The sequence below is a fragment of the Inhella sp. genome (genome assembly GCF_041912635.1).
GTDB lineage: Bacteria > Pseudomonadota > Gammaproteobacteria > Burkholderiales > Burkholderiaceae_C > Inhella.
On record NZ_JAYRMO010000015.1, the window covers coordinates 54,608 to 105,601 of the forward strand.

General features: G+C 68.2%; 50 protein-coding genes and 1 tRNA gene (1 of these 51 running past the window's edge). 24 read left to right on the forward strand and 27 right to left on the reverse strand.

The genetic code is table 11. The features are described from left to right. A protein-coding gene (locus ACE3QP_RS10615; RefSeq protein WP_374435912.1) for an ABC transporter permease crosses the window boundary here: on the forward strand, nucleotides 1-2,321 show its 3' portion. 91 nt of this gene lie to the left of the window's left edge; 2,321 of the gene's 2,412 nt are visible here — the last part of the coding sequence; its start codon lies off the left edge, out of view; the stop codon is at nucleotides 2,319-2,321. On the opposite strand, the gene ACE3QP_RS10620 is transcribed toward ACE3QP_RS10615, so the two are convergent. From ACE3QP_RS10620 to cysS, 7 genes are all read right to left on the reverse strand, one after another. Further along, nucleotides 2,322-2,885, reverse strand: coding sequence for a GNAT family N-acetyltransferase (locus ACE3QP_RS10620; RefSeq protein ID WP_374435914.1), 564 nt, complete (start codon nucleotides 2,883-2,885; stop codon nucleotides 2,322-2,324). It abuts the gene before it with no gap. Between the two features lie 75 nt (nucleotides 2,886-2,960). Beyond that, nucleotides 2,961-3,053, reverse strand: a tRNA-Ser gene (locus tag ACE3QP_RS10625). 30 nt (nucleotides 3,054-3,083) lie between these two features. After that, the gene (locus tag ACE3QP_RS10630) at nucleotides 3,084-4,355 is read right to left on the reverse strand and encodes an aspartate kinase (protein ID WP_198112354.1); all 1,272 of its coding nucleotides are present in this window, start codon (nucleotides 4,353-4,355) and stop codon (nucleotides 3,084-3,086) included. Nucleotides 4,356-4,431: 76 nt separating this feature from the next. Beyond that, nucleotides 4,432-5,457, reverse strand: a complete 1,026-nt coding sequence (gene tilS / locus ACE3QP_RS10635) for a tRNA lysidine(34) synthetase TilS (RefSeq protein WP_374435917.1) — start codon at nucleotides 5,455-5,457, stop codon at nucleotides 4,432-4,434. After that, nucleotides 5,354-6,325 carry an acetyl-CoA carboxylase carboxyltransferase subunit alpha gene (locus ACE3QP_RS10640; protein WP_374435918.1) on the reverse strand — a complete coding sequence of 324 codons (972 nt, stop codon included), beginning with the start codon at nucleotides 6,323-6,325 and terminating at the stop codon, nucleotides 5,354-5,356. Before ACE3QP_RS10640 ends, tilS begins: the two co-directional genes overlap by 104 nt. An 85-nt stretch (nucleotides 6,326-6,410) precedes the next feature. Beyond that, on the reverse strand, nucleotides 6,411-7,058 hold the full coding sequence (locus ACE3QP_RS10645) for a DNA-3-methyladenine glycosylase (protein ID WP_374435920.1): 648 nt from the start codon (nucleotides 7,056-7,058) through the stop codon (nucleotides 6,411-6,413). Further along, a complete protein-coding gene (gene cysS / locus ACE3QP_RS10650; RefSeq protein WP_374435922.1) occupies nucleotides 7,058-8,434 on the reverse strand; it encodes a cysteine--tRNA ligase in 1,377 nt (458 codons plus the stop codon). Before cysS ends, ACE3QP_RS10645 begins: the two co-directional genes overlap by 1 nt. A gap of 168 nt (nucleotides 8,435-8,602) precedes the next feature. On the opposite strand from cysS, the gene ACE3QP_RS10655 reads away from it, so the two are divergent. From ACE3QP_RS10655 to ACE3QP_RS10675, 5 genes are read left to right on the forward strand one after another with little or no spacing between them, the layout of a single operon-like run. Further along, the gene (locus tag ACE3QP_RS10655; protein WP_374435924.1) at nucleotides 8,603-9,118 is read left to right on the forward strand and encodes a tetratricopeptide repeat protein; all 516 of its coding nucleotides are present in this window, start codon (nucleotides 8,603-8,605) and stop codon (nucleotides 9,116-9,118) included. Between the two features lie 4 nt (nucleotides 9,119-9,122). Further along, nucleotides 9,123-9,683 carry a peptidylprolyl isomerase gene (locus tag ACE3QP_RS10660; RefSeq protein WP_374435926.1) on the forward strand — a complete coding sequence of 187 codons (561 nt, stop codon included), beginning with the start codon at nucleotides 9,123-9,125 and terminating at the stop codon, nucleotides 9,681-9,683. Then, nucleotides 9,680-10,183 (forward strand): peptidylprolyl isomerase, encoded by a 504-nt coding sequence (locus ACE3QP_RS10665; protein ID WP_374435928.1) that lies wholly within the window; start codon nucleotides 9,680-9,682, stop codon nucleotides 10,181-10,183. Before ACE3QP_RS10660 ends, ACE3QP_RS10665 begins: the two co-directional genes overlap by 4 nt. A 53-nt stretch (nucleotides 10,184-10,236) precedes the next feature. Next, nucleotides 10,237-10,935: a UDP-2,3-diacylglucosamine diphosphatase gene (locus ACE3QP_RS10670; protein ID WP_374435998.1), complete on the forward strand. Its 699-nt coding sequence runs from the start codon at nucleotides 10,237-10,239 to the stop codon at nucleotides 10,933-10,935. Continuing rightward, complete coding sequence (locus tag ACE3QP_RS10675) at nucleotides 10,932-11,708, forward strand: zinc-dependent peptidase (RefSeq protein ID WP_374435929.1); 777 nt, start codon at nucleotides 10,932-10,934, stop codon at nucleotides 11,706-11,708. The genes ACE3QP_RS10670 and ACE3QP_RS10675 overlap by 4 nt, the downstream gene beginning before the upstream one ends. Before the next feature lie 17 nt (nucleotides 11,709-11,725). Here ACE3QP_RS10675 and clpA read toward each other — a convergent pair whose 3' ends face one another. Then, nucleotides 11,726-14,068, reverse strand: coding sequence for an ATP-dependent Clp protease ATP-binding subunit ClpA (gene clpA, locus ACE3QP_RS10680; RefSeq protein ID WP_374435931.1), 2,343 nt, complete (start codon nucleotides 14,066-14,068; stop codon nucleotides 11,726-11,728). Further along, the gene (gene clpS, locus ACE3QP_RS10685; RefSeq protein WP_374435933.1) at nucleotides 14,065-14,424 is read right to left on the reverse strand and encodes an ATP-dependent Clp protease adapter ClpS; all 360 of its coding nucleotides are present in this window, start codon (nucleotides 14,422-14,424) and stop codon (nucleotides 14,065-14,067) included. Before clpS ends, clpA begins: the two co-directional genes overlap by 4 nt. A gap of 250 nt (nucleotides 14,425-14,674) precedes the next feature. On the opposite strand from clpS, the gene ACE3QP_RS10690 reads away from it, so the two are divergent. Continuing rightward, the gene (locus ACE3QP_RS10690) at nucleotides 14,675-14,893 is read left to right on the forward strand and encodes a cold-shock protein (RefSeq protein ID WP_198112343.1); all 219 of its coding nucleotides are present in this window, start codon (nucleotides 14,675-14,677) and stop codon (nucleotides 14,891-14,893) included. Nucleotides 14,894-14,899: 6 nt separating this feature from the next. Here ACE3QP_RS10690 and ACE3QP_RS10695 read toward each other — a convergent pair whose 3' ends face one another. Continuing rightward, nucleotides 14,900-15,766: a UDP-2,3-diacylglucosamine diphosphatase gene (locus ACE3QP_RS10695; RefSeq protein ID WP_374435935.1), complete on the reverse strand. Its 867-nt coding sequence runs from the start codon at nucleotides 15,764-15,766 to the stop codon at nucleotides 14,900-14,902. 22 nt (nucleotides 15,767-15,788) lie between these two features. After that, a complete protein-coding gene (gene asd, locus ACE3QP_RS10700) occupies nucleotides 15,789-16,676 on the reverse strand; it encodes an archaetidylserine decarboxylase (protein ID WP_374435938.1) in 888 nt (295 codons plus the stop codon). Between the two features lie 55 nt (nucleotides 16,677-16,731). On the opposite strand from asd, the gene ACE3QP_RS10705 reads away from it, so the two are divergent. Further along, entirely contained in the window at nucleotides 16,732-18,378 is a 1,647-nt protein-coding gene (locus tag ACE3QP_RS10705) for an aminotransferase class III-fold pyridoxal phosphate-dependent enzyme (RefSeq protein ID WP_374435940.1), read from the forward strand. Nucleotides 18,379-18,420: 42 nt separating this feature from the next. Here ACE3QP_RS10705 and ACE3QP_RS10710 read toward each other — a convergent pair whose 3' ends face one another. Next, nucleotides 18,421-19,032 (reverse strand): hypothetical protein, encoded by a 612-nt coding sequence (locus ACE3QP_RS10710; RefSeq protein ID WP_374435942.1) that lies wholly within the window; start codon nucleotides 19,030-19,032, stop codon nucleotides 18,421-18,423. 104 nt (nucleotides 19,033-19,136) lie between these two features. Between ACE3QP_RS10710 and ACE3QP_RS10715 the strand changes: the two genes are divergently transcribed. From ACE3QP_RS10715 to ACE3QP_RS10755, 9 genes are all read left to right on the forward strand, one after another. After that, the gene (locus tag ACE3QP_RS10715; protein ID WP_374435945.1) at nucleotides 19,137-20,381 is read left to right on the forward strand and encodes a glycosyltransferase family 4 protein; all 1,245 of its coding nucleotides are present in this window, start codon (nucleotides 19,137-19,139) and stop codon (nucleotides 20,379-20,381) included. Between the two features lie 72 nt (nucleotides 20,382-20,453). Beyond that, nucleotides 20,454-21,056 carry a winged helix-turn-helix domain-containing protein gene (locus tag ACE3QP_RS10720; protein ID WP_374435947.1) on the forward strand — a complete coding sequence of 201 codons (603 nt, stop codon included), beginning with the start codon at nucleotides 20,454-20,456 and terminating at the stop codon, nucleotides 21,054-21,056. Nucleotides 21,057-21,156: 100 nt separating this feature from the next. Beyond that, a complete protein-coding gene (locus ACE3QP_RS10725) occupies nucleotides 21,157-22,140 on the forward strand; it encodes a PstS family phosphate ABC transporter substrate-binding protein (protein ID WP_374435949.1) in 984 nt (327 codons plus the stop codon). A gap of 124 nt (nucleotides 22,141-22,264) precedes the next feature. Next, nucleotides 22,265-23,233 (forward strand): phosphate ABC transporter permease subunit PstC, encoded by a 969-nt coding sequence (gene pstC / locus ACE3QP_RS10730; protein ID WP_374435951.1) that lies wholly within the window; start codon nucleotides 22,265-22,267, stop codon nucleotides 23,231-23,233. Between the two features lie 12 nt (nucleotides 23,234-23,245). Then, on the forward strand, nucleotides 23,246-24,181 hold the full coding sequence (pstA, locus tag ACE3QP_RS10735; protein ID WP_374435953.1) for a phosphate ABC transporter permease PstA: 936 nt from the start codon (nucleotides 23,246-23,248) through the stop codon (nucleotides 24,179-24,181). Nucleotides 24,182-24,188: 7 nt separating this feature from the next. Next, the gene (gene pstB / locus ACE3QP_RS10740) at nucleotides 24,189-24,983 is read left to right on the forward strand and encodes a phosphate ABC transporter ATP-binding protein PstB (protein ID WP_374435955.1); all 795 of its coding nucleotides are present in this window, start codon (nucleotides 24,189-24,191) and stop codon (nucleotides 24,981-24,983) included. Between the two features lie 17 nt (nucleotides 24,984-25,000). Further along, nucleotides 25,001-25,705, forward strand: a complete 705-nt coding sequence (gene phoU, locus ACE3QP_RS10745) for a phosphate signaling complex protein PhoU (RefSeq protein WP_374435957.1) — start codon at nucleotides 25,001-25,003, stop codon at nucleotides 25,703-25,705. A 17-nt stretch (nucleotides 25,706-25,722) separates the two neighbouring features. Further along, a complete protein-coding gene (gene phoB, locus ACE3QP_RS10750) occupies nucleotides 25,723-26,418 on the forward strand; it encodes a phosphate regulon transcriptional regulator PhoB (protein WP_374435958.1) in 696 nt (231 codons plus the stop codon). A gap of 38 nt (nucleotides 26,419-26,456) precedes the next feature. After that, nucleotides 26,457-28,145: a diguanylate cyclase gene (locus tag ACE3QP_RS10755; RefSeq protein ID WP_374435960.1), complete on the forward strand. Its 1,689-nt coding sequence runs from the start codon at nucleotides 26,457-26,459 to the stop codon at nucleotides 28,143-28,145. A gap of 65 nt (nucleotides 28,146-28,210) precedes the next feature. On the opposite strand, the gene ACE3QP_RS10760 is transcribed toward ACE3QP_RS10755, so the two are convergent. Further along, nucleotides 28,211-29,122 (reverse strand): class I SAM-dependent methyltransferase, encoded by a 912-nt coding sequence (locus ACE3QP_RS10760; RefSeq protein WP_374435962.1) that lies wholly within the window; start codon nucleotides 29,120-29,122, stop codon nucleotides 28,211-28,213. A 66-nt stretch (nucleotides 29,123-29,188) separates the two neighbouring features. Between ACE3QP_RS10760 and ACE3QP_RS10765 the strand changes: the two genes are divergently transcribed. Then, a complete protein-coding gene (locus ACE3QP_RS10765) occupies nucleotides 29,189-30,043 on the forward strand; it encodes a universal stress protein (RefSeq protein WP_374435963.1) in 855 nt (284 codons plus the stop codon). On the opposite strand, the gene ACE3QP_RS10770 is transcribed toward ACE3QP_RS10765, so the two are convergent. After that, nucleotides 30,033-33,185 (reverse strand): efflux RND transporter permease subunit, encoded by a 3,153-nt coding sequence (locus ACE3QP_RS10770; RefSeq protein WP_374435965.1) that lies wholly within the window; start codon nucleotides 33,183-33,185, stop codon nucleotides 30,033-30,035. The genes ACE3QP_RS10765 and ACE3QP_RS10770 overlap by 11 nt on opposite strands. 4 nt (nucleotides 33,186-33,189) lie before the next feature. Continuing rightward, entirely contained in the window at nucleotides 33,190-34,380 is a 1,191-nt protein-coding gene (locus ACE3QP_RS10775) for an efflux RND transporter periplasmic adaptor subunit (RefSeq protein ID WP_374435967.1), read from the reverse strand. 105 nt (nucleotides 34,381-34,485) lie between these two features. On the opposite strand from ACE3QP_RS10775, the gene ACE3QP_RS10780 reads away from it, so the two are divergent. Together ACE3QP_RS10780 and ACE3QP_RS10785 are read left to right on the forward strand one after the other, a co-directional pair. Continuing rightward, nucleotides 34,486-35,871: an ATP-binding protein gene (locus ACE3QP_RS10780; RefSeq protein WP_374435969.1), complete on the forward strand. Its 1,386-nt coding sequence runs from the start codon at nucleotides 34,486-34,488 to the stop codon at nucleotides 35,869-35,871. Continuing rightward, nucleotides 35,864-36,586 carry a response regulator gene (locus ACE3QP_RS10785; protein ID WP_374435971.1) on the forward strand — a complete coding sequence of 241 codons (723 nt, stop codon included), beginning with the start codon at nucleotides 35,864-35,866 and terminating at the stop codon, nucleotides 36,584-36,586. The genes ACE3QP_RS10780 and ACE3QP_RS10785 overlap by 8 nt, the downstream gene beginning before the upstream one ends. A gap of 4 nt (nucleotides 36,587-36,590) precedes the next feature. Here the strand turns inward: ACE3QP_RS10785 and ACE3QP_RS10790 are convergent, their stop codons facing one another. The 4 genes from ACE3QP_RS10790 to hemN all read right to left on the reverse strand — a co-directional run bounded on the left by ACE3QP_RS10790 (nucleotide 36,591) and on the right by hemN (nucleotide 41,422). Next, nucleotides 36,591-37,775 carry an esterase/lipase family protein gene (locus tag ACE3QP_RS10790; protein WP_374435973.1) on the reverse strand — a complete coding sequence of 395 codons (1,185 nt, stop codon included), beginning with the start codon at nucleotides 37,773-37,775 and terminating at the stop codon, nucleotides 36,591-36,593. A gap of 225 nt (nucleotides 37,776-38,000) precedes the next feature. Next, the gene (gene icd / locus ACE3QP_RS10795; protein WP_374435975.1) at nucleotides 38,001-39,254 is read right to left on the reverse strand and encodes an NADP-dependent isocitrate dehydrogenase; all 1,254 of its coding nucleotides are present in this window, start codon (nucleotides 39,252-39,254) and stop codon (nucleotides 38,001-38,003) included. A gap of 62 nt (nucleotides 39,255-39,316) precedes the next feature. Further along, nucleotides 39,317-39,961, reverse strand: coding sequence for a sulfite exporter TauE/SafE family protein (locus ACE3QP_RS10800; protein WP_374435977.1), 645 nt, complete (start codon nucleotides 39,959-39,961; stop codon nucleotides 39,317-39,319). A 24-nt stretch (nucleotides 39,962-39,985) separates the two neighbouring features. Beyond that, on the reverse strand, nucleotides 39,986-41,422 hold the full coding sequence (gene hemN / locus ACE3QP_RS10805) for an oxygen-independent coproporphyrinogen III oxidase (protein ID WP_374435978.1): 1,437 nt from the start codon (nucleotides 41,420-41,422) through the stop codon (nucleotides 39,986-39,988). A 94-nt stretch (nucleotides 41,423-41,516) separates the two neighbouring features. Between hemN and fnr the strand changes: the two genes are divergently transcribed. Then, complete coding sequence (gene fnr, locus ACE3QP_RS10810; RefSeq protein WP_374435980.1) at nucleotides 41,517-42,251, forward strand: fumarate/nitrate reduction transcriptional regulator Fnr; 735 nt, start codon at nucleotides 41,517-41,519, stop codon at nucleotides 42,249-42,251. Nucleotides 42,252-42,316: 65 nt separating this feature from the next. On the opposite strand, the gene ACE3QP_RS10815 is transcribed toward fnr, so the two are convergent. Genes ACE3QP_RS10815 through ACE3QP_RS10850 form a run of 8 tightly spaced genes read right to left on the reverse strand, consistent with a single transcriptional unit; the run spans nucleotide 42,317 to nucleotide 49,490 of the window. Further along, nucleotides 42,317-42,550 carry a hypothetical protein gene (locus ACE3QP_RS10815; protein ID WP_374435981.1) on the reverse strand — a complete coding sequence of 78 codons (234 nt, stop codon included), beginning with the start codon at nucleotides 42,548-42,550 and terminating at the stop codon, nucleotides 42,317-42,319. Nucleotides 42,551-42,561: 11 nt separating this feature from the next. Then, nucleotides 42,562-43,977: a cytochrome c oxidase accessory protein CcoG gene (ccoG, locus tag ACE3QP_RS10820; RefSeq protein WP_374435983.1), complete on the reverse strand. Its 1,416-nt coding sequence runs from the start codon at nucleotides 43,975-43,977 to the stop codon at nucleotides 42,562-42,564. Between the two features lie 3 nt (nucleotides 43,978-43,980). After that, nucleotides 43,981-44,886, reverse strand: a complete 906-nt coding sequence (gene ccoP, locus ACE3QP_RS10825; protein ID WP_374435984.1) for a cytochrome-c oxidase, cbb3-type subunit III — start codon at nucleotides 44,884-44,886, stop codon at nucleotides 43,981-43,983. Next, a complete protein-coding gene (locus ACE3QP_RS10830; RefSeq protein ID WP_198112315.1) occupies nucleotides 44,879-45,043 on the reverse strand; it encodes a cbb3-type cytochrome c oxidase subunit 3 in 165 nt (54 codons plus the stop codon). The genes ccoP and ACE3QP_RS10830 overlap by 8 nt, the downstream gene beginning before the upstream one ends. Then, nucleotides 45,040-45,663: a cytochrome-c oxidase, cbb3-type subunit II gene (gene ccoO / locus ACE3QP_RS10835; RefSeq protein WP_198112314.1), complete on the reverse strand. Its 624-nt coding sequence runs from the start codon at nucleotides 45,661-45,663 to the stop codon at nucleotides 45,040-45,042. Before ccoO ends, ACE3QP_RS10830 begins: the two co-directional genes overlap by 4 nt. A 10-nt stretch (nucleotides 45,664-45,673) precedes the next feature. Continuing rightward, nucleotides 45,674-47,110 carry a cytochrome-c oxidase, cbb3-type subunit I gene (ccoN, locus tag ACE3QP_RS10840; protein WP_374435987.1) on the reverse strand — a complete coding sequence of 479 codons (1,437 nt, stop codon included), beginning with the start codon at nucleotides 47,108-47,110 and terminating at the stop codon, nucleotides 45,674-45,676. 40 nt (nucleotides 47,111-47,150) lie between these two features. After that, nucleotides 47,151-47,336 (reverse strand): cbb3-type cytochrome oxidase assembly protein CcoS, encoded by a 186-nt coding sequence (gene ccoS, locus ACE3QP_RS10845; protein ID WP_198112312.1) that lies wholly within the window; start codon nucleotides 47,334-47,336, stop codon nucleotides 47,151-47,153. A gap of 3 nt (nucleotides 47,337-47,339) precedes the next feature. Continuing rightward, nucleotides 47,340-49,490 (reverse strand): heavy metal translocating P-type ATPase, encoded by a 2,151-nt coding sequence (locus ACE3QP_RS10850; protein ID WP_374435989.1) that lies wholly within the window; start codon nucleotides 49,488-49,490, stop codon nucleotides 47,340-47,342. A 34-nt stretch (nucleotides 49,491-49,524) separates the two neighbouring features. Here ACE3QP_RS10850 and ACE3QP_RS10855 point away from each other — a divergent pair, with 34 nt between their 5' ends. The 3 genes from ACE3QP_RS10855 (at nucleotide 49,525) to ACE3QP_RS10865 (ending at nucleotide 50,866) form a co-directional block, all read left to right on the forward strand. Further along, nucleotides 49,525-49,968: a DUF192 domain-containing protein gene (locus ACE3QP_RS10855; protein ID WP_374435990.1), complete on the forward strand. Its 444-nt coding sequence runs from the start codon at nucleotides 49,525-49,527 to the stop codon at nucleotides 49,966-49,968. A 25-nt stretch (nucleotides 49,969-49,993) separates the two neighbouring features. Further along, entirely contained in the window at nucleotides 49,994-50,329 is a 336-nt protein-coding gene (locus tag ACE3QP_RS10860) for a hypothetical protein (protein WP_374435992.1), read from the forward strand. A 234-nt stretch (nucleotides 50,330-50,563) separates the two neighbouring features. Further along, entirely contained in the window at nucleotides 50,564-50,866 is a 303-nt protein-coding gene (locus tag ACE3QP_RS10865; protein WP_374435994.1) for a hypothetical protein, read from the forward strand. The last annotated feature ends 128 nt before the right edge of the window (nucleotides 50,867-50,994 follow it).

Genomic DNA, 50,994 nt, shown 5'->3' on the forward strand with positions numbered 1-50,994 from the left:
CCGCCACCCTGCTGGTGGGCCTGCTGGCCTTAGGCCTGGCCAGTACCGACCCTGCCATCCCCGAGCCCGAGCGCGTCGTCATGCTGGACTTCAAGGGCAACCCGCCCGGACAGGCCAGCCCCTGGTTTGCTGCCTCGCCCGTCGCCTTTGGCGCGCTGCTGAAAGAGCGCGGAGTGCCGCTCGACCTGATCAGCCGGGCCAGCGAGGACGGCTTCAAGCTGCGCGTTGAAGGCGAGCTGCGCCCGCTGAACTTGGTGGTGGCGGACCCCGAGCTCGCCACCCTGTTCGGCATGCGCGCGCTGGCCGGCGACTTGCACGCCACCCTGCAGCGGCGCAACGCCCTGGCCCTGACCCGAAGCTTGGTGCGCCGGCTCTGGGGCGAGCTGCCGCCGCAGCTGGCGCTGGGGCGCAGCCTGGAGTCCGATGGCAAGAGCTATGTGGTCACCGCGGTCGTCCCCGACCCCGACGCCCGCACCCCGCTGCCCGAGTACCAGCTGCTGGCCGGCTTCGACAGCCAGGCCAATGCGCTGAACGAGCAGGACCGCCAGGCCATCTACATGGTCAACGGCCGTGTGTTCGCGCGCTTGCGCCCCGGTGGCACGGCGGCGCAAATCGGCCCCTGGATGCGCGAGGCCTTCCGGGCCAGCCCTGGCTATACCGAGCTGCCGGCGGACTGGAAGGCCGGCCGCGAGGCCGCCTACTTCCGCGGCCTGCCCCTGGCCGAACTGCCCTTTGCCGGCCCCGAGAACGACACGCGCTGGCTGCAGGTCGGCGCCCTGGGCGCCGCCAGCGCCCTGCTGCTGCTGCTGGCCGCCATCAACACCATGAACCTGCAAGCCGCCCAGTTGCTGCAGCGCCAGCGCGAAACCGCCCTGCGCCGCAGCGTGGGCGCCAGCGCGCAGCAGCTGCTGCAGCTCTGGGCCGCCGAGCTGCTGCTGCCCCTGCTGCTGGCCGGCGCCGGTGCGCTGCTGCTGGCCTGGTGGCTGGCCCCGGCGCTCAGCGCCTGGCTGGGCCTGCCGCCCGCGCTGAACCTGGCCGACCCGCCGCCGCGCGCGGCCCTGGCTGGCCTGTTCGCCGTTTGCGCGCTGCTGCTGCCGCTGGCGCTCGCCCTGCCGGCCTGGGCCGCGCTGCGCCGCGCCCCCGCCCCGGCGCTGCAGGGCCGCACCGCCAGCGAGGGCCCCTGGGGCCGGCGCGTGCGCCAGCTGCTGCTGGCCCTGCAACTGGCCGGCGCCCTGCTGCTGCTGGCCCTGACCGGCGTGCTGGCGCTGCAGCACCGGCACCTGCTGCAGGCCGATCGCGGCTTCGCCACCGAGAACCGGCTCGTCATGACCGTCTGGGCCACGCCGGCCGACGCCCCCAAGGCCGCCCCCTTGCTGGCCGCGCTGAGCCGCCACCCGGCCGTGCAGCACTGGGGCTTCAGCAGCGCCGTGCCGGCGCGCGACACGCGCGGTCAGCAAGAGGTGCATGTCAGCGCCAGCGGCCACAAACAGGTGCTGCGCCTGACCCACGTCTCACCCGGCTACTTCGCCACCTACGGCATGAAGCTGCTGGCAGGCGAACCGCGCGCCAGCAGCGGCGAAAAGTTGCTGGTGCTTGACGAGCGCGCCGCCCGAGCGTTGGGCTTTGCCACCCCGCAGGCCGCGTTGGGCGCGGTGCTGCGCGGCGGCGGCGACTACCTGCAGGAAGGCCAGGACCCGCGCCGCGTCGTCGGCGTGGTGGCCGCGGTGAAGCAGGAAGGCGTGCGCGAGGCGCCGCAGGCCCAAGGCTTTCTGGTCAGCGACGAACCCCACAGCAATCTGACCTTGTACGGCCCCGACTTGCCGGCCCTGCGCGCCGCGCTGGATCAGGCTTGGAAGGACATCGGGGCGCCGCTGGTGCGCTATGTGCGCAGCGTCGATGAGCAGCGTTCGCGGGCCTACCAGCAGGAGGCCCAGCTGACCGGTCTGCTGGCCGCGCTGGCCCTGCTGGCGGTGGGGGTTGCGGCGATCGGCGCCTATGCCCTGGTGGCCGACACCCTGCGACGCCGCCGCGCCGAGCTGGTGCTGCGCCGACTGCACGGTGCCGGCGCGCTGGACATCGTGCGCACCGTAGTGAGCGAGTTCCGCACCCCGCTGACGCTGGCCGCGCTGCTGAGCCTGCCGTTGGCCGGCTGGCTTGGGTCGATCTACCTGGGCGGCTACCAGGAGCGCGTGGCCCCCCTGCCCGGCCTGATGCTGCCGCTGCTGGCCGCGGCCGCGCTGACGCTGCTGGTGCTGGCCGCCGCGGTGTGGCGCCACACCCGGCTGGCGCTGCAGTTGCGACCGATCGAAGCCCTGAGCTGATCAGGCGCTGGCGCGCGCCTTCCACTCGCGCGCCAGCAGTCCGTAGATTGCCGAATCCGACACCTGGCCGGCCACGATCCAGCGCTCGCGCAGCCGGCCTTCGAGCTGAAAGCCCAGGCGCTGCAGCAACTGGGCCGAGGCGAGGTTCTCGGGGTCGATGTCGGCCTCGACGCGGTGCAGGTTCAGCGGGCCAAAGCCCCAATCCAGCAGCGCGGCCACCGCCTCGCGGGCATAGCCTTGGCCCCAGTGCCGGGGCCCCAGGCCGTAGCCCACCTCGGCACGACGGTTGCCGGCGTGGATCTTGTAGAGCGTGCAGGTGCCCAGCAGCGCATCGTCGGCGCGCCGCACCAGCCCCAGGCGCACATGCTCACCCCGCGCGAGGTCCAGCTGATCCTGCTCGATCAGCTGCTGGGCCTGCGCAAGCTCCGTCCAGGGCGCACTGCTCCAGTAGCGCGTGAAGGCCGGGTCGGAGTGGATGCCGAACAGAGCCTGCGCATCGCCCGCCCGCAGGGGGCGCAATTGCAGGCGTTCGGTGAAGAGCTGAAGGTCGCGGTGGTCAGGCATGCGGGCATTAGAGCGCGCGGCCGAACGCACAAAGCAAAACGCCCTGACCGCAAGCGATCAGGGCGTTTACTTATCTGGCGGAGACGGAGGGATTCGAACCCTCGATGCAGGTTTTGCCCACATACTCCCTTAGCAGGGGAGCACCTTCGGCCACTCGGTCACGTCTCCGGCGAAGCCCTGCATTATGGCAGAGATTTTTTAATTTTCTGCAGGCCGATCCAAATCGAAGGCCTTGTGCAACGCGCGTACGGCCAGCTCCATGTACTTCTCGTCGATGACGACGGAGGTCTTGATCTCGCTGGTCGAGATCATCTGGATGTTGATGCCCTCTTCCGACAGGCAGCGGAACATCTTGGCGGCCACGCCCACATGGCTCTTCATGCCGATGCCCACGATGCTGACCTTGCAGATCTTCGGGTCGCCCAGCACCTGCGCGGCGCCGGTGGCCGGGGCCACCTTGGTCTTCAGCAGATCCAAGCAGCGCGCGTAGTCATTGCGGTGCACGGTGAAGCTGAAGTCGGTGCGGCCGTCGTGGCTGACGTTCTGGATGATGACGTCGATGTCGATGTTGGCATCGGCCACCGGGCCCAGGATCTGAAAGGCCACGCCCGGCTTGTCGGGCACGCCCAGCAGGGTCACCTTGGCCTCGTCGCGGTTGAAGGCGATGCCGGAGACGACAGCTTGTTCCATGTTTTCGTCCTCTTCAAAGGTGATCAGGGTGCCGGACTTGGCTTCCTCGTCGATCGGGATGTCCCAGGGCGTGAAGCTGGAGAGCACGCGCAGCGGCACACGGTACTTGCCGGCGAATTCCACCGAACGGATCTGCAGCACCTTGCTGCCGAGCGAAGCCATTTCCAGCATTTCTTCGAAGCTGATCGTGGCCATGCGGCGCGCCTCGGGCACGATGCGCGGGTCGGTGGTGTAGACCCCGTCCACATCGGTGTAAATCAGGCATTCATCGGCCTTCATCGCGGCCGCCACGGCCACGGCCGAGGTGTCGGAACCGCCACGGCCCAGCGTGGTGATGTTCCCTTCCTCGTCGATGCCCTGGAAGCCGGTGATGACGACGACACGGCCCGCGGCCAGGTCGGCGCGCACCTTGGCGTCGTCGATGCTCTGGATGCGCGCCTTGGTGTAGCTGCTGTCGGTACGGATCGGCACCTGCCAGCCGCTGTAGCTGACGGCCTCCATGCCCTCGCTCTGGAGCGCGATCGACAGCAGGCCCACCGAAACCTGCTCGCCGGTGGCGGCAATCGCATCGAGCTCGCGCTGGATCGGCGGCGTCACCACCTCGGGCGAGAGCTCTTTGGCCAGCCCGAGCAGACGGTTGGTCTCGCCCGACATGGCCGAGGGCACCACCACCAGTTGGTGGCCGGCCCGCACCCATTTGGCGACCCGCTTGGCGACGTTGCGGATGCGCTCGGTGGAGCCCATGGAGGTGCCACCATACTTGTGAACAATCAGGGCCATGATGTAACCGGGTTACGGGTTTCAGGCGAAAGAAGGCCCGATTCTAGGGATCCGCCCGGGAAAACCCGCTCCAGAGTTACTTCGTGGCGCGCGAAAGCTCCAGCCCGAGCACGCCCTTGCGCGAATGCACCCAGCCCCCCGGTGCCGGCCAGCGCCGGCCCAGGCCTTGCCATTCGCTCATCAGGCGGTTCAGCAGCGAGACCGGCACGCCTGCCGGCAACTGCGGCGCCAGCCAGGCCGCCAGCACATTGCGCCGGCGCGCTGGCGGCAGCGCCGCCCAAGCAGCATGGCGCAGACCGCCCTGCTCGGTGCGGCAGGCCGGCAGGTCCAGCGCGGCCACCTCGTCGGCCAGCGCGCGCGCCTGCGCCGCATGGCGCGCCACCTCACCCAGCACCGTGACGGCCTGCGGAAACTGCGCCACCAGCACGGGCATCAGCTGCTGGCGCAACCGGCTGCGCGCATAGCGCGGGTTCTGGTTGCTCGGGTCCTGCACGAAGGGCAGGCCGGCCGCCTCGACCAAGGCCTGCAAGGCCCGGCGCGGCCGCTGCAACCAGGGCCGGCACCAGTGCAAGCCGGCGCTTTGCCACTGTGCCGGCATAGCGGCTAGGCCGGCCGGGCCGCCACCGCGCAGGGCCTGCAGCAGCACGGTTTCGGCCTGGTCTTCGGCGTGCTGGCCGAGCAGGATCAAGCTGGCCCCCGCCACCTTGGCCATCGCGGCCAGGGCCGCGTAGCGCTCGCGCCGCGCCCAGGCTTCCACGCTGTCGCCCGGCAGCGGTTGCCCTTGCAGCCGGTACACCTGCAGCTCCACCGGCCAACCGGCGGCCCCAAGCTTTGCGACTACGGCCTGCGCATGCGCCACCCAGGCATCGGCCTCGGGCTGCAGGCCGTGATGCACATGCAGGGCCAGCACCCGTAAATGCAAAGCCACCGCCTGGCGGGCGGTGGCTAGCAAGAGCGCGGTGGAATCCAGGCCGCCGCTGAACGCGACGGCAACAGCATCACCGGGCTTTGGTGTCGGTGTAACGGCCATAGGCCAGCAGGCGCTCCTGGCGGCGATCCAGCAGCTCGTCCACCTTGAGGTCGCTGACCTGGCGCAGCGCATCGGTGAGCGCGCGCTTGAGCGAAGAGGCCATGCCCTTGGGATCGCGGTGCGCGCCGCCCACAGGCTCGTTGACGATCTTGTCGATCAGGCCCATGGCCTTCAGCCGATGGGCAGTGATGCCGAGCGACTCGGCCGCTTCGGCGGCACGATCGGACGACTTCCACAGGATCGACGCACAGCCTTCCGGCGAAATCACCGAGTAGGCGCTGAACTGCAGCATCAGCACCTGGTCGGCCACGCCAATGGCCAGCGCACCGCCCGAACCCCCCTCGCCGATGACGGTGGCGATCAGCGGCACTTCCAGCTGCGCGAACTCAAAGATGTTGCGGCCGATGGCTTCGCTCTGGCCGCGCTCCTCGGCACCGATGCCGGGGTAGGCGCCCATCGTGTCGATGAAGCAGAACACCGGCAGCCGGAATTTCTCGGCCAGCTTGGCCAGGCGCAGCGCCTTGCGGTAGCCCTCGGGGCGCGGCATGCCGAAATTGCGCAGCGCGCGCTCCTTGGCGTCGGCACCGCGCTGGTGGCCGATGACCATGCACGCTTGACCGTTGAAACGGGCCAGGCCGCCCACGATCGCCAGGTCGTCGGCGAAATGGCGGTCGCCGTGCAGTTCGACAAAGTCGGTGAAGAGTTCGCGGCAGTAGTCCAGCGTCTGCGGGCGCTGGGGATGGCGGGCGATCTGGTAGATCTGCCAGGGCGCCAGCCCGGAATAGATGTCCTTGGTGAGCTGCTGGCTCTTCTTGGAGAGGCGGTCGATCTCTTCCGAGATGTCCACGGCCGACTCGGACTGCACGTAGCGCAGCTCGTCGATCTTGGACTCCAGCTCGGCAATCGGCTGCTCGAATTCGAGGAAGTGGCGTTTGCTCATGTCACAGATTCTCGCAGATGCGGGCCTGACGGGCCTCCGGGCAAGCCGCAATCGACCGAACGGTCGGTCGAACGCTTCACGGACTTCAGTATTCAACCGGCAGCGGATCCAGACTGCGCCACAGGTACCAGGTGGCCACGGAGCGGAACGGCGCCCAGTTCTCACCGACCTCGCGCGCCTCGGCACGCGACACCGGCTCGCCGGAAAAGTAGTTCACGCTGATGCCTTTGATGAGGCCGATGTCATCCAAAGGCAGCACGTTAGGCCGCATCAGGTGAAAGATGAGGAACATTTCGGCCGTCCAGCGGCCGATCCCGCGAATCGCCACCAACTCGTCAATGATGGCTTCGTCGTCCATCTGCGCCCATTGGCGCACATGCACCTGGCCGGCCTGGAAGTGATCGGCGAGGTCGCGCAAGTACTCGGCCTTGCGCACGGACAGGCCGGCCTCGCGCAGCGCCGCCACTTCATGAACCAGCACAGCCGCCGGCGCCAGCTTGTGGCTGGGGCCGCCCACCAGGCCGACGAAACGATCCCAGACCGACTGCGCCGCCTTCACCGAGATCTGCTGGCCGACGATGGAGCGTGCCAGCGTGGTGAAGGCATCGCCCTTGTTCTGCAAGCGAGCTTCGCCGAATTGCGGGATGAGCTTCTTCATCACCCGGTCGCGCTTGGCCAGGTGCTTGCAGGCTTCGTCCCAGTACTCGGGCGTGACGCCCAGCTTGGGCGCCATCAGTTGGCCACCCAACTGGTGCCCTCGGGCCCGTCCTTGAGCGTCACACCCCGGTGGATCAACTCAGCCCGGATGGCATCGGCCTGGACAAAGTCGCGCGCCGCCTTGGCCGCTGCGCGGGCGGCAATGCGCTCTTCGATCCAGGCGGCATCCACCGCAGCACCACCTTGCAAGTAGTCGCGCGGTACGCCTTGCAGGATGCCCAAGCACGCCCCCAGAGCCTTGAGCAGGCCGGCGGCGGCGGGCGACGCGCTGCGGTTGACCTCGGCGGCCAGCTCGAACAGCACGGCCAGGGCCTGCGGCGTGTTGAAGTCCTCGTCCATCGCCGCCTTGAAGGCCGCGGCATGGCCCTGGCTCCAGTCGATGGCGGGGGGCAGCTCGGCCCTCACCGCATCCAGTGCGGTGTAAAGACGGCGCAGTGCCTGGCGGGCGTCTTCGATGTGGGCGTCGCTGAAGTTAAACGGACGGCGGTAATGCGTGCGCAGCATGAAGAAGCGCAGGGTCTCGCCGTCGTAGCGCTGCAGCACTTCGCGGATGGTGAAGAAGTTGCCCAGGCTCTTGGACATCTTCTCGTCATCGACGTTCAGGAAACCGTTGTGCAGCCAATAGCGGGCGAAGGGCAGGCCCGCGCCTTCCGACTGGGCGATCTCGTTCTCATGGTGCGGGAACTGCAGGTCCATGCCGCCGCCATGGATGTCGAAGGACTCGCCCAGCGTGGCGCAGCTCATGGCCGAGCACTCGATGTGCCAACCCGGACGGCCCAGGCTGTAGGGGGCGCCGGGGAACTTGGCGTCCTGGGGCTCGTCTTCCTTGGCCGCTTTCCACAGCACAAAGTCAAGCGGGTCGTGCTTGCCGCGGTCTACTTCCACGCGCTCGCCGGCGCGCAGGTCGTCCAGCGACTTGCCGCTAAGCTTGCCGTAACCGGGGAACTTGCGCACCGCGTAATTCACATCGCCGTTGTCGGCGCGATAGGCCAGGCCCTTGCCCTCCAGCCGCTCGATCAAGCTGATCATCTGCGGCACGTACTCGGTGGCGCGCGGCTCGATGGTGGGCGTGGCAATGCCCAGTGCGCCAATGTCTTCGCGCATCGCCGCGATCATTTCGTCGGTCAGCGCGCGGATGCTCATGCCGCGCTCGACCGCCCGCTTGATGATCTTGTCGTCGATGTCGGTGATGTTGCGCACATAGGTCACGCGGTAGCCGCTGGCCTGCAGCCAGCGGTACACCACATCGAAGGCCATCATCATGCGCGCATGTCCCACGTGGCACAGGTCGTAGATCGTCATGCCGCAGACGTACATCCCGGCTTCACCGGGAACCAGGGGCACGAAGTCTTCGACCGCTCGCGTGAGCGTGTTGTAGATGCGCAGGGACATGGGTCTTCGGAGGGGGCCCGGTGCGAGGACCGGGGAGGGTAGCGTGGGCCGGCGCGGGGGCGAGGCCGGAGCATCCCTAGGACGGAAACGGAACCGCCGCTGCGGCTCCCTAGAATGATCGGTCAGTATATCCAGCGCCCCCTCGCAGTCCGGGTGGCGCGCCCCTACATGACGCTGTCGTTCCGCCCCCTCTCCCTCCTCGCCCTGCTCTGGGCCCTGACCCTGCCGGCGCAGGCCCAGGGCGCGCTGGAACAGGCGCAATCGCATTGGTATGCCGGCCGGCAGGCCGAGGCTGTCAACACCCTGGAAGCGGCCCTGACGACCCAGCCGCGCGACGCCAAATTGCGCTTTGCTCTGGCCTGGATGCGTCAGGAGCAGGGCCAGACCGGCAGCGCCGAGCAACTGCTGCGGTCGCTGATCGAAGAATTCCCGGACCACAGCGAGGCGCAGAACAACCTCGCCGTCATCCTCGCGCAGCGCGGTGATCTCGACGCCGCGCAGCATCTGCTGGAGCGCGCCGTGCAGTTGCACCCCGAGCATTGGCAAGCGCAGGAAAACCTCGGCGATCTGCTTCTGCGCCTGGCGCAACGCGCCTATCTGCGCGCCGCGCAGTCGCCCGCACCCGGCAGCGTGCAACTAAAGCTCAAGCTTCTTGAACCCCTGCTGCGCGCCCCGCAGCGCTGAACCCATGCTTCGCAAACTCCTCCTCAGCTCCCTGCTGGCCCTGGCCCCGCTGGCTGCCAGCGCCCAGACCGTGCTGCTCAAGACCAGCATGGGCGACATCCGCCTGCAGCTGGACGCCACCAAGGCGCCCAAGACCGTGGCCAACTTCCTGCAGTACGTGAAGGCCGGGCATTACAACGGCACGATCTTTCACCGCGTCATCGCCGACTTCATGATCCAGGGCGGCGGCTTCACGCCGCAGATGCAGCAAAAACCCACCCGCGCGCCGATTCCCATCGAATCGCGCAACGGCTTGTCGAACCTGCGCGGCAGCATCGCCATGGCGCGCACCGGCGACCCGAATTCAGCCACCGCGCAGTTCTTCATCAACGTGGTGGACAACCAGCGCCTGGATGCTGACATGTCGCCGGACGGCTTCGGCTACACGGTGTTCGGCAAGGTGGAGTCCGGCATGGAAGTGGTGGACAAGATCCGCGCCGTGCCCGTGGCCGACCGCGGCATGCACGGCAACGTGCCCGAAACCCCCATCCTCATCCTCAAAGCCAGCGTGGAGATCAAGAAATGAGCACCAAGCAAGTTGAACTGCACACCAACCAGGGCCTGATCCGCATCGAGCTCGACACCGAGAAGGCACCGATCTCGGCCGAGAACTTCCTCGGCTATGTGCGCCGCGGCCACTACGACGGCACGATCTTCCACCGCGTCATCAAGGGCTTCATGATCCAGGGCGGCGGCTTCACAGCCGAGATGCAGCAAAAGCCCACCGAGGCGCCGATCCAGAACGAGGCCAACAACGGCCTGAAGAACCTGAAGTACACGCTGGCCATGGCGCGCACCAACGCCCCGCACTCGGCCTCGGCGCAGTTTTTCATCAACACCGTGGACAACGACTTCCTCGACTTCAAGAGCGAGTCCGGTTCCGGCTGGGGCTACGCGGTGTTCGGCCGCGTGGTCGAGGGCCAGGGCATCGTCGATGCCATCGAGAAGGTGCGCACCGGCCGCTCCGGCTTCCACGAGAACGTCCCGGTCGAGCCCATCGTCGTCGAGAAGGCCGTCGAGGTCTGAGTCTGCGCTTCGATCAAATCCAGGCGCCGCCCGCGTGGCGGCGCCTTGCTTTCATCTCCGACCTGCACCTCGGGCCGGACACCCCGAGAACCCTGCTCGCCCTGCAGCGCGCGCTGCAAGCTCTGGATGCGGACGCGCTCTTCATCCTGGGCGATCTGTTCGAGGCCTGGGTGGGCGACGACGCCCGCGAACTGCCCTGGGCACAGGCCGTGGTGGCGCTGCTGAGCACCTGCGCCGCCGCGCGTCCGGTGTATTTCCAGCATGGCAATCGCGACTTCCTGCTCGGCACGGCGATGGCCGAGGCCTGCGGCCTGCAGTTGCTCGCTGAGGAGGTCTGTCTGCAGGCCTTCGGGCAGCGTGTCGTGCTGGTGCACGGCGACGCCGAATGCCTGGAGGACCGCCCCTACCAGGCCTTTCGAGCCCAGGTGCGGCAGCCGGCCTGGCAACAGGGCTTTCTGGCCCAGCCGCTGGCCACACGTCTGCAGTTAGCGGCGCAGATGCGCGACGCCAGCCAGCAGGCCCAGGCGGACGGGCCCTATGCCGACCTGGACGCCCAGGCCTGCGCCGCCCTGCTGCAGCGCCATGGCGCCCAGACCCTGCTGCATGGCCACACCCATCGCCCGGCCCGGCACGCACTGCCCGGCGGCGCCCAGCGCTTGGTGCTGAGCGACTGGGACCATGACCACGGCGGCGCGCGCGGCGAAGTGATGCTCTTCAGCCCCCAGGGTTGGCAGCGCCTGCCGCAGCCATGAGCCTGTGGGCGCGCTGGCGACGCTGGCGCGAGCAGCGACAGCTGCAGCGCTTCGCGATCCCAGAGCCGCTCTGGCACGCCCTGCTGGCCAGCTACCCCTTCATTGCCCGGCGCAGCGCCGCGGACCTGGCCGAACTGCGGCGCCTGTGCAGCCTGTTCCTGGCCCGCAAGCGCTTCCACACCAGCGGCGAGCTGCAGCTGACCGATGCCATGGCGCTGGCCGTGGCGGCCCAGGCCTGCCTGCCGGTGCTGCGCCTGGATCTGGCGCTGTACGACGGCACGGTGGGCATCGTGCTGCACCCTGGCGAGGTGCTGGCCCCGCGCGAAGAGGTGGACGAGCACGGCGTGGTGCACCAATGGGATGAGGTGCTGGCCGGCGAGGCCATGCCCGGCGGCCCCTTGATGCTGAGCTGGGAGGCGGTGCAGCAGCCCGACGACCCGGAGCAGCCCGTCTTCAATGTGGTGGTGCACGAGTTCGTGCACCTGCTGGACCTGCGCCACGGCGGAGACGCCAACGGCCTGCCCGAGATCAGCGACCCCGCCTTGCGCCAGCGCTGGCTGGCGGAGCTGCCGCTGGCCTGGGACCGCTTTGCGGACCGTGTGGCGCACCGAGAACCCAGCTGCATTGACCCCTATGGCAGTGCGGCCCTGGACGAATTCTTCGCCGTGGCGGCGGAGGCCCTTTTCGTGGCGCCGCAGGAGCTGCGGGCCGAAGACCCGCCGCTCTACGCGCTGCTGGCCGCCTACTTCCGCCAGGACCCCGCCGGCGCCTGAGCACCGGCGGCCCCTCCTCAGCCGGCGGGCGCGGGCTCCGTGCTCCGATCGGCCTTGCCCTTGCCCTTGCTGGGCGGGTTGGGCTGAATGTCGAGCTGCACCTGACCCTCGGTGTCGACATCCACCGTCAGGCGGCCGCCATCGACCAGACGACCGAACAGCAGCTCGTCAGCCAGGGCGCGACGGATGGTGTCCTGGATCAGGCGCTGCATCGGGCGCGCACCCATCAGCGGGTCGAAGCCCTTCTTGCCCAGGTGGCGCCGCAGGGCATCGGTGAAGGTGACCTCGACCTTCTTCTCGGCGAGCTGACCTTCGAGCTGCAACAGGAACTTGTCGACCACGCGCAGGATGATGGTTTCGTCCAGCGAGCGGAAGCTGATGATGCTGTCCAAGCGGTTGCGGAACTCCGGTGTGAACAGCCGCTTGATGTCGACCATCTCGTCACCCAGCTGGCGCTCGGTGGTGAAGCCGATGGTGGACTTCTGCAGCGCCTCGGCCCCCGCGTTGGTCGTCATGATGATGACCACATTGCGGAAGTCGGACTTGCGGCCGTTGTTGTCGGTCAGCGTGCCGTGGTCCATCACCTGCAGCAGCACGTTGAAGACATCCGGGTGGGCCTTCTCGATCTCGTCGAGCAGCAGCACGGCGTGCGGCTTCTTCGTGACCGCCTCGGTCAGCAGGCCACCCTGGTCGAATCCCACATAGCCCGGGGGCGCACCGATCAGGCGGCTGACGGTGTGGCGCTCCATGTACTCGGACATGTCGAAGCGGATCAGCTCGATGCCCAGGATGAAAGCGAGCTGCTTGGCCACCTCGGTCTTGCCGACGCCAGTGGGGCCGCTGAACAGGAAGGCGCCAATCGGCTTGTCCGGCTTGCCCAGGCCGGAGCGCGCCATCTTGATGCTGGCGGCCAGCGCCTCGATGGCGACGTCCTGACCAAACACCGTGGCCTTGAGGTCGCGCTCCAGATTGCGCAGCTTGCCGCGGTCGTCGCTGTTGACGGTGGCCGGCGGAATGCGCGCGATCTTCGAGACGATGTCCTCGACCTCGTTGCGGGTGATGGTCTTCTTGCGCTTGCTGGCCGGCAGCACGCGCTGCGCCGCACCGGCCTCGTCGATGACGTCGATGGCCTTGTCGGGCAGGTAGCGGTCGTTGATGAATTTGGCAGACAGCTCGGCCGCGGCCTCCAGCGCACCGAGCGCGTACTTGACGGCATGGTGTTCCTCGAAGCGGCTCTTCAGGCCCTTGAGGATCTCGATGGTCTGACTGACCGTGGGCTCGACCACATCGACCTTCTGGAAGCGCCGGCTCAGTGCGGCGTCCTTTTCGAAGATGCCGCGGTACTCGGTGAAGGTGGTGGCGCCGATGCACTTCAGCTGACCGTTGGACAGCGCGGGCTTGAGCAGGTTGCTCGCGTCGAGCGTGCCGCCGCTGGCCGCGCCGGCGCCAATCAGGGTGTGGATCTCGTCAATGAAAAGGATCGCACCCGGCTGGTCTTTCAGCTGCTTGAGCACGGCCTTGAGGCGTTGCTCGAAGTCGCCTCGGTACTTGGTGCCGGCCAGCAGCGCGCCCATGTCGAGCGAGTAGACGGTGCTCTCGGCCAGCACCTCGGGCACTGCGCCTTCGGTGATGCGCCAGGCCAGGCCCTCGGCAATCGCCGTCTTGCCCACGCCGGCCTCACCCACCAGCAAGGGGTTGTTCTTGCGGCGGCGGCACAGCACCTGGATGACGCGCTCAACCTCGTGCTCGCGCCCGATCAAGGGGTCGATGCGACCTTCCTTGGCAGCGGCGTTCAGGTTGTGCGTGAACTGCTCCAGCGGCGAGGCCTTGCTGGCCTGGGCTTCGCCCTCCTCCTGCGGAGGCTGGCTGCCGCCCTCGCCCTCGGGCTTGCCTTCCGGGCCCTTGGGCGGCTCGGAGGCGTCCGTCTTGCGGATGCCGTGGGCGATGAAGTTCACCACATCGAGGCGCGTCACGCCCTGCTGGTGCAGGTAGTAGACGGCGTGCGAATCCTTCTCGCCGAAGATCGCCACCAGCACGTTCGCGCCGGTTACTTCCTTCTTGCCATTGCCGGTGCTCTGCACATGCATGATGGCGCGCTGGATAACCCGCTGGAACCCGAGCGTGGGCTGGGTGTCCACCTCCTCGGTGCCACCCACTGTCGGCGTGTTGTCCTTGATGAACTGCGCCAGGCTCTTGCGCAGGTCTTCGATCTGCGCCGCGCAGGCACGCAGCACCTCGGCGGCGGAGGGGTTGTCGAGCAGAGCCATCAGCAGGTGCTCGACGGTGATGAATTCGTGGCGCTGCTGACGTGCGTCCACGAAGGCCATGTGCAGGCTGACTTCGAGTTCCTGGGCAATCATGAGGGCTCCATGACGCATTGAAGGGGATGGCCGGCGCGCCTTGCGGCGTCCAGTACGAGTTCGACCTTGGTCGCCGCCACGTCTTTGGAGAACACCCCGCAGACGCCGCGACCCTCGTGGTGGATCTTCAGCATGATCAGCGTGGCGGAATCCAGGTCGTGCCGGAAATATTCCTGCAGCACCATGACGACGAACTCCATGGGCGTGAAGTCGTCGTTCAGCATCAGCACTTGGTACAGCCGCGGCGGCTCGGTGCGCTGGGCCTGGCGCTCGGCCACGACCGAGCCCGCACCGTCATCCGGCGTGGGGGGCGTGGGCCCAGGGGGCTGCGCATGGAGAGACGGGGGCAAAAACATGGTTCGATTCTAGGGATCTCCCCTGCTCCCCATGGGGCGCTGGGGCATGGGACCTGCAATGGATTGTGCGCAGCATCACGCCCACCCCTTTGGCCGAGTTGGGGGGCCCAGGCGGGCTTTCAAGTCCTCTTCCCCGGGGTGGGAACTGGGGTCTGCACCGATCGGGCTGGCCCGGAATTGACGCTCCAAAGACCGATTCCAACAATCGCGCGCTTTCTTTCGGCACCCCAGCTAGACCCGGAGATACACCATGGCGATAGGAACAGTGAAGTGGTTTAACGACGCCAAAGGCTTCGGGTTCATCGAACCGGAGGCCGGCGGCGCGGACGTATTCGCGCATTTCAGCGCCATCCAGATGGAAGGCTTCCGCACGCTGCGCCAGGGCAGCAAGGTGAGCTTTGAGACCATCGAAGGCCCCAAGGGCCTGCTGGCCCAGAACATCCAGCCCGTGGAGATGAGCCCGGCCTGAGCGGGCTCAGGTGGTGATCAGGGCGCTTGGCTCGGCCGCCCGGCGCGCCTGCAGGCTCGCGCTCCAGTCCAGGATCTCGAGGTGCCCATCCGGGTGCTCGGCCAAGGCGGTCAGGCTCTCCACCCAGTCGCCGTCGTTCGCATAGAGGATGCCCTCTATTTCGCGCAGCTCGGCGTGGTGGATATGCCCACAGACCACGCCGTCCAGCCCCCTGGCGCGCGCCTCGCGCGCCACCGCGGCTTCGAAGTCGTCCACATAGGCCACCGCGCGCTTGACCTTGAGCTTCAGGTAGCGCGACAGACTCCAGTACGGCAGCCCCAGGCGCGCGCGCGCCGAGTTCAGCCAGTGGTTCAGCGCCAGCGCGCGCGTGTAGGCCCAGTCGCCCAGGTAGGCCAGCCACTTGGCGCACTGGATGACGCCGTCGAAGTGGTCGCCATGGGTGACCCACAGCCGGCGCCCATCGGCCGTGGTGTGGATGACCTCGGCCAGCACCTCGATGCCGCCAAAGCTGTGCCCCAGGTAGCGGCGTGCGAACTCGTCGTGGTTGCCGGGCACGAAGACCACGCGGGTGCCCTTGCGCACCTTGCGCAGAAGCTTTTGCACCACGTCGTTGTGCTGCTGCGGCCAGAACCACTGGCGGCGCAGCTGCCAGCCGTCAATGATGTCGCCCACCAGATAGAGCGTCTCGCACTCCACCCGGCGCAGGAAATCCAGCAGCGCACCGGCCTGGCAGCCCGGGGTACCGAGGTGCAGGTCGGAAATCCAGACCGTGCGCAGGCGCAGCTCGCCGGTTTCGTCCCCCTCCTGAGCGGGAGCGCCCAGCAGCGCGGAGGCCAGATCGGTGCGGACATCACAGGGCAGATCGCGTCGCATGGCCCGTCATGCTGGGGGGCGATCAAGACGGCGCGATGACAGGCCGCAAGAGCGCCTGCCCCATGCGCAGGCGCTGCCCGGTAGCCACGCAGGGCTCGAAGCCGGGCGGTACGAAGACCACCAGGGTCGAGCCATGCTCGAACCAGCCCAGTTCCTGACCACGCCGCACCGGCACGTCGCAGGGCAGGTCGCGCGGGCCGGCCCAGCGCAGGTGCAGCAGCACGTCCAGAAAGTGCAGGCGGATGCTGGCCACCAGGATGGCCGCCACCGGCACGATGGCCATCGGCCTGCCGTCGGGCAGACGCAGGCGGATGCGCGCACGCTCATTGCGGCAGAACAGGCGCTCGATGCGCTTGAGCGCGATCGGGTTGACGTTCCAGGTGTCGCCGCTGAGGTAGCGCACCGCCTCGATGCGCGCGTCCGCCGGGGCGTGGAAGCGGTGGTACATGGCCGAGGTCAGGCGCAGGGTCAGGTAATGGCCACCCTCGAACTCGGCCGGCTCTGCGCTGCACCCGAACAGCTCGGCCAGCCGATAGGGCATGCCCTTGGCCTGCAGCACCGTGCCCTGCTCCACCCGGCCGATGGCGCCCACGAGGGCATCGCAAGGGCTGAGCAGCAGCGTCGGGTCCGGGTCCAGTGGGCGCGCGCCTTCCTTCAGTTCGCGCGTGAAGCAGGCGTGCAGGCTGTCGAAGCGCTGTTCCTTGGCCTCGCTCAGGTCCAACTCGGTGAACTGGCGCCAGACACCGATGGAGAGGCGCGTCAGCCAGGGGTTGCGAATCTTGCTGAAGCGGCCGATCGCCAGCGTCAGCCAGCGGCGCGGCACGCGGTTGGTGAGCAGGAAGTTCAGGTCTTCATTCAGCAGCAGGCGCTCGCGCCAACGGCGCGGCGCGGCTTGGGTGGTGGAGGTCATGAGCCTGTCAATTCAGCGGCGTACACCGGCGGGCTTCACAGTGTCGGGAGCCGATATGACAGAACCATGGACGCTGGCGCTGGCCCTTGCCACGGGCGGCCTGCTGGCACGCAAGGCCTACCAGCGCGCCCAGCTCTCGCTGGCCAAGCACCCCTCGCTGACCGGCCACGCCAAGATGGCGCGCCGCGTCAGTCGGCTGCTGCCGGGCTACCACCTGGAAGACGCCCAGTTCTACGCGGCCGACGGCGCTGAGCCCGCCCTGCAGCAGCGCCGCCGCGCCGGCTTCGAGCGCCTGGCCACCACCTTGCGCGAGCGCCACCCGCGCAGCCTGGCGCTGACGCAGCAGGCCCGGCCCTTCATCAGCGACCTGCAGTTCACCGGCGCCTACCGCGTGCCGCCGCCCTTCAGCCGCCAGGTGCGCGCGCAGCTGGGCTTGGGCGCCTTTCTGCAGCGCGCGGACGGCTTCATCCTGACCGACCTGGACGGCCAGGAGTTCTATGACCTGACCGGCAGCTACGGCGTCAATCTGTTCGGCCACGAGTTCTACAAGCGCTGCCTCGTGCAGGCGCAGGAGCGCGCGCTCGACCATGGCGTGCTGCTGGGCGCCTACCACCCGGCGGTGGCCGATGTGGCGCAGCGCCTATGCCGGCTCTCCGGCATGGACGAAGTCAGCTTTCATATGTCCGGCACCGAGGCGGTGATGCAGGCCGTGCGTCTGGCGCGCTATCACACCGGCCGCGCCAAGCTGGTGCGCTTTTGCGGCGCGTACCACGGCTGGTGGGGCGATGTGCAGCCCGGCCCGGGCAACCCGGTGGCGGCCGAACACACCTACACGCTGCGTGACATGGACGAGCGCAGCTTGCGCGTGCTGCGCACCCGCAAGGACATCGCCTGCGTGCTGGTGAACCCGCTGCAGGCCCTGCACCCGAACGCGGCCGCGCCGGGCGACAGCAGCCTGATGGGCGCGCGCCGCCTGCAGGGCGCCGATCTGCAGGACTACGCCGACTGGCTGCGCCGCCTGCGCACGGTCTGCAGCGAGCGTGGCATCGCACTGATCTTCGACGAAGTGTTCGTGGGCTTTCGCCTCGGCCCCGGCGGCGCGCAGCAGCGCTTTGGCGTGCAGGCGGATCTGGTGACCTATGGCAAGACCCTGGGCGGCGGCCTGCCGGTGGGCGTGGCGTGCGGCAAGGCGGCCTGGATGAAGCGCTTTCGCGAGGACCGCCCGGCCGACATCTGCTTCGCCCGCGGCACCTTCAACGCCCACCCGCAGGTGGTGTGCGCCATGCAGGTGTTCCTGGAGCAGCTGGAGCGGCCCGAGATCCAGGCCCTGTATGAGGGCATGGAAGAGCGCTGGAGCGGCCGTGCGCAACGTCTGAACGCCGCCTTGGAACAGGCGACCCACCCAGTGCAAGTGAAGCAGCTCGGCACCATCTGGGCGCTGGAGTTCACCCAGCCCGGCCGCTACCACTGGATGCTGCAGTTCTATCTGCGCGCCCAGGGCCTGCTGCTCAGCTGGGTAGGCAGCGGGCGCATCGTCTTCAGCCTGGATTACCGCGAGGCCGATTTCGACGCCGTCTGTGAACGCTTCCTGGCCGCCTGCGCCACCATGCGGGCCGACGGCTGGTGGGACGGCGCGCCGCCGGCCCACCAGCTCAAGCGCCAGTTGCTCGGCGAGCTTTGGAGCGCCTGGCGCGCGCAATGAAAAGCGCCGGGCAGTGCCCGGCGTTCTGATTCATGGCAGCGCTCAGTGGGACTGCCGCGCGTGGTGCATCGGGTCGATCAACTCTCCTCTCAAGAGGTGCAGTGGCGCCCTCCAGTACAGCAGCACGTCGTGGAATGGGTCCGTCAAGATCTTGCACATCCACACCAGGCCGGTCTGCACGTCATACAGATGGAAGAGGTGCACGGTGCGCATCAGCAGGCCCGTCACACCCAGGGCCAGCCAGGCCAGGCCGACGTCGTGCCAGTAGCCGGAAAAGTCGGTGGCAGGTTCGATCCAGCCCCAGAGCGAAGGCTGCAGCCACAGCAGCAGCGGCATGGCGGCCCAGGCCGACATCAGGAACACCTTGCGGCGCAGGTTGTAGCCCACCTTGATGGCTTCCTTGTGTTCGTGCGTGGCTTGGTTGACTTCGTCATAGCCCTTGGGCTCGAAGAAGAAGTGGCCGGCCTGGCGCGAGCTCATCGACACCCCCCAGGCAAGCAGCGCGGCCAGCGCGGGGTCCACGAAGAGCAGGCCGTAGGCACACAGAAAGCTCAGCGCGCTGAGCAGGTGCAGGCTCTGGTTGATGCGGCTGTGGTGGTAGTAGCGGTGATCGTCCCAGCGCTGGGTGCGCAGGGCTTGCAGGAATTCCGACACAAAGGCTCCTGGGGTTGCGGGTGCGGCATGCTGCGCAGTGCGCATGAAAAGGGCGTGACGGCGGCTGTCACAGCGCTGTCGCAGGGGCGGCAGAGCATGGCCGCATGAACACCGCCGCCCGCACCGCCGCGCTGCTGGAACGCAGCCCCCTGCCCCCTGCCGCGCAGGACGCACTGGAGATCCTGCCGGCGCGCAGCGAGCACCGCTGGCTGCGCATTGCCCTGGTCACCGAAACCTATCCGCCGGAGGTGAACGGCGTGGCGGGCACGGTGGCGCGCATCGTCGAGGGCCTGCGCGAGCTCGGGCACGAGCTGCAGCTGGTGCGCCCGCGCCAGCACAAGGCCGAGCAGGCGCAGAGCGAGGCCGGGTTTGCCGAGCTGCTGATGCGCGGCCTGCCGATCCCGCGCTACCCGCAGCTGCGCATGGGCCTGCCGGCCAAGCGCGCACTGCTGCGGCGCTGGAGCTTCGAGCGGCCCGATGTGGTGCACATCGCCACCGAGGGGCCGCTGGGCTGGTCGGCCCTGCAGGCGGCGCGCCAGCTGCGCCTGCCGGTGCTCAGCGAGTTCCGCACCAATTTCCACGCCTACAGCCAGCACTACGGCGTGGGCTGGCTGCGCCACCCCATCCACGCCTACCTGCGCAAGTTCCACAACCAATGCCAGCTGACCCTGGTGCCCTCGGAGGACCTGCGCGTCACCCTGGCCGGCCAGCGCTTCGAGCGCCTGGCCGTGGTGGCGCGCGGGGTGGACACCGAGCGCTTTCACCCCGCCCGCCGCGACCCCGCGCTGCGCGCGCACTGGGGTGCCGGCCCGGACAGCCCGGTGCTGCTCTGCGTGGGTCGGCTGGCGGCCGAAAAGAACCTGGAGCTGCTGCTGGACGCTTACGCCGCGCTGCGCCTACGCGCCCCGCAGGCCCGTCTGGTGCTGGTGGGTGACGGCCCCGAGCGCGAGCGCCTGCGCCAACGCTGCCCGGACGCGGTGTTCTGCGGCCTGCAGATCGGCACCGCGCTGGCCGCGCATTACGCCAGCGCCGATCTGTTCGCCTTTCCCAGCCTGACCGAGACCTTCGGCAATGTGGTGCCCGAGGCCTTGGCCAGCGGCCTGCCGGTCGTCGCCTTCGACTACGCGGCGGCGGCCAAGCTGCTGCGCGAGGGCCCGGCCGGCCGGCTCGTGCCCCTGGGGCAGCGGCAGGCCTTCTGCGAGGCGGTGGCGGAGCTGTGCAGCCAGCCCGGCACACTGCAGCGCGCCGGCCAGGCGGCGCGTGCCGTGGCCCTGTGCCAGGGCTGGCCGGCCATCGTGGCGGGGGTGGAAAGCCATTACCGCGCCCTGCTCGCCACACCCTCCGCCTGAAGGGCGGCGGCGTCACAACCCTGTCACCGCCCCTGGCCAGCATTCCGCCCACCCCGGCCCCTCTGCCCCGCCTTGAACCCAGCTGCCCCGCTCACCCTGCTGTCCATCAGCAGCGCCGACCCGCGCCTCAGCCAGCTGCTGCAGGCCGCCACCGCCAGCGGCGCCCTGGTGGCCCACACCAGCGACCCCAGCCAGGCCCAGCGCTGGCTGGACACCCTGGCACCCGACCTGCTGTTGGCCGAACCCCTGCTGCTGGAGCGCCTGCAAGCGCCCACCTGCCCGGTGCTGGCCTGGGAGGGCGATCTGGAGCAGGCCACCCGGCGCCTGGCAGCCTGGCTGCCCGAGCTGTGCGTGCGCCCGCAGCGCATCGTCTGCGGCGACATCGAGGCCGACCCCCAGGCCGGCGTGGTGCGCCTGCGGGGTGACGACGGCCTACGCCGCCAAGCCGCCATCCCGGCGCTGGAGCTGCGCCTGCTGGGCACCCTGCTGCGCCGCGCCGGCCGGGTGGTGAGCCGCCAGGAGCTGCTGGACACCGTCTGGCCGCCCGAGGCCCGCCCCCTGCCCCGCACCGTGGACCAGACCGTGCGCCGCCTGCGCGTGGGCCTGCAGCCATTGGGGCTGGACAGCCGCCTGCGCTCCCTGCGCGGCCTGGGCTACCGCTTCGATCCGGCCTGAGCCCAAATATTTCAATTCCTGCGGCGACTGTCACAGAGTCGTCATCCAGCCTGCCTAGAGTGGCGGGCATTCACCCAACGACCCCTGAATGGAGTCTGCAATGCAACTGAACAAGCTGTTCGCCCTGCTGGGCCTGGCCGCCACCGCTTTCGCTTCGCAAGCGCAAGTCGTCAAGATCGACGGTTCCTCGACCGTGTTCCCGATCACCGAGGGCGTGGCCGAGGACTTCCAGAAGGCCAAGAAGGGTGCCGTCAAGGTCACCGTGGGCATCTCGGGTACCGGCGGCGGCTTCAAGAAGTTCTGCCGCGGCGAGACCGACATCAGCAACGCCTCGCGCCCCATCCTGGCCAAGGAAATGGCCGACTGCAAGGCGGCCGGCGTCGAGTACTACGAGCTGCCGGTGGCCTTTGATGCGCTGACCGTGGTCATCAACCCCAAGAACCCGTTCCTGAAGCAGATCACCGTTGAAGAACTGAAGAAGATCTGGGAACCGGCCGCGCAGGGCAAGGTCACGCGCTGGAACCAGGTCAACCCGGCCTGGCCGGATGCCCCGATCAAGCTGTTCGGCGCCGGCGCCGACTCGGGCACCTTCGACTACTTCACCGAAGCCATCAACGGCAAGAGCAAGGCCAGCCGCGGCGATTTCACCGCCTCGGAAGACGACAACGTGCTGGTGCAGGGCGTGAGCTCGGACATCAACGCCATCGGCTATTTCGGCTACGCCTACTACGCCGAGAACCAGGGCAAGCTCAAGGCCCTGCCGATCGTCAACCCCAAAGGCCATGCCGTCGCCCCGAGCGAAGCCGCCGTGCTGGCCGGCACCTACGAGCCGCTGAGTCGCCCGATCTTCATTTACGTGAACGCCAAGTCCCTGACCAAACCCGAGGTCAAGGAGTTCGTCGAGTACATGATGAAGAACGCGGCCAAGATCGCCAAGGAAGTGAAGTACGTTCCGCTGCCGGCCAAGGCCTACACGGGCGGCCTGGAGCACCTGAACAAGGGCAAGAAGGGCACCGTGTTCGGCGGCAAGAACGAGGTCGGCATCACCATCGAGGAACTGCTGGCCCGCGAAGCCGCCCTTTGATCGCCCGCGGGCCCCTCGGGCCTGCCGCAAAATGACAGCGACGTGACAACGGGCCCGGATCTCGCCATGCGGGCCCGCTGTTCTTTATGGCGTCCTGTCGCCTCCCTGTTCCTAGGTATCCGCCATGGCCATCGCCCCACCTGATGCCCTGCCCAGCACCGCCACGCATTCGCCGCGTGGCGAAGCCCGGCTGGCCGAGTTCGCCGAACTGAAGAAGGCCCGCCAGCGCCGCGAACGCCTGATCGAAGCGGTGCTGTTTCTGGCCGCCAGCGTGTCGGTGCTCACCACCGTGGGCATCGTCTACATCCTGGTGCGCGAGTCGATCAGCTTCTTCAGCCACGTGTCGATTTGGGACTTCCTGACCGACAGGCAATGGACGCCGCTGTTTGACGACGCCCACTTCGGCATCTGGGTGCTGATGTCCGGCACCATCACCAGCTCGCTGGTCGCGCTGGCCGTGGCCATCCCGCTGGGCACCGTGATCGCCATCTACCTGAGCGAGTTCGCCGGCCACAAGACGCGCGAAACGCTCAAGCCCCTGCTGGAGCTGCTCTCCGGCGTGCCGACCATCATCTACGGCTTTTTCGCGCTGCTGGTGGTGACGCCGCTGCTGCAGAAAATCTTCCCCGAGCTGCCGGGCTTCAACGTGCTCTCGGCCGGCCTGGTGATGGGCGTGATGATCATTCCCTATGTGGCCTCGCTCTCTGAGGACGCGATGCGCGCCGTGCCCATGAGCCTGCGCGAGGGCGCCTATGCCATGGGCAGCACGCGCTTCCAGACGGCCGTGAACGTGGTCGTGCCGGCCGCCTTCTCGGGCATCGCCTCGGCCTACATCCTGGGCATCAGCCGCGCCGTGGGCGAGACCATGATCCTGGCCGTCGCCGCCGGCATGCAGCCCACGCTGAGCTTCAACCCCATGGAGCCGGCCGCCACCATCACCAGCTTCATCGTGCAGGTGGCGCTGGGGGATCTGCCGCATGGCTCGATCGGTTACCAGACCATCTTTGCCGCCGGCCTGTCGCTGATGCTGCTGACCCTGTGCTTCAACCTGCTCGGCTACTGGCTGCGCAAGCGCTACCGCGAAGCCTATTGATTGGGGTTTGACATGAACGCAGAAAAGACCCTGGCCATCCGGGCCATCATCCGCAAGGCGCGGCGCTACGACCTGCTGGTCGCCTTGCTCGGGCTGCTGGCGCTGTCGATCGGCATCTTCACGCTGGCCGCGCTGTTCATTGACATGGCCGTCACCGGCGTGCCGCGTCTGACGGCCGACTTTTTCCTCAACTTCCCCTCGCGCCGCCCGGCCGAGGCCGGCATCCTCTCCAGTTGGGTGGGCTCGATCCTGGTGATGACGGTGACTGCCTTCGTGGCGGTGCCGCTGGGTATCGCCGGCGCCATCTACCTGGAGGAATACGCGCGGAAGAACTGGGTCACCGATGTCATCGAAATCAACATCACGAACCTGGCTGGCGTGCCCTCGATCATTTACGGTCTGCTCGCACTGGGTCTGTTCGTCTACACCTTCAAGCTCGGCCAGTCGATCCTGACGGCTGGCCTGACGCTGGCGCTGCTGATCCTGCCCATCGTCATCACCGCCACGCGCGAGTCCCTGCGTTCGATTCCGCAGCACATCCGCGAGGCGGCCTACGCCTGCGGTGCCTCGCAGTGGCAGGTGGTGCAGCACCATCTGGTGAAGTACGCCACGCCCGGCATCCTGACCGGGGTGATCATCGGCATGAGCCGCGCCATCGGCGAAACCGCGCCCATCATCACCATCGGTGCACTGACCTTCATCGCCTTCCTGCCGCCCGCACCGGGCCAGATGAACATTGAGACGGGCCAAGCCGCCGGCCTGTTCGACTGGCTCTGGAGCCCCTTCACGGTGATGCCGATCCAGATCTTCAACTGGACCAGCCGCCCCGACCCGCGCTTCCACGAAAACGCCGCCGCGGCCGCCTTCGTGCTGGTGCTGATGACGCTGAGCATGAACGCCATCGCCATCTGGCTCCGCTACCGCCTCCGCAAAAACATCAAGTGGTGAACTGACTATGCCCTCCACCATCACCCTGCCGCAGAACCCGCCGCCGCTGAAGGCCGAGGCCAAGGACCTGGACTTCTACTACGGCGACTTCAAGGCGCTCAAGGGCATCAACATGCCCGTGTACGAGAACAAGGTCACCGCGCTGATCGGCCCCTCGGGCTGCGGCAAGTCGACCTTCCTGCGCTGCTTCAACCGCATGCACGATCTCTACCCGGGCCACCGCTACGACGGCAGCATCCATCTGCACCCCGACGAGGTGGATGTGCTGCACAAGAGCGTGGACCCGATCGAGGTGCGCATGCGCATCTCGATGGTGTTCCAGAAGCCCAACCCCTTCCCGAAGAGCATCTTCGAGAACGTGGCCTACGGCCTGAAGGTGCGCGGCGAAAAGAACCGCACCGTGCTGGAAGACAAGGTCGAGGCCGCGCTCAAGGGCGGCGCGCTGTGGAACGAGGTCAAGGACCGGCTGGACGACCTGGCGGTCAACCTCTCGGGCGGCCAGCAGCAGCGCCTGTGCATCGCCCGCGCCCTGGCCACTGACCCCGAAATCATCTTGTTCGACGAGCCCACCTCGGCGCTGGACCCGATCGCCACCGGCTCGATCGAAGAGCTGGTGGGCGAGATCAAGCACCAGGTCACGGTGCTGATCGTGACCCACAACATGCAGCAGGCGGCGCGCGTCTCCGACTACACCGCCTACATGTACCTGGGTGAGCTGATGGAGTTCGGCGAAACCAACGACATCTTCATGAAGCCCAAGCGCAAAGAGACCGAGGACTACATCACCGGACGTTTCGGTTGATTCAGGGAGCCATTTCAATGAACGACAAGCACCTCTCCACCCAGTTCGACGCCGAACTCAGTGCCATTTCCACCCGCGTGCTGGAAATGGGCGGCCTGGTCGAGCAGCAGGTGGCCCAGGCTGTCGATGCCCTGGCCAATCTGAGCGAGGAGCGCTCTGGCGAAGTCATCAAGGCCGAGCAGCGCGTCAACCAGTTCGAGCTGGAGATCGATCGCGACCTCAGCTCCATCATTGCGCGCCGCCAGCCCACCGCGCGCGACCTGCGCCTGCTGATCGGCGTCTCCAAGACCATCGGCAACCTGGAGCGGGTGGGGGACGAAGCCGCGCGCATCGCCCGCACGGTGCAACGCCTGATCGCCACCGGCATGCACGGGCGCCTGTTCCCGACCACGCAGATGACGCTGGAAGCCAAGCTGGCCACCACCTCGCTGCGCCGCGCACTCGATGCCTTCGCCCGCCTGGACGTCAACCTGGCGATGGAAGTCATCAAGCAGGACAACGAGATCGACGCCGAGTTCGACGGCCTGCTGCGCAAGCTCATCACCTACATGATGGAAGACCCGCGCACCATCACCGCCTCAATCGACCTGGTCTTCGTGGCCAAGGCCCTGGAGCGTGTGGGCGACCACGCCAAGAACCTGGCCGAACAGGTGATCTACATCGCCAAGGGCACCGACGTGCGCCACACCCCGCCCGAGGGCCTGGCCTCGGCGGTGTCCTGAGCAGGGCCTTCGCAAGCATGGGACGCATCCTGGTTGTTGAAGACGAGCCGGCCATTGCCGAGCTCATCGCCCTGCACCTGCGCCACGAGGGCCACGAGGTGCGGGTAGCCGAATCCTCTGCCGCGGCCCAGCAGGCCCTGCTGGAGCAGCTGCCCGATCTGGTGGTGCTGGACTGGATGCTGCCGGGCGAGCCCGGCGTGGTGCTGCCGCGGCGCTGGCGTGCCGAGGCGCGCACCAAGCATCTGCCCATCATCATGCTCACCGCACGCGCCCAGGAAAGCGACAAGATCCAAGGCCTGGATGCCGGCGCGGACGACTACCTCAGCAAGCCCTTTTCCCCGGCCGAGCTGATGGCGCGCATCCGCGCCCTGCTGCGCCGCAAGGTGCCCGAGGCGCTCGAGGCGCCGGTCGAGATCGGCCCGCTGAAGCTGGACCCGAGCGCGCGGCGCGTCTTCAGCGGCAGCGCCGAGGTGCAGCTCGGCCCCACCGAGTTCCGCCTGCTGCGCTACCTGATGACGCACCCCGAGCGCGTGCACAGCCGCGCGCAGTTGCTCGACAAGGTCTGGGGCGACCATGTCTTCATCGAGGAACGCACGGTGGACGTGCACATCAAGCGCCTGCGCGATGCCCTGCAGCCGGCCGGCTGCGCCCAACTGATTGAAACGGTCCGAGGCGCCGGTTACCGCTTGACACGACAAGTGGCCAACGCCTGACTTTCGCCTTCCGGCACGCTGGCTCTAAGCTGCCGGTCATGCTGCATCCCAAGCTCACGCTGCGCACCCAGGTTGCGCTTCTGTTTGGCAGTCTGGTGGGTCTGGTGGCGGGTGGCCTCAGTTGGTGGCTGGCCGAAGGCCTGGCCGAGCAGGCGCTGCACGACCAGGGCACGACCCTCCAAACCCTGGCCACCAGCACGGCTGTGATGTTTTCGGAGGGTCTGCACGAGCGACAACGCGAGGTCGAGCTGCTGGCCGAAGATCCCCCGCAGGGCGCCGGGCTGAGCCCGCAGCACTGGCAGCCAGTGCTGGATCGCCTGCAGCGCAGCCGCACGCACTACTCCTGGATCGGCTTGGCCAGCCCCAAGGGGGAGGTCTTGGCCGCAAGCGGCGGGTTGCTGGTTGGGCAGAACGTTGCCAGTCGACCTTGGTTCCAGGCCGCACTCAGCCAGCCGTACACGGGGGATGTGCACGCGGCCAAGCTGTTGACGACGCTGTTGCCGCCGTCGGCCACGGGCGAGCCGCTTCGCTTTCTGGATTTCGCTGCGCCCCTGCGAGACGCCGCGGGGGGCACGATCGCGGTGCTGGGCGTCCACGCAAGCTGGGACTGGGCAAGCGAAGTCGTCAACAGCCTGCGCAGCGATGCCCTCTATCAGCAAGGCGTGCGGGTCTTTGTGCTGGACCGCGCCGGCCAGGTGATCCATCGCCCGCGTGATGCCGCTGCGGACGAGGCGCCGCCGCATCCGCTGCCCCGCGGCTTGGCGCAGATCTGGCAGTGGTCAGATGGCAAGCGCTACCTCAGCGCCGCCACCCCGGTGCCGGCGCGAGAAATCACCGGCGACCTGGGCTGGACCGTGGTGACGCGACAGCCCCTGGCACGCGCCGCGCAGGGCGCCGAACAGGCCCGCCGGCAAGCCCTGCTGGCAGGGGCGCTAGCCGCACTGCTCGGCCTCTTGCTGGCCGGCTGGCTGGCCGGGCGCTTCAGCCGGCCGCTGCAGCGCATGGCCGAAGCGGCTCGCCGCGTGGAAGCCGGCCAGCAGGGGGAGCAAATCCCCGAGGAGCTTCACTCGCTGGAGGTGGCGCAGCTCAGCAGCGCCCTGCGCGGCATGCAGAAGGCCTTGCAAGGGCGCGAGGCCGAGCTCGAACAGCGCGTGAAGCTGCGCACCACCGAACTGGAGCAGGCCCACGCCGAGCTCAGCCAGGCCAATGCCGTGCTCAGCGCCATGGCCCTGAACGACGCGCTCACCGGCCTGCCCAACCGCCGTGCGGCGGACGCCCGCCTGGAAATGGAGTTTCAGCGCCACCGCCGCAATGGCCAGGCCCTGGCGCTCGGGCTGATCGACATCGACCGCTTCAAATCCGTCAATGACCGCTATGGCCACGCGGGGGGCGACGAGGTCCTGCAACGTGTGGCCCGGGTGCTGGCGGCGGCCGTGCGACGCACCGATTTCCTGGCCCGCTTCGGTGGCGAGGAGTTCCTGGTGCTGATGCCCGAGACCCCGCAGGAGGGTGCCCTGCAACTGGCCGAGCGGCTGCGCCAGGCCGTGGAAGACAGCGACGGTCCGCCCGTGAAGGTGACGCTGAGCCTGGGCCTGTGCTGCAGTGCGGAGGCGCATGCGAGCGTGGCCTCCGCCCTGCAGGCGGCCGACGAAGCGCTGTACGCCGCCAAGCAAGGCGGGCGCAACCGTGTGGCGCAGGCGCCGGCGCCGGCGGCAGCGGCCGGCTGACTCAGCGGCAGTGATTTCAGCTCGGCGTCGCGCCGATCCTCCGCGCAACCGGCCGCGAAGCTGGTTCAGAGCTTCTGCGCCAGGAAGGTGTAGGACGAGACGTTGAAGCCGCCCGCGGTGTCGCGGAACACATCCAGCAGCGCGCAGCCGCTGGCGCGCACCAGTGCCAGCGCAGCCGGCATGGGCAGCGCGTGGATCTCGAAGTCGGTGGTGGCGTGCTTCTGCAGGTGCTGCGCCGCCAGGTAGCCGTAACCCGGGCCGCCCGTGACCAGCTGGAACACCGCGATGCCCCCCGGGCGCAGGCGCGCCAGCAACTCGCGCAGCAGATAGTGCTGGATGGGCGGCGGGTTGTGCTGCAGCACCATGCGCGAGAACAGCAGGTCATAGGGCGCCAACTGCTGGATGTCGGGCGGGGCCTGCAGGCGCGTCAGGCGCACATTGGTGAGGCCGCGCTGCGCCAGCGCGCGCTCGCATTCGGCCAGATTGCCGGGGGAAACATCCAGGCCCTCGACCTCGCCGAACTGCGGCGCCAAGTGCACCGTCACCCGACCCACGCCGCAGCCCAGCTCCACGCAGCGCGCCTTGCAGGGCAGGCCCAGGCCGACCTGCGAGAGCAGGCGCCGCAGCAGCACCAGCTCGCCGCGGCCGGTCTCATAGAAGGCCGCCAGGCGCTCGGCATTCAGCTGCTCCGGGCGCCAGTCCTCGTGCGAGAGCACGGAAAAGTGCGGCATCTGCTCGCCCACATGGGCCCATTGCCGCGCCACGATTTCAAAGAGGCGTGCGCGCATGGCCTCGTCCACCTCCACCTCGACCTGGCTGGGCTTGAAGGCCGCCGCCAGGCCGTCCAGCTGGTCCACCAGCACCTGCTCCATGCGGGCATCGAGCTGCTCGCGCAGGTGCCGGGAGCGCGCCAGCAGGGCGTCGCAGAAGGCCGTGTCATCGGCCAGGGCTTGCAGGCTGGCGGGGCTCAGGCTCATGGTGTGCATCCAGGTTCGCGGCCGCGCAGTCTAGGATCCGCCCACCCACCCCACCGGGAGCACAGCATGGACAACATCCGCCAGATCGTGGTTCATTTCGGTGATGCCAGCCCGGCCAGCCAGCATGCGCTGGCCGTGGCCGCCGCGCTGGCCCGCCAGCATGGCGCACGGCTCAGCCTGCGCTCGGTGGTGGAGTCAGTGGCGTCCGGGGCCTATCTGAGCCCCGAGGCCGCGGCCCTGGCCACCCAGCTCGTCACCGAGCAGATGCAGACGCTCAAGACCCAGGCCCAGGCCCAGCTGGAGGCCCTGGGCAGCGGGATCGAGGCCGAGCTGGTGCACCGGGCCGATGAGGCGGTGGACCACCTGATCGAAGCCAGCCGCGCCACCGACCTGCTGGTGCTCAGCCAGCCCGAACCCGGCCGCGGCCTGAGCCTGGAGGCAATGGCTCGCATCCTGGTGCAGGCCAGCTGCCCGGTGCTGCTGGTGCCCTTCATCGGCGCGGCGCCCACGCTGGGTCAGACGGTGCTGCTGGCCTGGTCGGGCACGCGCGAAAGTGCGCGCGCCATGAACGACGCCCTGCCCTGGCTGCGTGCCGCACGCCAGGTGGAGCTGCTGGCGCTGGATGCCGAGGAGCCGCTGGCCTGGAGCGCGGTGCAGGCCCATCTGCGCCGCCACGGCGTGCCGCTGCAGCCGCGCCTGCTGCCGCTGGCGCGCCAGCCCAGCCTGGGCGAGCGCCTGGCACGCGCCTGGAGCCCGGATGCCTCGGTGGCCGAGGCCCTGCTGTCACGCGCAGCCGACAGCGGTGCCGACCTGATCGTCTGCGGCGCCTACGGCCACCCGCGCGCCTGGGAGCTGGTGCTGGGCGGTGTGACGCGCGAGCTGCTGCAAAGCATGACGGTGCCGGTGCTGTTCAGTCACTGACGGTGGCGGCGGCCGTCGGCGCCGGAGCCACCGCGCGGCTGAAGCGCTGCCGCACCCACAGATAGAACAGCGGCACGAAGAAGATGCCCAGCACCGTGGCGCTGGCCATGCCGCCGAGCACGCCCACGCCGATGGCGCGCTGCGAACCCGAACCCGCGCCGCTGGCCAGGGCCAGGGGCAGCACGCCCATCATGAAGGCCATCGAGGTCATCAGGATGGGGCGCAGACGCTGCCGGCTCGCCTTCAGCGTGGCCTCCAGCAGGCCCATGCCCTGGCTCACCAGGGTCTGGGCAAACTCGACGATCAGGATGGCGTTCTTGGCCGACAGACCCACGGTGGTGAGCAGGCCGACCTGGAAGAACACATCGTTCAGCTGCCCGCCCAGATGGCTGGCGGCCAGCGCGCCGAAGATGCCCAGCGGCACCACCAGCATCACGCTGAAGGGCACCGACCAGCTTTCGTACAGCGCCGCCAAGCACAGGAAGATGAACAGCACCGAGACGGCGTAGAGCAGCGGCGCCTGGTCGCCGCTCAGGCGTTCCTGGTAGCTGCGGCCCGACCACTCGTAGCCGATGCCCGGCGGCAGTTCGCGCAGCACCTCCTCCATCGCCTTCATGGCCGCGCCCGAGCTGACGCCGGGCGGCACGTCGGCCTGGATTTCATAGGCCGAGCTGCCGTTGTAGCGCACCAGCTGGCGTGGCCCGCTGACCCAGCGGCTGCTGGCAAAGGCCGCGAAGGACACCATCTGCCCGCTGCCGTTGCGCACATACCAGTGGCGCAGGGCCTCGGGGTCGGCGCGGTAGGCGGCCTCACCCTGGAGCAGCACGCGTTTGACGCGGCCGCGGTCGATGAAGTCGTTCACATAGGCGCCGCCCAGGGCGATCGACATGGTGTCGTTGATGACCTGGGTGGAGACCCCCAGCACGCCGGCCTTGTGGTCGTCGATGCTGATCTGCAGCTGCGGCGTTTCCGTCAGGCTGTTGGTGCGGGTGCGCGCCAGCTCGGGGCGGGCATTGGCCAGCTCGATCAGCTGCTCACGCGCGGCGATCAGCTGCTCCTGCCCCAGGCCGCCCAGATCCTGCAGGAACAGCTGGATGCCGGCACTGCCGCCCAGGCCGCGCACGGTGGGCGGCATGACGATGAAAACATTGGCATCGCGAATGCGCCGCCCCAGCTCGCGCGTGAAGCGCTCGGCCAGCTGCGCGGCACTCTGTTCGGGCCGCTTGCGCTCTTTCCAGTCCTGAAGGCGGATGAAGCCCTGGCCAGAACCCTGGTCGCCCCCCGCGCCGCGCACCACGTTGTAGAACAGCACTTCCTTCTGGTCGGCCAGATAGGCCTCCAGCTGCTGCATCACGGCTTCCAGGCGTTCGTTCGTGGCGCCGGGCGCCATGCGCACCTGGATCTGCAGGCCGCCCTGGTCCTCGTCGGGCAGGAAGGAGGTCGGCAGGCTCTTGTACATCCAGGCCATGGCGGCGATCACCAGGCCGTAGACCATGAAGCTGCGCAGGCCGCGCGCCGTGAGCCAGCGCACCTGGCGCACATAGCGCTCGGTGAAGGCGTCGAAGCGGCGGTTGAAGCCACCGAAGAACCAGTCCAGCGGCTTGGCCAGCGGGCCGGTGTGGGCGGCATGCTCGCCCTTCTTCACCGGCTGCAGCACGGTGGCGCACAGCGCGGGCGAAAGACTCATGGCCACCAGCACCGAAAGCACCATGGCGCTAACCACGGTGATGCTGAACTGGCGGTAGATGATGCCGGTGGAGCCGCCGAAGAAGGCCATCGGGATGAACACGGCGCTGAGCACCACGGCGATGCCGACCAGCGCCCCGGTGATCTCGCGCATGCTGCGCCGCGTCGCCTCCTTCGGCGAGAGGCCCTCCTCGCGCATCAGGCGCTCGACGTTCTCCACCACCACGATGGCGTCGTCCACCAGCAGGCCGATGGCCAGCACCAAGCCGAACATGGTCAGCGAGTTGATCGAGTAGCCCGCCAGCGACAGCACGCCAAAGGTGCCCAGCAGCACCACCGGCACGGCGATCGCCGGCACCAGGGTGGCGCGCAGGTTCTGCATGAACAGGTACATGATGAAGACCACCAGCAGCATGGCCTCCACCAGGGTCTCGACCACGCCCTCGATCGACACGCGGATGAAGGGCGTGGTGTCGAAGGTGACCGTGGCCTTCATGCCGGGCGGGAAGAAGGGCTCCAGCTCCTTAAGCTTGGCCTTGACGGCATCACCCGTAGCCAGGGCATTGGCGCCGCTCGCCGGGAAGATGGCCATGCCGGCCGCCGTGACGCCGCTTGAGCGCACATTGGTGGTGTAGCTGTCGCGGCCCAGTTCCACGCGGGCCACGTCGCCCAGGCGCAGGGCCGAGCCGTCGGACTGCACGCGCAGCACGATGTCGCGGAACTGCTCGGCCGTGGTGAGCTTGGAGCGCGCGGTGATGATGGCCGTGAGCCGCTGGCCTTCGGGCGCCGGCAGCGCGCCGATCTGCCCGGCCGAGACCTCGGTGTTCTGCTGCAGCAAGGCGGTGCGGATGTCGCCCGGCACCAGGCCGTAGCGCTGCAGCTTGGTCGGGTCCAGCCAGATGCGCATGGCGTAGCCGGAGCCGAAGACGTTGACATCGCCCACGCCCTCGACGCGGCTGATGATGTCCACCAGGGTGCTGTTCAGGTAGTCGCCGAGGTCGCTGGACGTGACCGCGGGGTCGTCGCTGGTCAGCATGGCCACCATCAGGAAGTCGACGCCCGATTTGGTGACGCGCACGCCCTGCGACTGCACCGCCTGCGGCAGCCGGCTGATGACCGAGGCCACCTTGTTCTGCACCTGCACCTGGGCGGTGTCCGGGTTGGTGCCGGCCACGAAGGTCAGGTTGGTGTTGGCATTGCCGGTGGCGCTGCTGGTCGATTCGATCGACAGCAGGCCATCGATGCCCTTCAGGCTCTGCTCGATGACCTGGGTCACCGAATCCTCGATCGCCTGGGCCGAGGCGCCGGGGTAGCTGGTGTTGATGGACACGCGCGTGGGCGCGATGTCCGGGTAGCGCTCCAGCGCCAGTTTGTGGATCGCCCCCAGGCCGAACAGCATGATGACGATGGCGATGACCCAGGCAAAGATGGGTCGGTCGATGAAGAACGAGGCCATGGCGTCAGGCTTTCGGCGCCGAGGCGGCCGAGGCGGCGCCACCTGCGGGCTTGGCGTCGCCCTTCTTCTTCGGCGTTGAACCGGCCGGCACCGGCGTGACCGGCTGGTTCGGGCGGGCGCGCTGCAAGCCCTCGACGATGAGCTTGTCGCCCACCTTCAGGCCCGCCGTCACCAGCCACTGGTTGCCCACGGCACGTTCCAACTTGAGGCGGCGGCGCTCGGCCTTGTTGTCCGCCCCCACCACCAGCGCCGTGGCCTCGCCCGTGGGCGAGCGGCTGACACCCTGCTGCGGCACCAGGATGGCGCCGGCATCGATGCCGGCCAGCAGCTTGGCCGTCACCACCATGCCGGGCAGCAGCTGGCCCTTGGGGTTGGGTACGCTGGCACGCAGGGTCACGGCGCCGGTGCCGCGGTCCACCGCCACGCCGCTGACCTGCAGCTGGCCCGGCAGCGGGTAGACCGTGCCGTCCTCCAGCACGATCTGCAGCTGGTTGCTGCCGCTGCGGCCCTCAAGCTGACGGCGCAGCGCCAGCAGCTCGGCGCTGCTTTGCACGATGTCCACCTGCATCGGGTCAAGCTGCTGCACGGTGGTCAGGGCCTGGGTCTGGTTGGCCGTCACCAGCGCACCAGGGGTGACGGTGGAAAGGTCCACCCGCCCGCTGATAGGGGCCTCGATGCGGGTGCGCGCCAGCTGCACGCGCGCGGCGTCCAAATTGGCACGCGCCACCGCCACCTCGGCCTCGGCCTGACGCAATGCGGCGGCGCTGTCGTCTCCGGCCTGGCGGGTGACGATGCCGGACTGCAGCAGCTCGGCGTCGCGCGCGGCGCGCGCCTTGGCGTTGGCGGCCTGGGCCTCGGCCTTCTGCAGCGCGGCGGCTGCGCGGGCCCGCTCGGCCTCGAAGCTGGCGGCGTCGATCTGGTAGAGCGGCTGGCCGGCCTTGACGAGCGAGCCTTCGGTGAACAGGCGGCGCTGCACGATGCCGCTGACCTGCGGGCGGATCTCCGCCACCTGGCCGGCGCTCAGGCGCCCGGGCAGTTCCAGCTCGAGCGGAGCATCCTGCGCACTCACCGTCACCACGCCCACCTCGGGCGGCTTGGGCGCGGGCTTGTTGGTGGCGTCGGATGACTTCTGGCATCCGGCAATCAGGAGCGCGGCGCTCAGCGCAGCAAGGAGAACGAGCGGCTTGAAGGTCATGGCGGTGCATGCTGCATCAAGAATATGGAGCCAGCTTGAAGAGCCCGCGCCGCGCTGGGGTGCTGCTTGCCGCCGGCGCCCCCACCCGCCACAGTGCGATTCGTCATGAAGCCCAGCCTCAGCACCCAAGTCTTCGCCGTCGTCCTCAGCACCGCCCTGGCGGTGGCCGTGGCCATGGGCGTGTCGGCCCATATGGCGCTGAACCGCGGCTTCCTGGGCTACCTGAACGAGCAGGCCGTGAACCGGCTGGAGCTGGCGCTGGTGAGCGTGACGGCGGGCTACCGCGAGAACGGCGGCAGCTGGGAGTTCCTGCGCGAAAAGCCCGAGCTCTGGGGCCGCCTGCTGCGCCCGCGCCTGCCCGAGGCCCAGGCCCCGGCGGTGAAGAGCAGCCCCGCCGAGCTCACCGGCGCCACGCGCCGCTTCACCCTATTTGACGCCGACCGCCAGCGCATTGCCGGCTTTGCCACCCCGTCTGCCGACGCGCTGGAACGCCCCGTCGTCGTCGACGGCCTGACCGTGGGCTGGCTGGCGCTGACGCCCTTCGAGTCCGTCAGCTCCGGCGCGGAGAAGCGCTTTGCCGATGCGCAAGCGCGCGTGGCCTGGGCGGTGGGCGGTGGCGCCTTGCTGCTGGCCGCCGGCCTGGCCTTCTGGGCCTCGCGCCGGCTGGCGCGGCCGGTGCGCCAGGTGGCCGAGGCCTCGCACCGCCTGGCCGCGGGTGACTACAACGCCCGCGTGCCCGAGCGCCGCTCCGGGGACGAGGTGGCGCAGCTGAGCCGCGACTTCAACCAGCTCGCCCACACCCTGCAGCGCAACGAGGCCATGCGGCGTGAGTTCATGGCCGATGTCTCGCACGAGCTGCGCACGCCACTGGGCATCCTGAACGGCGAGCTCGAAGCCCTGGAGGATGGCGTGCGCCAGCTCGATGGCGCGGCCCTGGCCTCGCTGCGCGGCGAGGTGGCCACCTTGCACAAGCTGGTGGATGACCTGTACGAGCTGTCGCTTGCCGATGTGGGCGCCCTGGCCTACCGGAAGGCCGAGCTGGACCTGCGCCCGCTGCTGCACAGCACCGCCGGTGCCTTCGGCGAGCGCCTGCAAGGCAGTGGCCTGCAGTTGCAGCTGGAACTGCCCGAGCAGCCCCTGCCCGCCTTTGGCGACGAGCGCCGCCTGCGCCAGCTCTTCAACAACCTGTTCGAGAACAGCTGCCGCTACACCGACGCTGGCGGGCGTTTGCGCATCCAGGCCGCTCGCGGCCCGGAGGGCACGGTGATCGACGTGCAGGACAGCGGCCCGGGCGTCACGCCCGAGCAGCTGCCGCGCCTGTTCGAACGCTTCTTCCGCGGCGAGGCCTCGCGCAACCGCCGCACCGGTGGCGCCGGTCTGGGCCTGTCGATCTGCCAGCGCATCGTCGAGGCGCACGAGGGCCGCATCGAGGCCAAGCCCTCGCCCTTGGGCGGCCTGTGGGTGCAGGTGGTGCTGCCGGCCCATGCTTGAGCCCCTGCCCCCAACCCTGCCACTGGACCCCGGCCCGGCGCGCATCCTCGTCGTCGAGGACGAGCCCAAGCTGGCCGCCCTGCTGGTCGACTACCTGCGCGCCGCCGGTCATCAGGTGGACTGCGTGGCCGACGGCCTGGCCGTGCTGCCCACCTGGGAAGCGGGCCGGCACGATCTGGTGCTGCTGGACCTGATGCTGCCCGGCCTGGATGGCCTGGCGGTGTGCCAGGCCCTGCGCGCGCGCTCCGCCGTCCCCATCGTGATGCTGACGGCACGCGCCGACGAGGCCGACCGCCTGCTCGGCCTGGAGCTCGGCGCCGACGACTACATCGCCAAGAACCCCTTCAGCCCGCGCGAGGTGGTGGCCCGCATCAAGGCCGTGCTGCGCCGCACCCGACCCGCCACGGCCCCGGCGCCCGCTTCAGCGCCCCAGCCCCTGCAGATCGATGCGGAGGGCTGGCGCGCCAGCTGGCAGGGGCAGGACCTGGACCTGACGCCCAACGAGTTCCGCCTGCTGCGTTGCCTGGCCGCGCAGCCCGGGCGCGTGTGGCCGCGCCAGCAATTGCTCGATCAGCTGCACGACGACCTGCGCGCCGTGACCGAGCGTGCGGTGGACAGCCATGTGAAGAACCTGCGCCGCAAGCTCGAGCTGGCCGGCGCCGGCAGCGACCGCATCCGCGCCGTCTACGGCGTGGGCTACCGCTACGACGCCTGAGCGCCTACAGCGCTTTCAGCCGGCGCGCGATTGAAAGGTAGAGATCGCGTAGGTACGGGTTCGGGCCGAGATTGCGCACCAGATCGCCACTGCCCACCACATCCCAGTGGTCGGCCTGCAGGTGCTCGACATGGTTCCACCAGCCCTTGCGCGCCGTGCCGTCGTACTCGCGTGTCGGCGCCCCAAAGGGCGCCTTCATGCTGATGGTGTTGACGACGCCATCGTTCTGCAGCCAGCCCGCGCCCAGCGCCCGGTACACGCCCATGCCGGTGGCAAAGGGCGAGAGCGCCACGTTGGTGCTGAAGTCGGGCAGGTGGTTGCCGAACAGCGGCTCGCGGAAGGTGGTGCCGACGCTGTAGGAGAAATAGATGACCTCGGGCGAGGTCTTGACCCACTGGTTCTCGGCCGCCGCACCCTCGGGGCTGAGGCTGTAGAGCGCCACATCCTGGGTGCTCCAGATCGACGAGGCCCAGACCCGGTTGGCATAGCGGCCCTGACTCTCACCCGGCTGGCGCTTGAGCCCCCATTGGTCGAGCTTGAAGTCGAAGGGCAGCGCATCCGCACCGCTCGCCCCCACCGCGCTGGCCACCACCTTGAGCAGCTGCTTGGCAAATTCATTGAAGCTGCTCAGGCGGCCAAAGGTGGTGCCGTTGTGTGCCCCGGCCATCGAGGTGTGGCTGTGAACCCAGTCCTTGCCGCCCATGAAGAGCGGCGAGGTGGCCGCGCCGGTGGCGGCACGCTCCGCGGCCGAACCATTGCGCAGCAGCTCGATCAGCATGTTCGAAGTCGGCCCGCCCTGGCTGTGCGACACCAGGTGCACGCGCTTGGCCGCACTCCAGCCCGGGTACAGGGCCGTATAGCAACGCCCATGGCGCGCATGGCCATGGCGTGCCGCGTGCGCCGCGCCGTAGTCCACACAGCCGCCCTTGATCTGCGCGTAGGCCTCGACGGCGCGGTCCCAGTTCGAGCTGGTCGGCCCCATTGCCACGGTGACCGTCGGGTGGCCCTGGCCCTTGAGGAACTCCTGCAAGTCCAGGGTGCCACCCCAGTGCTTGTAGCCGAAGACCTCGTCGCGGCCCCAGCCGCCAAAACCGTGCACCAGCACGATCGGGTCCTCATTCGCGGCCAGCGCCGCCGGGGCGAACCAGGCCAGGCCTGCCATCGCCATTGCAATCCACCATCGCTGCATCGGAACACCTCGTGAACGTTGAAGGAGGAGATCCGGCCCTGCAGACAGCCAGGAACGGGAGGCCGATGCTGCCCAGCAGCAAGGTGCGCAGGCGTAACCCGGCGTAATCGCTGCGGGGAATGCGACAGGGTTGCCCCGGGGATCCTTCGCGTCCGCGCAATCGAGCGTGCGGCGCAAAGAAAAAGGCCCCGCACAGCGGGGCCCCTGCAATGAAAGCCGAAAGGCTTACATCTGCTCGATCATCACCTGGCCGAAGCCGGAGCAGCTGACCTGGGTCGCGCCCTCCATCAGGCGGGCGAAGTCGTAGGTGACCTTCTTGGTCAGGATGGCCTTGCCCATGGAGCTGATGATGAGGTCCGCAGCCTCGGTCCAGCCCATGTGGCGCAGCATCATCTCGGCCGAGAGGATTTCCGAACCCGGGTTCACGTAGTCCTTGCCGGCGTACTTCGGCGCGGTGCCGTGGGTGGCTTCGAACATGGCGATCGAATCGCTCAAGTTCGCACCCGGGGCGATGCCAATGCCACCAACCTGGGCGGCCAGTGCGTCGGAGATGTAGTCGCCGTTCAGGTTCAGGGTGGCGATCACCGAGTACTCGGCCGGGCGCAGGATGATCTGCTGCAGGAAGGCGTCGGCAATGCTGTCCTTGATGACGATTTCCTTGCCGGTCTTCGGGTTCTTGAACTTGCACCACGGGCCGCCGTCGATCAGCTCGGCCCCGAACTCCTTCTGGGCCAGGGCGTAGGCCCAGTCACGGAAGCCACCTTCGGTGAACTTCATGATGTTGCCCTTGTGCACGATCGTGACGCTGGGCTTGTCGTTGTCGATCGCGTACTGGATCGCCTTGCGCACCAGGCGCTCGGTGCCTTCCTGGCTGACCGGCTTGATGCCGATGCCGCTGCTCTCGGGGAAGCGGATCTTCTTGACGCCGAACTCGGTCTGCAGGAAGGAGATCAGCTTCTTGGCCTTGTCGGAGCGAGCCTCGAACTCGATGCCAGCGTAGATGTCTTCCGAGTTCTCGCGGAAGATCACCATGTCGACCTTGTGCGGCTCCTTCACGGGGCTGGGCACGCCGGTGAAGTACTGCACCGGGCGCAGGCAGACGTAGAGGTCCAGCTCCTGGCGCAGCGCCACGTTCAGCGAGCGGATGCCGCCGCCGACCGGGGTGGTCAGCGGGCCCTTGATCGAGACCACGTAGTCACGCAACACGGTCAGGGTCTCTTCGGGCAGCCACACATCGGGGCCGTAGACCTTGGTCGACTTCTCGCCGGCGTAGATCTCCATCCAATGGATCTTCTTGGCACCGCCATAGGCCTTGGCCACGGCTGCGTCGACCACCTTGATCATCACCGGGGTGATGTCGAAGCCAGTGCCGTCCCCTTCGATGTAGGGAATGATGGGGTTGTTGGGGACGTTCAGCGAGAAGTCGGCGTTGACCGTGATCTTCTGGCCGCCCTCGGGCACCTTAATGTGCTGGTACATGGATGAGGCTCCAGGCGTTGGGGAAGTAACGAACAGGGGATTCTAGGAGGCGTGAACCGCGTTCAGAACGCCTGGCTACACCATTCCACGAAGCGTGCCCATAGGCCATGACCCAGGGCAAACAAAGCGGCGGCCACCAGGGCGGCACCGGCCAGGCGAATGGGCAGCGTGGCCTCGCGCCCGCCGCGCAGGCGCTTGAGCCACAGCGGGGCCCACAGCAGGCCCGGGCCGGAAACGAGCGCGAAGGCAGCCATGGCGGCGGCACCACCGATTGGGTGATCGGCCAGCGCCGCGACCAGCAGCGCCGCCTGCAGCAACCCGCAGGGCCAGGCGGCCCAGAGCGCACCGGCCGTCCAGCCCCAGCGCCGCGGCTGGCTCGCCTGGCGGCCCCAGCGGCCCAGCCAGGCCGGCAATTGCCCGGCCACCAGCAACCACAGGCCCAGCGCCAGCAGACCGACATGGATCAGGGTCCAGAACGGGCGCAAAGCTTGGGTCAGTTGCACCGATTCGCGCAGCCAGCCCACGCTGGCCGCCGCCAACGCACCGGCCGCGGCGTAGCTGAGCAAGCGCAGGGTCTGAAAGCCCAGTTGCTGTCGAGCCGCGGGCGCGAGCGCTGCGCACGGGGCACCGCACATCAGCGCGCAATGGGGAATGGCCGCCAGGCCCATCAGCGCGGTGCTAACGACCAAGGCCGAAGAAACAAGCATGCGCCGATTGTGGCGAGGCCAGGCTCAGATGATCTTGGAGAACTTCTCGCGCGCGCCTTCGAGCTGCAGGAAGCGGTCGAACACCGCGGCGATCGAGCGCACGAAGAACCAGCCCAGCGCCGTGATCTCGACGGCCTGATCGCTGATCGTCACCAGGCCTTGCTCGGCATGGTTCTGCAGCGCCTCCAGCTCGGCCGCGAAGTACTTGCGCGGGTCGATCAGGTGGGCGTCGGCCAGCGCCTGGAAATCCAGCCGGCCCTGGCACATCAGCGCCATGATGGTGGCGCGGCGCACCAGGTCGTCGCGGCTCAGGGTGATGCCGCGCACCACCGGCCATTGGCCCTGCTCCAAGGCGTCGCGGTATTCCTCGATGGTCTTGGCGTTCTGGCAGTAGCTCGCCCCCACGCGCGAGATGGCCGAAACCCCCAGGCCGATCAGGTCGCCGTCGGGCTGCACGGTGTAGCCCTGGAAATTGCGGTGCAGCCGGCCCTGACGCTTGGCCTGGGCCAGGGCGTCGCTGGGCAGGGCGAAGTGGTCCATGCCGATGTGCTCATAGCCCGCCTCCAGGAAGGCGGCGATGGCCTGGGCATGCATTTGCAGGCGCACTTCGGGCAAGGGGATGTCCACGCTGTGGATGCGACGCTGCGCCTTAAAGCGCTGCGGCAGGTGGGCGTAGGCGTAGAGCGCGATGCGCTCGGGGCGCAGCTCGATGACCTGCTCCAGCGTGCGCTGGAAGCTGGTGGTGGTCTGGAGCGGCAGGCCGCAGATCAGATCAAGGTTGATGGACTGGAAGCCCAGCTCGCGCGCCGACTTCATCAGCGCCTCGACCTGACCGTAGGACTGCACGCGGTGCACGGCCTGCTGGACGCGCTCGTCGAAATCCTGGATGCCGAGGCTCAGGCGGTTGAAGCCGAGCTGCTTCAAATGGGCCAGGCGCGCCTCGTTGACGGTGCGCGGATCGACCTCGATCGACGCCTCGATGCCGGGCAGCCACTCGAACGCGGCCTTCAGGCGTTCGGTCATCTGCGTGAGTTCGGTGTCGCTCAGGAAGGTGGGCGAGCCCCCGCCCAGGTGCAGCTGGGTGACACCCTGGCGCGGGCCAAGGGCCTGGGTCCACATGCGGATCTCGGCGTCCAGCAGCTGCAGGTACTCGGCACCGCGCTCATGGTGCTTGGTGATGATCTTGTTGCAGGCGCAGTAGTAGCAGAGCGACTCGCAGAACGGCACATGCACGTACACCGAGAGCGGCGCGCCGCTGCCGGTCAGCCCCCCGACCCCGGCCGAGCGCTGGGCCAAGGCCCGCATATGCTGCTCCGGCCCATGAGCCTCCACGAAACGATCGGCCGTCGGGTAGGAGGTGTAGCGGGGGCCGCTGGATTCCAGCCGGCTGAGCAGACCCGGGGGCAAAAACCCTGCGGAATCGGGCAATACAGCGGCGGTGGTGGTGTGGTCTGGGGACATGGTTGAATACTGCCCACCGCCTGCCGTGCTGTCCTTGACGCCGCTCAAGCCACCGTCAGCCTCAATTCAGCCAGGGATCCCGATAATGCCAACCATGCTGAGCCCGACCCCGATTCGTGTGGAGCCGTTGCGCACCGCCTGTTCGAGCTGCAATCTGCGCGAACTCTGTCTTCCCCTAGGCCTGAGCGAGACCGACATGGCCCGCCTGGACGGGGTCATCAACCAGCGCCGCACGGTGGCCCGGGGCCAGACCCTGTTCCGTGTGGGCGAGGATTTCCATGCGCTCTATGCCGTGCGCACGGGCTTCTTCAAGACCTGCGTGAACGCCGAAGACGGCCGCGTGCAGGTCACCGGCTTTCAGATGGCGGGCGAACTGCTGGGGCTGGACGGCATTGGCAGCCACCGCCACACGGTGGACGCGGAAGCGCTCGAAGACTCGCAGGTCTGCGTGCTCCCCTTCGACGAGCTGGAGCATCTGGCACGTGAGTTCACTGCGCTGCAGCACCAGCTGCACCGCATCATGAGCCGCGAGATCGTGCGCGACCACGGCGTGATGCTGCTGCTGGGCTCGATGCGCGCCGAAGAGCGCCTGGCCGCCTTCCTGCTGAACCTGACGCAGCGCCTGCAGGCGCGCGGTTACTCGGCCAGCGAGCTGGTGCTGCGCATGACACGCGAAGAAATCGGCAGCTACCTCGGTCTGAAGCTGGAGACCGTGAGCCGAACCTTCTCGCGCTTCCAGGACGAAGGCATCCTCGAAGTGAAGCAGCGCCAGATCACCGTGCTGGAGCCTGACGCCTTGCAGCGCTTGGTGTCCTCGGCCGCCTGCTGAGGCACAACACGCCGAAAAACCGAGGGCCGCTCACGCGGCCCTTTTTGTTGCTTGCAATCTCCCGCTCAGGGCTGTTTGCCACCCGTGCTGGCGTGGTTGCGCCCCTCCACCGCCGGGCGCTCGGCAGGCGCCTCGGCACTGGCACGCACCACCGGATCGGGGTCGCTGAGCGCGATGACGGCGGTCGTCGTACCTGCCACCACCGCACTCAGCGGCAGGGCCAGCACCAGCCACACCATGCGGACACGCCACCAGGGCTGGGCCGGACCGGCGATCTTCTCTTTCAGGGCGGCTTGCATGGGCTTCTCTCCTATCGGGGCACCACGAAGGTGGATTTTTCTTCGACGCTGCGGCTGCTGTCAGCCCCTTGTGCCACGCGTTCAATGACAAAGCGCAGGGCATGCGCGCCTGGCGCCGGGGGTGCGGTGTCGGCCGGCAGGTGCACGGTCACCGGCACCCAGCGGGCCTCGATGGGTCCGAGCTCGATCTCCGCGCCACTGCCGAGTTGCAGCTGGGTCAGGGCGGCGTCCACGGGTTCGACGCGAATGCGGTAACGCTGGGGCCGCTCCACCACGTTCATCAACTGCAGCCGGTACACGTTCTCCAGCTGCCCCTGTTCGTTCCAGCGCGCCAGCGCGCCGCGGTCGCGCACCACGTCGAAGCGCATCGGCGGACGCCACCACAGGCTGGCGCCCACGGCCGCGACGATCAACCACAGCACCGCCGAATAGACCCAGACACGCGGCCGCAGCACGCGCAGCCACTCGCTCTTCCGATCCAGATGCTGCTCGATGCCGTTCTCGGTGTCGTAGCGGATCAGGCCGCGCGGGTACTGCAGCTTGTCCATCACCTGGTCGCAGGCATCAATGCAGGCGGCGCAGCCGATGCACTCGTACTGCAGGCCCTTGCGGATGTCGATGCCGACCGGGCAGACCTGCACGCACAGCCCGCAGTCGATGCAGTGCCCCAGGTTCTTGGTTTTGAGGTCGTCCTTGCGCGCACGCGGGCCCCGCGGCTCGCCGCGCTCGACGTCGTAACCAATGATGAGCGTGTCGCGGTCGAACATCGCGCTCTGGAAGCGCGCATAGGGGCACATGTACTTGCAGACCTGCTCGCGCATGAAGCCTGCATTGCCCCAGGTGGCAAAGGCGTAGAAGCCGATCCAGAAGGTCTGCCAAGGCCCCAGCTGGAAGGCGGCGAGCTCCTGCCAGAGCGTTCGGATGGGCGTGAAGTAGCCCACGAAGCTGAAGCCGGTGATCAGCGCGAGCGCGATCCAGAGCAGGTGCTTCAGGCCACGCTTGGCGCATTTCTCGACATTCCAGGGCGACTTGTCGAGTCGCTCACGCTGGCTCTTGTTGCCCTCGCAGCGCGCCTCAACCCACAAGAACATGGAGGTGTAGACGGTCTGCGGGCAGGCGTAACCACACCACAGCCGCCCCGCCACCGCGGTGAACAGGAAGAGCGCGTAGGCGCTCAGCAGCAGCAGGGCCGTCAGGTAGAACAGGTCCTGCGGGTAAAGCACCAGGCCGAACAGGAAGAAGCGGCGCGCCTCCAGGTCGAAAAGCACCGCCTGGCGGGCGTTCCATTCGATCCAGGGCAGGCCGTAGAACACGGCCTGCGTGAGGAACACAAACACCCAGCGCCAGCTCTGGAAACGCCCGCTAATTTCCCGCGGGTGGATCTTCTGGCGCTTGCGGTACAGGCGGACAACCGCTTCTTCACTCACTGCTTAGCGCTTTCCGCCGTTCGACAGGCTCCAGACATAGCCGGCCAGCACATGGATCTGCTCGGGTGCGAGCACGGCCTTCTGCGCCGGCATCTGGTTGTGCTTGCCATTGGCGATCATGGCCATGATGGCCTGCTCACCCCAGCCATGCAGCCAGATCTTGTCGTTCAGACGCGGGGCCCCCAGGGCCGTGTTGCCGTCGCCCTTGCTGCCATGGCAGGCGGCGCAGGCGGCGAACTTCTCCTTGCCGAGCTGGGCGCGCAGATTGTCATGCGCGCTGCCGGAGAGGCTCAGCACGTAGTGCGCCACGTTGCGCTGGTCCTCGCCCGTGCCCACGGCGGCGGCCATCGGCGGCATCTGGCCGATGCGGCCCTCGGTGATGGTCTGCTTGATGGTCTCGAACTCACCACCCCACAGCCAGTCACCATCGGTCAGGTTCGGGAAACCCTTGCTGCCCTTGGCGTCGGAGCCGTGGCAAGTGGCGCAGTTGTTCAGGAACAGGCGCTGGCCAATGCCCATGGCCTCGGCATCGGCGGCCAGAGCCTTGGCGTCCATCGCGGCCAGGCGCTGGTACAGCGGCGCCGTCTTCGCCTTGGCGGCATCCACCTCGGCCTGATGCTGCCCCTCGCTGCTCCACTTCAGCGAGCCCTCGGCCTGGCCCAGGCCGGGGTAGAGATAGAGGTAGATGGCGCTGAACACCACGGTGATGACGAACAGGCCCAGCCACCAGCGCGGCAACGGGTTGTTCATCTCACGCAGGTCCTCGTCCCAGACGTGGCCGGTGGTGCCGTCGTCCGACATGTGCGTGGTCTTGCTGCTGGTGAACAGCAGCCAGATGCAGAAGGCCAGGCCGGCCACCGACACGGCGGCAATGAACCAGTGCCAGCCGCTGCTGAAGAAATCACTCACGGTTCACTCCTTGTTCTTCCTGAAAGGGCAGCGCGGCGGCTTCGGCGTGCTCGGCGCTGCGCTTGCGGCTCCAGCTGTGCCACACCAGGGCCACGAAGCCGATGAAGGACACCACGGTCACCAGGCCGCGCAAGAGGTTGATGTCGTCGGGACTCATGGCGTGGTCCTCCCCAGGCCTTGCAGGTAGGCGATCAGCGCTTCCATCTCGGTCTTGCCCTTGACGGCCTCGGCGGCACCGGCGATGTCGGCGTCCGAGTAGGGCACGCCCAGGGTGCGCAGGGCCTTCATGCGGGGCTCCATGCTGGCCGGGTCGATGGTGGCGCTGGCCAGCCAAGGGTAGGCCGGCATATTGCTTTCCGGCACCAGGTCGCGCGGTTGCGTCAGATGGATGCGATGCCATTCATCGCTGTAGCGGCCACCGACGCGGTGCAGGTCCGGGCCGGTGCGCTTGCTGCCCCATTGGAAGGGGTGGTCGTAGACGAACTCCCCGGCCTTGGAGAAGGCGCCGTAGCGCAGGGTCTCGGCACGCAGCGGGCGAATCATCTGCGAGTGGCAGTTGTAGCAACCCTCGCGGATGTAGATGTCGCGCCCAGCCAGCTGCAGGGCCGTGTAGGGCTTGACGCCCGGCGCGGCTTGCGTGGTGCTGCGCTGGAAGAACAGCGGCACGATCTCGACCAACCCACCGACGGCCACCGCCACCAGGATGAGGACGATCATCAGAAAGTTATTGGTCTCGATGCGCTCGTGACCGCTGACAGGCTTGTTGTGGTCTGCCATGTTGTTCTCCTTAAGCAGCAGCCAGCTTGGGCGACTGCACGGCCACCTCGCGGCCCTTGACGGTCATCCAGACGTTCCAGGCCATGACGAACATGCCGGACAGGTAGAGCAGGCCACCGGCCAGACGGATCAGGTAGAAGGGATAGGTCGCCTTCACCGACTCGACGAAGCTGTAGACCAGGGTGCCGTCCGGGTTGGTGGCACGCCACATCAGGCCCTGCATCACGCCGGCAATCCACATCGCGGCGATGTACAGCACGATGCCGATGGTGGCGATCCAGAAGTGCAGCTCGATGGCGCTCTTGCTGTGCATTTCCTTGCGCCCCCACAGGCGCGGGATCAAGGCGTAGAGCGCGCCCATCGACACCAGGCCCACCCAGCCCAAGGCACCGCTGTGCACGTGGCCCACGGTCCAGTCCGTGTAGTGGCTGAGGGCGTTGACGGTCTTGATGGACATCATCGGGCCCTCGAAGGTGCTCATGCCGTAGAACGACAGGGACACGATCAGGAACTTCAGCACCGGGTCGTCGCGCAACTTATGCCAGGCGCCCGACAGGGTCATGATGCCGTTGATCATGCCGCCCCAGCTCGGCGCCAGCAGCACCAGGCTGAACAGCATGCCCAGGCTCTGCGCCCAGTCCGGCAGCGCGGTGTAGTGCAGGTGGTGGGGGCCCGCCCACATGTAGGTGAAGATCAGCGCCCAGAAGTGGACGATGGACAGGCGGTAGCTGTAGACCGGGCGCTCGGCCTGCTTGGGGATGTAGTAGTACATGATCCCCAGGAAGCCGGCGGTGAGGAAGAAGCCCACCGCGTTGTGGCCGTACCACCACTGCACCATCGCGTCCTGCACACCGGCGTAGGCCGAGTAGCTCTTCCACAGGCTGACCGGCATGGCCGCGCTGTTGACGATGTGCAGCAGCGCCACGGTGATGATGAAGGCGCCGAAGAACCAGTTCGCCACGTAGATGTGGCGCACCTTGCGCGTACCCACCGTGCCGAAGAACACGATGGCGTAGGACACCCACACCACGGCGATCAGCAGGTCGATCGGCCACTCCAGCTCGGCGTATTCCTTGCCGCTGGTGATGCCCGCCGGCAGGGTGATGGCCGCCAGCAGGATGACCAGCTGCCAGCCCCAGAACGTGAACCAGGCCAGCTGGGGCGCGAACAGGCGCACCTGGCAGGTGCGCTGCACCACGTGGTAGGCGGTGGCAAACAGCACCGAGCCGCCGAACGCGAAGATCACCGCGTTGGTGTGCAGCGGGCGCAGGCGCCCGTAGCTCAGCCAGGCAATGCCCTGCGTCATGTCTGGGAAGGCCAGTTGGGCGGCGATGACCACGCCGACCAACATGCCGACGATGCCCCAGAGCACCGCGGCCAAAGCAAAGGCCCTTACAGGGCCGTCAAAGTAGGCAGCGGGTGCTGCCGGGGAATGTGGATGAGCCATTCGGGGTTCTCCTTCTGGCTCACATTCTTTGGTTACAAGGTCATGGGGTGCCTTGATCGCCGTCAACCGGGGTCTGACTATCGACATCCGCGTCTTCTTCGAGGATGCGCTCGCCCTCGCGCTCGATGCTCTCGAACTGCCCCGCCTTCAGCGCCCAGGCAAAGATGCCCAGCACCAGGAAGGCCAGCAGCACCGTGACGGGGATCAAGAGATACAGGATTTCCATCGCTCAACGGGCCAGGCGCAGGGCGTTTCCCACCACCAGCAGCGAACTCAGGGCCATGCCCAGGCCGGCGGCCCAGGGCGGCAGCTGCCCGGTGACGGCCAGCGGCACGGCCAGCAGGTTGTAGGCGGCAGCCCAGGCCAGGTTCTGGCGCATCACCCGCCGCGTGCGGCGCGCCTGCAACAGCAGGTCCGGCAGGGCCGCCAGCTCATTGCGCAGCAGGGTCAGGTCGGCCCCCTGGCGGGCCAGGCCGGCGCCCTCCCCCAGCGCCACCGAGGCATCGGCCTGGGCCAGCACCGGGGCGTCGTTCAGGCCGTCGCCCACCATCAGCACGCAATCACCCGCGGCCTGCAAGGCCTGTACGGCCTGGCGCTTGTCTTCGGGGCTGCAGGCGCCGCGCGCCTGCGCCAGATTGAGCTGGGCGGCCAGGGCCGCCACGCGCTCGGGTCGATCGCCTGACAGCAGGCTGAGCTTGAGCCCCAACGCGCGCAGCCGCTCCAGGCTGCTGCGGGCCGCCGGCCGGGCTTGTTCGTCCACCGCGAAGTCCAGGCGCAGGCTGCCGTCCTCGCGCCCGAAGGACAGGGCGGCCGTGCCATCGGGGGCCCGGCCGAGCCAGCACCAGTGGCCGGCCGGGTCGCGCGCGCGCAGGCCCTGCCCGGGCTGCTCCTGCACCTCGCTCCAGCGCCAGGCCGGGCAGTCCAGCGGCAGGCGCGCCAGGGCCTTGGCCAAGGGGTGGCGCGACCACTGCGCCAGGCCCACGGCAGCAGCCAGATGGTCGGGGTCGGTGCCAGCCGGCGCGCGTACCAGCGGCTCGGTCAGGGTGCCGGTCTTGTCCAGCACCACATGGTTGACGCTGGCCAGACGCTCCAGCGCCGGCAGGCGCTGCAGCCACACGCCCTGGGCCGCCAGGGCCCGCGCACTGGCCACCAAGGCCGCGGGTGCGGCCAGGGCCAGGGCACAAGGGCAGGTCACCACCAGCACCGCGGCCACCACGCCCAGTGCGCGGCTGGGCGCCAGCCACCACCAGGCCAGGCCAGCGCCGGCCGCCAGCAGCAACACCAGGGCCAGAAAGGCCGGCGCCCAGCGGTCAGCCTCGCGGGCCCAGGCGGGCCGCTCCGTCAGGGCCTGCTGCAGCAGCCGGCCCAGCGCCGCCGAGCGGGTCTGCTCGCCCACCGCATGCACCTGCAACTGCAGCGGTGCGCCCAGGTTCAGGCTGCCGGCCACCACCGCCTCGCCGGGCTGGCGCGGCACGGGGCGCGATTCGCCGCTGAGCAGGGCCTCGTCCAGCAGCGCCGGGGCTTCCAGCAGCACGCCGTCGGCCGGCACGGTTTCACCCAGGGCCACCTGGATGCGGTCACCCGGGCGCAGAGCGCTGCGCGCCACGGTCTCCCAGCCTCCGGGCGCCAGACGGCGCACCTCGGTCGGCAGGGCTTCGCCCAGAGCCTCCAGGCTGGCCGCGGCCGCGTGGCGGGCGCGCAATTCCAGCCAGCGCGCGGCCAGCAGGAAGGCCACGAACATGGTGAGCGAATCGAGGTACATCGCATCGCCCAGCGGCCCGCCGGGGTCGGCCAGGGCCAGGGTACTGGCACCGAAGGTCAGCAGGATGCCCAGGGCCACCGGCACGTCCATGCCCAGGCGGCGCTGCTGCAGGCTGCGCCAGGCCCCGCGAAGAAAAGGGCCCGCGGCAAACAGGATCACCGGCAGGCTGAGCACCCAGCTGGCGCCATGCAGGAGCGCGCGCAGATCGGGCGGCACTTCGGCGCCGCTGTCGAAGTAGGTCGGCGCGGCCAGCATCATCACCTGCATCATGCAGAACCAGGCCACGAACACGCGCCACAGCATGGCGCGCGCCTCGCGCCGGCGCAGCGCGGCCGCGGCCTCAGGCTGGGCGGGCACCAGTTCGTAGCCGGCCGCACGGCCGGTGGCCTGCAAGGCGGCCAGGTCCACCCGCGCCGGCTCGAACTCCACCCAGGCCAGTGCGGCGGCATAACCCACGCCGGCGCGCTGCACGCCCGGCAGGGCCTCCAGGCGCGCGCGCAGCAGGTCCGCGCAGGCGGCGCAATGCAGGCCGCTGACCTGCAGGGTCAGGGACTGGGCGGGGCTGGGAGCCGGGGCTTCAGGAGCGATCGAGATAATGGGCGCGGCCACGGCGTGCATCGCGCCATTGTTCCTGTTGCTGCCCTCTCACCTCATGATGCGAATCAAGCCCCTGCTCTTCATCCTGGTGCTGCTGCTCACCGGCGCCCAGGCCCACGCCCAGGCCCAGCGCCTGCCCACCACCACGCTGCGCGCGGGCATGCACCAGATCCAGGCCCAGCTGGCCATCGAGCCCGAGCAGCGCGCCATCGGCCTGATGCACCGCCGGGACATGCCGCAGCACGAGGGCATGTTGTTCGTCTTCGAGTCGCGCGAGACGCAGTGCTTCTGGATGAAGAACACCCTGCTGCCGCTGACCATCGCCTTCCTGGCGGATGACGGCCGCATCGCCTCCCTGGCCGACATGCAGCCGCTCGACGAAACCAGCCATTGCTCAAAGGAGCCGGTGCGCTACGCGCTGGAGATGAACCTGGGCTGGTTTGCCAAGCGGGGGCTCAAGCCCGGCATGAAGCTGCAGGGCAAGCCCTTCGGGAACTAAGAAGCTTAGGAAGAAACCGGGCGGGGTGTACGCGCACCGCTGGCGCGTGCAGTCCCAAGGCCTGGCCGTAGGGAGGGCCACTACCGAAGCACAGCGCCACCCGGTACGCGAACTGCTTTCTCGCTACGCCGCTGTTCTATCGGCCGCCTGGACGCAGCGCGACGAACTCGTGGGCCCGAAGCGCCTGGCCGATGAACAGGCCTTCCTGCCCGCCACCCTGGCCTTGCAGGAAACCCCGCCGCACCCCGCCACGCGGCGCTTCATGCTCGCCATCTGCGCGCTCTTCAGCGTGCAACTGCCGGAAGCTTCTGGTCATCTCGACACCTTACCGGGGTGGCAAGGTGTTGCAGTTCAGACTTGAGGCCGCCACCCCTAAACCGATGGCGCTGAGGGAGCAAAGGGTCGTGCCCCCCCCAACAGGATCCGAAGCCACCGTTAGAGTTCAAACCATATCGGGTCATCGCGGTCCGTGAATTCAACAACATATTCCATTGGGGGGAAAGTGAAAATAATCATCGCGGCACTCGCATCACTGACTGTTCTAGGCACCTGCCAAGCACAATCCACGGTCATTCAGTCGTGCGGAGCGAATTGCATGGATCAGCAAGTCATCGGCAATACATTGCTGGTGATAGCACGCGATCAGTCTGGCGCTCCGTTCAAAACCTTCACCTTTCCGATCGAACCCGGCGCGCGAAAGTCCGTTGAGCGCATGAGGGCCGTGCCGCTGGACGAGATCTTTCTGGGCAATGGCGCGAAGTTGGTCACGAAGACGGAAACGTATAGTGGAAAGTCGGCAATTTATATTGTGACCACTTTTATTACCCATGACGCGCGGGGCAATATTGTCGACATCGAAGTTCAGACAAAGACCATCCCCAAGTCACTAATTCAGTAATTAGTCGGCCTTGAAAAACCCATCTCCGGCCTCGTTCTCATAGGAGCGCAGATGCCGTGAGCGGGCCAATGCCGATGGCGCGGTTTGCAAGAAATCAATCCAATGGCCTTTGATTTCTTGCAAATTCG

What these genes read in the sequence shown, in the direction of transcription:
- ACE3QP_RS10620 (WP_374435914.1), bottom strand. Translation starts at nt 2,885, where the DNA reads ATGCCTGACCACCGCGACCTTCAGCTCTTCACCGAACGCCTGCAATTG.
- ACE3QP_RS10630 (WP_198112354.1), bottom strand. Translation starts at nt 4,355, where the DNA reads ATGGCCCTGATTGTTCACAAGTATGGTGGCACCTCCATGGGCTCCACC.
- tilS (WP_374435917.1), bottom strand. Translation starts at nt 5,457, where the DNA reads ATGCGCTGCGCCAGGTCAGCGACCTCAAGGTGGACGAGCTGCTGGATC.
- ACE3QP_RS10640 (WP_374435918.1), bottom strand. Translation starts at nt 6,325, where the DNA reads ATGAGCAAACGCCACTTCCTCGAATTCGAGCAGCCGATTGCCGAGCTG.
- ACE3QP_RS10645 (WP_374435920.1), bottom strand. Translation starts at nt 7,058, where the DNA reads ATGGCGCCCAAGCTGGGCGTCACGCCCGAGTACTGGGACGAAGCCTGC.
- cysS (WP_374435922.1), bottom strand. Translation starts at nt 8,434, where the DNA reads ATGTCCCTGCGCATCTACAACACGCTCACGCGAGCGGTCGAAGACTTC.
- ACE3QP_RS10655 (WP_374435924.1), top strand. Translation starts at nt 8,603, where the DNA reads ATGACGCTGTCGTTCCGCCCCCTCTCCCTCCTCGCCCTGCTCTGGGCC.
- ACE3QP_RS10660 (WP_374435926.1), top strand. Translation starts at nt 9,123, where the DNA reads ATGCTTCGCAAACTCCTCCTCAGCTCCCTGCTGGCCCTGGCCCCGCTG.
- ACE3QP_RS10665 (WP_374435928.1), top strand. Translation starts at nt 9,680, where the DNA reads ATGAGCACCAAGCAAGTTGAACTGCACACCAACCAGGGCCTGATCCGC.
- ACE3QP_RS10675 (WP_374435929.1), top strand. Translation starts at nt 10,932, where the DNA reads ATGAGCCTGTGGGCGCGCTGGCGACGCTGGCGCGAGCAGCGACAGCTG.
- clpA (WP_374435931.1), bottom strand. Translation starts at nt 14,068, where the DNA reads ATGATTGCCCAGGAACTCGAAGTCAGCCTGCACATGGCCTTCGTGGAC.
- clpS (WP_374435933.1), bottom strand. Translation starts at nt 14,424, where the DNA reads ATGTTTTTGCCCCCGTCTCTCCATGCGCAGCCCCCTGGGCCCACGCCC.
- ACE3QP_RS10690 (WP_198112343.1), top strand. Translation starts at nt 14,675, where the DNA reads ATGGCGATAGGAACAGTGAAGTGGTTTAACGACGCCAAAGGCTTCGGG.
- ACE3QP_RS10695 (WP_374435935.1), bottom strand. Translation starts at nt 15,766, where the DNA reads ATGCGACGCGATCTGCCCTGTGATGTCCGCACCGATCTGGCCTCCGCG.
- asd (WP_374435938.1), bottom strand. Translation starts at nt 16,676, where the DNA reads ATGACCTCCACCACCCAAGCCGCGCCGCGCCGTTGGCGCGAGCGCCTG.
- ACE3QP_RS10705 (WP_374435940.1), top strand. Translation starts at nt 16,732, where the DNA reads ATGACAGAACCATGGACGCTGGCGCTGGCCCTTGCCACGGGCGGCCTG.
- ACE3QP_RS10715 (WP_374435945.1), top strand. Translation starts at nt 19,137, where the DNA reads ATGAACACCGCCGCCCGCACCGCCGCGCTGCTGGAACGCAGCCCCCTG.
- ACE3QP_RS10725 (WP_374435949.1), top strand. Translation starts at nt 21,157, where the DNA reads ATGCAACTGAACAAGCTGTTCGCCCTGCTGGGCCTGGCCGCCACCGCT.
- pstC (WP_374435951.1), top strand. Translation starts at nt 22,265, where the DNA reads ATGGCCATCGCCCCACCTGATGCCCTGCCCAGCACCGCCACGCATTCG.
- pstA (WP_374435953.1), top strand. Translation starts at nt 23,246, where the DNA reads ATGAACGCAGAAAAGACCCTGGCCATCCGGGCCATCATCCGCAAGGCG.
- pstB (WP_374435955.1), top strand. Translation starts at nt 24,189, where the DNA reads ATGCCCTCCACCATCACCCTGCCGCAGAACCCGCCGCCGCTGAAGGCC.
- phoU (WP_374435957.1), top strand. Translation starts at nt 25,001, where the DNA reads ATGAACGACAAGCACCTCTCCACCCAGTTCGACGCCGAACTCAGTGCC.
- phoB (WP_374435958.1), top strand. Translation starts at nt 25,723, where the DNA reads ATGGGACGCATCCTGGTTGTTGAAGACGAGCCGGCCATTGCCGAGCTC.
- ACE3QP_RS10755 (WP_374435960.1), top strand. Translation starts at nt 26,457, where the DNA reads ATGCTGCATCCCAAGCTCACGCTGCGCACCCAGGTTGCGCTTCTGTTT.
- ACE3QP_RS10760 (WP_374435962.1), bottom strand. Translation starts at nt 29,122, where the DNA reads ATGAGCCTGAGCCCCGCCAGCCTGCAAGCCCTGGCCGATGACACGGCC.
- ACE3QP_RS10765 (WP_374435963.1), top strand. Translation starts at nt 29,189, where the DNA reads ATGGACAACATCCGCCAGATCGTGGTTCATTTCGGTGATGCCAGCCCG.
- ACE3QP_RS10770 (WP_374435965.1), bottom strand. Translation starts at nt 33,185, where the DNA reads ATGGCCTCGTTCTTCATCGACCGACCCATCTTTGCCTGGGTCATCGCC.
- ACE3QP_RS10775 (WP_374435967.1), bottom strand. Translation starts at nt 34,380, where the DNA reads ATGACCTTCAAGCCGCTCGTTCTCCTTGCTGCGCTGAGCGCCGCGCTC.
- ACE3QP_RS10780 (WP_374435969.1), top strand. Translation starts at nt 34,486, where the DNA reads ATGAAGCCCAGCCTCAGCACCCAAGTCTTCGCCGTCGTCCTCAGCACC.
- ACE3QP_RS10785 (WP_374435971.1), top strand. Translation starts at nt 35,864, where the DNA reads ATGCTTGAGCCCCTGCCCCCAACCCTGCCACTGGACCCCGGCCCGGCG.
- ACE3QP_RS10790 (WP_374435973.1), bottom strand. Translation starts at nt 37,775, where the DNA reads ATGCAGCGATGGTGGATTGCAATGGCGATGGCAGGCCTGGCCTGGTTC.
- icd (WP_374435975.1), bottom strand. Translation starts at nt 39,254, where the DNA reads ATGTACCAGCACATTAAGGTGCCCGAGGGCGGCCAGAAGATCACGGTC.
- ACE3QP_RS10800 (WP_374435977.1), bottom strand. Translation starts at nt 39,961, where the DNA reads ATGCTTGTTTCTTCGGCCTTGGTCGTTAGCACCGCGCTGATGGGCCTG.
- hemN (WP_374435978.1), bottom strand. Translation starts at nt 41,422, where the DNA reads ATGTCCCCAGACCACACCACCACCGCCGCTGTATTGCCCGATTCCGCA.
- fnr (WP_374435980.1), top strand. Translation starts at nt 41,517, where the DNA reads ATGCTGAGCCCGACCCCGATTCGTGTGGAGCCGTTGCGCACCGCCTGT.
- ACE3QP_RS10815 (WP_374435981.1), bottom strand. Translation starts at nt 42,550, where the DNA reads ATGCAAGCCGCCCTGAAAGAGAAGATCGCCGGTCCGGCCCAGCCCTGG.
- ACE3QP_RS10830 (WP_198112315.1), bottom strand. Translation starts at nt 45,043, where the DNA reads ATGAGTCCCGACGACATCAACCTCTTGCGCGGCCTGGTGACCGTGGTG.
- ccoO (WP_198112314.1), bottom strand. Translation starts at nt 45,663, where the DNA reads ATGGCAGACCACAACAAGCCTGTCAGCGGTCACGAGCGCATCGAGACC.
- ccoN (WP_374435987.1), bottom strand. Translation starts at nt 47,110, where the DNA reads ATGGCTCATCCACATTCCCCGGCAGCACCCGCTGCCTACTTTGACGGC.
- ccoS (WP_198112312.1), bottom strand. Translation starts at nt 47,336, where the DNA reads ATGGAAATCCTGTATCTCTTGATCCCCGTCACGGTGCTGCTGGCCTTC.
- ACE3QP_RS10850 (WP_374435989.1), bottom strand. Translation starts at nt 49,490, where the DNA reads ATGCACGCCGTGGCCGCGCCCATTATCTCGATCGCTCCTGAAGCCCCG.
- ACE3QP_RS10855 (WP_374435990.1), top strand. Translation starts at nt 49,525, where the DNA reads ATGATGCGAATCAAGCCCCTGCTCTTCATCCTGGTGCTGCTGCTCACC.
- ACE3QP_RS10865 (WP_374435994.1), top strand. Translation starts at nt 50,564, where the DNA reads ATGGATCAGCAAGTCATCGGCAATACATTGCTGGTGATAGCACGCGAT.